The organism is Marinoscillum sp. HNIBRBA16962, from assembly GCF_057801515.1.
Genome location: NZ_CM173603.1, coordinates 835,001 through 892,671, shown reverse-complemented (window position 1 = coordinate 892,671; position 57,671 = coordinate 835,001). Strand labels below are relative to the sequence as shown.

Annotated in this window: 43 protein-coding genes and 2 rRNA genes (2 of these 45 running past the window's edge); 15 read left to right on the top strand and 30 right to left on the bottom strand. The window is 44.0% G+C overall.

The window, feature by feature from the left end:
- Positions 1-1,828, top strand: partial view of an ABC transporter permease gene (locus tag AC3E9V_RS03575; RefSeq protein ID WP_488751814.1) — the 3' portion only. The gene continues 629 nt to the left of window position 1, outside the view; 1,828 of the gene's 2,457 nt are visible here — the last part of the coding sequence; its start codon lies beyond the left edge, outside the window; the stop codon is at positions 1,826-1,828.
- On the opposite strand, the gene AC3E9V_RS03570 is transcribed toward AC3E9V_RS03575, so the two are convergent.
- From AC3E9V_RS03570 to AC3E9V_RS03545, 6 genes are all read right to left on the bottom strand, one after another.
- Positions 1,829-3,091 carry a CHASE2 domain-containing protein gene (locus AC3E9V_RS03570; RefSeq protein WP_488751813.1) on the bottom strand — a complete coding sequence of 421 codons (1,263 nt, stop codon included), beginning with the start codon at positions 3,089-3,091 and terminating at the stop codon, positions 1,829-1,831. It abuts the gene before it with no gap.
- 142 nt (positions 3,092-3,233) lie between these two features.
- Positions 3,234-3,494 (bottom strand): ATP synthase F1 subunit epsilon, encoded by a 261-nt coding sequence (atpC, locus tag AC3E9V_RS03565; protein WP_488751812.1) that lies wholly within the window; start codon positions 3,492-3,494, stop codon positions 3,234-3,236.
- A gap of 5 nt (positions 3,495-3,499) precedes the next feature.
- Positions 3,500-5,008: a F0F1 ATP synthase subunit beta gene (atpD, locus tag AC3E9V_RS03560; protein WP_488751811.1), complete on the bottom strand. Its 1,509-nt coding sequence runs from the start codon at positions 5,006-5,008 to the stop codon at positions 3,500-3,502.
- Between the two features lie 87 nt (positions 5,009-5,095).
- A complete protein-coding gene (locus AC3E9V_RS03555) occupies positions 5,096-6,349 on the bottom strand; it encodes a sensor histidine kinase (RefSeq protein ID WP_488751810.1) in 1,254 nt (417 codons plus the stop codon).
- A 213-nt stretch (positions 6,350-6,562) separates the two neighbouring features.
- Positions 6,563-7,888, bottom strand: coding sequence for an ABC transporter permease (locus tag AC3E9V_RS03550; RefSeq protein ID WP_488751809.1), 1,326 nt, complete (start codon positions 7,886-7,888; stop codon positions 6,563-6,565).
- Positions 7,881-8,795 carry an ABC transporter ATP-binding protein gene (locus AC3E9V_RS03545; protein ID WP_488751808.1) on the bottom strand — a complete coding sequence of 305 codons (915 nt, stop codon included), beginning with the start codon at positions 8,793-8,795 and terminating at the stop codon, positions 7,881-7,883. Before AC3E9V_RS03545 ends, AC3E9V_RS03550 begins: the two co-directional genes overlap by 8 nt.
- Before the next feature lie 145 nt (positions 8,796-8,940).
- Here AC3E9V_RS03545 and AC3E9V_RS03540 point away from each other — a divergent pair, with 145 nt between their 5' ends.
- From AC3E9V_RS03540 to AC3E9V_RS03525, 4 genes are all read left to right on the top strand, one after another.
- Positions 8,941-9,693, top strand: a complete 753-nt coding sequence (locus AC3E9V_RS03540) for a lysophospholipid acyltransferase family protein (protein WP_488751807.1) — start codon at positions 8,941-8,943, stop codon at positions 9,691-9,693.
- 27 nt (positions 9,694-9,720) lie between these two features.
- Positions 9,721-10,008, top strand: a complete 288-nt coding sequence (gene gatC / locus AC3E9V_RS03535; RefSeq protein ID WP_488751806.1) for an Asp-tRNA(Asn)/Glu-tRNA(Gln) amidotransferase subunit GatC — start codon at positions 9,721-9,723, stop codon at positions 10,006-10,008.
- Between the two features lie 21 nt (positions 10,009-10,029).
- The gene (locus AC3E9V_RS03530) at positions 10,030-12,900 is read left to right on the top strand and encodes a tetratricopeptide repeat protein (protein ID WP_488751805.1); all 2,871 of its coding nucleotides are present in this window, start codon (positions 10,030-10,032) and stop codon (positions 12,898-12,900) included.
- A gap of 275 nt (positions 12,901-13,175) precedes the next feature.
- Positions 13,176-13,664: a hypothetical protein gene (locus AC3E9V_RS03525; RefSeq protein WP_488751804.1), complete on the top strand. Its 489-nt coding sequence runs from the start codon at positions 13,176-13,178 to the stop codon at positions 13,662-13,664.
- 431 nt (positions 13,665-14,095) lie between these two features.
- Here AC3E9V_RS03525 and AC3E9V_RS03520 read toward each other — a convergent pair whose 3' ends face one another.
- Entirely contained in the window at positions 14,096-14,974 is an 879-nt protein-coding gene (locus AC3E9V_RS03520) for a LysR family transcriptional regulator (protein ID WP_488751803.1), read from the bottom strand.
- A gap of 88 nt (positions 14,975-15,062) precedes the next feature.
- Between AC3E9V_RS03520 and hutH the strand changes: the two genes are divergently transcribed.
- Positions 15,063-16,625: a histidine ammonia-lyase gene (gene hutH / locus AC3E9V_RS03515; RefSeq protein WP_488751802.1), complete on the top strand. Its 1,563-nt coding sequence runs from the start codon at positions 15,063-15,065 to the stop codon at positions 16,623-16,625.
- Positions 16,603-18,273, top strand: coding sequence for a urocanate hydratase (gene hutU / locus AC3E9V_RS03510; RefSeq protein WP_488751801.1), 1,671 nt, complete (start codon positions 16,603-16,605; stop codon positions 18,271-18,273). Before hutH ends, hutU begins: the two co-directional genes overlap by 23 nt.
- A 261-nt stretch (positions 18,274-18,534) precedes the next feature.
- Here hutU and AC3E9V_RS03505 read toward each other — a convergent pair whose 3' ends face one another.
- The 17 genes from AC3E9V_RS03505 to AC3E9V_RS03425 form a co-directional block, all read right to left on the bottom strand.
- The gene (locus AC3E9V_RS03505) at positions 18,535-19,212 is read right to left on the bottom strand and encodes an energy transducer TonB (protein ID WP_488751800.1); all 678 of its coding nucleotides are present in this window, start codon (positions 19,210-19,212) and stop codon (positions 18,535-18,537) included.
- Between the two features lie 44 nt (positions 19,213-19,256).
- Positions 19,257-19,634: a VanZ family protein gene (locus tag AC3E9V_RS03500; protein WP_488751799.1), complete on the bottom strand. Its 378-nt coding sequence runs from the start codon at positions 19,632-19,634 to the stop codon at positions 19,257-19,259.
- An 11-nt stretch (positions 19,635-19,645) separates the two neighbouring features.
- Positions 19,646-20,020, bottom strand: a complete 375-nt coding sequence (gene gcvH, locus AC3E9V_RS03495; RefSeq protein WP_488751798.1) for a glycine cleavage system protein GcvH — start codon at positions 20,018-20,020, stop codon at positions 19,646-19,648.
- 124 nt (positions 20,021-20,144) lie between these two features.
- On the bottom strand, positions 20,145-27,296 hold the full coding sequence (gene sov, locus AC3E9V_RS03490) for a T9SS outer membrane translocon Sov/SprA (RefSeq protein ID WP_488751797.1): 7,152 nt from the start codon (positions 27,294-27,296) through the stop codon (positions 20,145-20,147).
- Between the two features lie 17 nt (positions 27,297-27,313).
- Positions 27,314-27,907, bottom strand: a complete 594-nt coding sequence (gene ruvA / locus AC3E9V_RS03485) for a Holliday junction branch migration protein RuvA (RefSeq protein ID WP_488751796.1) — start codon at positions 27,905-27,907, stop codon at positions 27,314-27,316.
- A complete protein-coding gene (locus AC3E9V_RS03480) occupies positions 27,904-30,192 on the bottom strand; it encodes an NADP-dependent malic enzyme (RefSeq protein WP_488751795.1) in 2,289 nt (762 codons plus the stop codon). The genes ruvA and AC3E9V_RS03480 overlap by 4 nt, the downstream gene beginning before the upstream one ends.
- Before the next feature lie 31 nt (positions 30,193-30,223).
- Entirely contained in the window at positions 30,224-31,291 is a 1,068-nt protein-coding gene (locus tag AC3E9V_RS03475) for a DUF4837 family protein (protein ID WP_488751794.1), read from the bottom strand.
- 145 nt (positions 31,292-31,436) lie between these two features.
- Positions 31,437-32,783 (bottom strand): lytic transglycosylase domain-containing protein, encoded by a 1,347-nt coding sequence (locus tag AC3E9V_RS03470; protein ID WP_488751793.1) that lies wholly within the window; start codon positions 32,781-32,783, stop codon positions 31,437-31,439.
- Positions 32,784-32,811: 28 nt separating this feature from the next.
- Complete coding sequence (gatA, locus tag AC3E9V_RS03465; protein WP_488751792.1) at positions 32,812-34,236, bottom strand: Asp-tRNA(Asn)/Glu-tRNA(Gln) amidotransferase subunit GatA; 1,425 nt, start codon at positions 34,234-34,236, stop codon at positions 32,812-32,814.
- 3 nt (positions 34,237-34,239) lie between these two features.
- Complete coding sequence (locus tag AC3E9V_RS03460) at positions 34,240-34,452, bottom strand: Sec-independent protein translocase subunit TatA/TatB (RefSeq protein WP_488751791.1); 213 nt, start codon at positions 34,450-34,452, stop codon at positions 34,240-34,242.
- A 58-nt stretch (positions 34,453-34,510) separates the two neighbouring features.
- Complete coding sequence (locus AC3E9V_RS03455; protein ID WP_488751790.1) at positions 34,511-35,707, bottom strand: murein hydrolase activator EnvC family protein; 1,197 nt, start codon at positions 35,705-35,707, stop codon at positions 34,511-34,513.
- Positions 35,694-36,437: a lipoprotein insertase outer membrane protein LolB1 gene (gene lolB1, locus AC3E9V_RS03450; RefSeq protein ID WP_488751789.1), complete on the bottom strand. Its 744-nt coding sequence runs from the start codon at positions 36,435-36,437 to the stop codon at positions 35,694-35,696. Before lolB1 ends, AC3E9V_RS03455 begins: the two co-directional genes overlap by 14 nt.
- Positions 36,430-38,145, bottom strand: coding sequence for a tetratricopeptide repeat protein (locus tag AC3E9V_RS03445; RefSeq protein WP_488751788.1), 1,716 nt, complete (start codon positions 38,143-38,145; stop codon positions 36,430-36,432). Before AC3E9V_RS03445 ends, lolB1 begins: the two co-directional genes overlap by 8 nt.
- Positions 38,146-38,149: 4 nt before the next feature.
- Positions 38,150-39,151, bottom strand: a complete 1,002-nt coding sequence (locus tag AC3E9V_RS03440; RefSeq protein WP_488751787.1) for a sugar nucleotidyltransferase — start codon at positions 39,149-39,151, stop codon at positions 38,150-38,152.
- A gap of 12 nt (positions 39,152-39,163) precedes the next feature.
- A complete protein-coding gene (locus AC3E9V_RS03435) occupies positions 39,164-40,639 on the bottom strand; it encodes an oligosaccharide flippase family protein (protein WP_488751786.1) in 1,476 nt (491 codons plus the stop codon).
- Positions 40,640-41,425, bottom strand: coding sequence for an enoyl-CoA hydratase-related protein (locus AC3E9V_RS03430; RefSeq protein ID WP_488751785.1), 786 nt, complete (start codon positions 41,423-41,425; stop codon positions 40,640-40,642).
- Positions 41,426-41,556: 131 nt separating this feature from the next.
- Positions 41,557-42,507, bottom strand: coding sequence for an NAD-dependent epimerase/dehydratase family protein (locus tag AC3E9V_RS03425; RefSeq protein ID WP_488751784.1), 951 nt, complete (start codon positions 42,505-42,507; stop codon positions 41,557-41,559).
- A 95-nt stretch (positions 42,508-42,602) separates the two neighbouring features.
- Between AC3E9V_RS03425 and AC3E9V_RS03420 the strand changes: the two genes are divergently transcribed.
- Together AC3E9V_RS03420 and kbl are read left to right on the top strand one after the other, a co-directional pair.
- Positions 42,603-42,851: a hypothetical protein gene (locus tag AC3E9V_RS03420; protein WP_488751783.1), complete on the top strand. Its 249-nt coding sequence runs from the start codon at positions 42,603-42,605 to the stop codon at positions 42,849-42,851.
- Positions 42,852-42,858: 7 nt separating this feature from the next.
- Positions 42,859-44,049, top strand: coding sequence for a glycine C-acetyltransferase (gene kbl, locus AC3E9V_RS03415; RefSeq protein WP_488751782.1), 1,191 nt, complete (start codon positions 42,859-42,861; stop codon positions 44,047-44,049).
- Here the strand turns inward: kbl and cdaA are convergent.
- Both cdaA and folP read right to left on the bottom strand, forming a co-directional pair.
- A complete protein-coding gene (gene cdaA / locus AC3E9V_RS03410) occupies positions 44,042-44,992 on the bottom strand; it encodes a diadenylate cyclase CdaA (protein WP_488751781.1) in 951 nt (316 codons plus the stop codon). The genes kbl and cdaA overlap by 8 nt on opposite strands.
- A complete protein-coding gene (gene folP / locus AC3E9V_RS03405) occupies positions 44,976-45,824 on the bottom strand; it encodes a dihydropteroate synthase (protein ID WP_488751780.1) in 849 nt (282 codons plus the stop codon). Before folP ends, cdaA begins: the two co-directional genes overlap by 17 nt.
- 47 nt (positions 45,825-45,871) lie before the next feature.
- Here folP and AC3E9V_RS03400 point away from each other — a divergent pair, with 47 nt between their 5' ends.
- Genes AC3E9V_RS03400 through AC3E9V_RS03390 form a run of 3 tightly spaced genes read left to right on the top strand, consistent with a single transcriptional unit; the run spans position 45,872 to position 48,005 of the window.
- Positions 45,872-46,417 carry a DUF1599 domain-containing protein gene (locus AC3E9V_RS03400; RefSeq protein WP_488751779.1) on the top strand — a complete coding sequence of 182 codons (546 nt, stop codon included), beginning with the start codon at positions 45,872-45,874 and terminating at the stop codon, positions 46,415-46,417.
- A complete protein-coding gene (locus tag AC3E9V_RS03395; protein WP_488751778.1) occupies positions 46,414-47,502 on the top strand; it encodes a BT_3928 family protein in 1,089 nt (362 codons plus the stop codon). The genes AC3E9V_RS03400 and AC3E9V_RS03395 overlap by 4 nt, the downstream gene beginning before the upstream one ends.
- Positions 47,502-48,005: a shikimate kinase gene (locus AC3E9V_RS03390; protein ID WP_488751777.1), complete on the top strand. Its 504-nt coding sequence runs from the start codon at positions 47,502-47,504 to the stop codon at positions 48,003-48,005. Before AC3E9V_RS03395 ends, AC3E9V_RS03390 begins: the two co-directional genes overlap by 1 nt.
- On the opposite strand, the gene AC3E9V_RS03385 is transcribed toward AC3E9V_RS03390, so the two are convergent.
- On the bottom strand, positions 47,995-49,500 hold the full coding sequence (locus tag AC3E9V_RS03385) for an OmpP1/FadL family transporter (RefSeq protein ID WP_488751776.1): 1,506 nt from the start codon (positions 49,498-49,500) through the stop codon (positions 47,995-47,997). The two genes, AC3E9V_RS03390 and AC3E9V_RS03385, sit on opposite strands and share 11 nt — an antisense overlap.
- A 29-nt stretch (positions 49,501-49,529) precedes the next feature.
- Entirely contained in the window at positions 49,530-51,008 is a 1,479-nt protein-coding gene (locus AC3E9V_RS03380; RefSeq protein WP_488751775.1) for a hypothetical protein, read from the bottom strand.
- 125 nt (positions 51,009-51,133) lie between these two features.
- Here AC3E9V_RS03380 and proS point away from each other — a divergent pair, with 125 nt between their 5' ends.
- The 3 genes from proS to floA are packed head-to-tail and all read left to right on the top strand — an operon-like array spanning position 51,134 to position 54,136.
- Positions 51,134-52,609: a proline--tRNA ligase gene (gene proS, locus AC3E9V_RS03375; protein WP_488751774.1), complete on the top strand. Its 1,476-nt coding sequence runs from the start codon at positions 51,134-51,136 to the stop codon at positions 52,607-52,609.
- A 12-nt stretch (positions 52,610-52,621) separates the two neighbouring features.
- Positions 52,622-53,086, top strand: a complete 465-nt coding sequence (locus tag AC3E9V_RS03370; RefSeq protein ID WP_488751773.1) for an NfeD family protein — start codon at positions 52,622-52,624, stop codon at positions 53,084-53,086.
- Positions 53,087-53,104: 18 nt separating this feature from the next.
- The gene (gene floA, locus AC3E9V_RS03365; RefSeq protein WP_488751772.1) at positions 53,105-54,136 is read left to right on the top strand and encodes a flotillin-like protein FloA; all 1,032 of its coding nucleotides are present in this window, start codon (positions 53,105-53,107) and stop codon (positions 54,134-54,136) included.
- Positions 54,137-54,749: 613 nt separating this feature from the next.
- Here floA and rrf read toward each other — a convergent pair.
- Positions 54,750-54,861: ribosomal RNA gene (gene rrf, locus AC3E9V_RS03360) — 5S ribosomal RNA — on the bottom strand.
- A gap of 212 nt (positions 54,862-55,073) precedes the next feature.
- Positions 55,074-57,671, bottom strand: a 23S ribosomal RNA gene (locus AC3E9V_RS03355) (it continues 291 nt past the right edge of the window).

Genomic DNA, 57,671 nt, shown 5'->3' with positions numbered 1-57,671 from the left:
ACGGGTCAAAAAGAGCTCCGACTCATGGATGTGGACTACATTTATCACGTTTGGCGTGCTGAGGCCTGATGCAGACCCTCAGGTGGTAGCAGATAAAGTAGCCCGGGTTCCCGGAAAATACCTGAATCACTTCCTGCAGAAATACCGCGGCATCACCTATGAGGAATTTTTAGCCTCCGGTGAAACCTGGGATCTATATATCCAGCCGCTCCTTGATATACATCTTCCTGATCATGTGGTATACTCAAGGCTCAACAAAACCGGTGATGTGAAGACTTTATATATACTATGGCTGGTGGGCGGACTCGTACTGGTACTGTCCATTATCAATTTTGTAAACCTGTCTACTGCCAGAGCCACTACACGGGCAAAGGAAGTAGGAATTCGTAAAGTGATCGGGTCAGATCGCAGACTCCTGATCTATCAGTTTCTTACAGAATCCGTCCTGTTAGTTACTGCATCAGCCATCATAGCGCTCTTCCTTGTAGAAATGATGCTCCCGCTGATCAATAACATTATGGAGCTAAATCTTACCAGCAGCCCCATTTTATCTCCCATTCCAGCACTCATCACAGCGCTACTGGTCTTGCTGGTGGCTTTTTTAGGTGGACTGTATCCCGCATTTTACTTGTCAGCTTTCAGACCTTCAGAAGTACTTAAGGGCAAAGTCAGCCAGGGATTAAAAGGAAAACAAGTGAGAAATGCACTGGTCACCATCCAGTTTGCCATATCTATTTTGATGATAGGGAGTACACTCATCATTTATAATCAGGTCAGGTACTGGCAAAACCTCGACCTTGGATTTGACCGGGACAACAAGCTGATCATTGAGCATGCAGAACGACTTGGCACTTCCATTGAATCTTTTAAAAATGAAGTGTTAAGTGATCCATTGGTGGATCAGGTTACCGTTTCTTCAGACACTCCTCCTTTGGTTTTTGATTTTGACAACTTTGGGATGAAAGGTGTAGAAGAAAAGCAAATTGCCGTTAACTATGTAACCACCGAGGAGAATTTTATCCCGGTCTTTGGCCTGAAACTGCAGCATGGCCGGGGGTTCTCGAAAGAATTTAATGACTCAACCAATGTAATTGTCAATAAAGTACTGGTCAAAAGCTTCGGATTAAGTGAGCCGGAAGAGGCGCTTAACAAATACCTTACCTACAATGGCGCATCATTCAGGATCATAGGTGTGGTGGAAGATTTCAATACGAGTTTGTCCAATCAGAATTATCCTTTTGCGCTCTTTGCAGAAAATGCTCCGCTCTTCAGAGACCCCTCTCAGGAGCTAACCATTAGCCTGAGCCGTGAAGCATCAGGAGAAGAAATGTCGGGTCTTATTGAATCTTTGAAGTCAACCTGGATCAAAACCAACCCTAAATCGCCGTTTAGTTATTCATTTATTGACCAGGAATACCTTGCAGTCTTCGAAAGCGCCATCCGGTTTGGAAAAATACTTACCGGCCTTGCAGTGCTGGCCATCTGCATCGCTTGTTTAGGCCTGATAGGTCTGGTGGCTTTCGTGATCGAAAAACGCAATAAAGAAATCGGTATCAGGAAGGTCCTGGGAGCATCTTTGACAAATATTTGGATCCTTTTGAGTCGTGATTTTGGCAAGCTGCTGGTAATCGGTTTCTTATTAGGAGCTCCGGGCAGCTGGTTTGTCATGTCTAAATGGGTGGAAAACTACCCGGTAAGAGACGAGCTGTCAGTTTTTACATTGATCATTGCCGGAGGAATCATGCTGATAATATCAGTGCTTACCATGAGTTTCCAGATGATCAAAGCTTCAAAGATAAATCCGGTGGATTACTTGAAGGAGGAATAGCTATCCTTCCTTTAAAAATCCCTTATTGACCTTGAAGAGGTTCCTGCGTTCTTTTTTGTTAAAGAGATTTTTGATTACACCGTGATAAACTTCTATGGAATCTCCTGAAAGAGCCACCACAACTATGGCAAGCGTAAACTCGGTCTTGTAATTAAAAGCGTTAAAAAGCCATATCATCAGAGAGGCCAGGAAAATTACCTGGAAAAGCTGGATCAGCTTCGTTAATCCATCGTACCATTTCGGTAAGGCACCGTAAATAAGCTTAAAGAGAAATACATTGAAAATACAAATAAGCACAGCAGTCCAAATCCCCGTAGCCCGGGACATTTTATCTATGTAATCTCCCTCCAGAATCATGGAGACAATATTGGCATGAATGACTCCTCCAAACATATCAGGTTCAGCCTTTCCCACATAATTTTTGTTTAAGGGAGTAAAATACAGATCATCCCTGGTGGTTTGATCTCCCAAATAAGCCCCCATAAAACACATGATGACCACTTTATCTTTCAAAAGATCCTTGCTGAATGTCTCATTGAAGACCTCATGAACATCCAGCACAAAGTACCTGGTACCGAAGGTAGAGCGCCCAAAGTCCATCACGTTTCCTTTGTAATTAACCACTTCAATCATATTTCCCCTATCCAGAAACCTTTGGGTAGCCTCAGGGTTTTTATGCTCGGCAAGCTTAACGGCAAATGCATATTGCTCCTCCTCCATATCCTTCACCCTATGTTTTACAAGAAAATCCCTGTTCGTTTTTACATCATCCTGATTCTCAGCATCGGTAATTAAATTAACAAAACCAAAATCAGCATGCCGGGCAAGAATTGGTTCCGGAACAATCAAGGTATCAAAAAGTCCGGTTTTATTATTTGGCATCCGCAGCTCACTACCTATCACGATGTTGTCATACATTTCAAGTGTTGCTGCAAAGAGACTGTCCTCTGCGTAGGGTTTCGGCTCAGCAAATGTGACATCCACACCTATCACTGCAGGTTGATACTGCTCCAGGATCCGGATCATCACAGCAATCTGCTCCCGGTTCGCATGGGCGATGTTTACCATCACAATGTCTTCATCTGCAAGCGGTGGTTCGCGCAACTGAGACATAACCAGATCACTCATCTCAAAGTCTGAAAACATGTCACCAACCGGGTCAAATAAATCAAAAATCCTGAAATAGCTTACAGAAGTAAAAAGGCCAATTATGCCGAAAATAAATAGAGTGCAAAGGGCTGTGTCCAGTAAAAAACGTTTCATTTCCTAAAGATGAAAAAATATCTTTCAAAAAATACGATTTAGACGTCTAACAGTTTCAAAATCAGCTACGTGATAGTATAAACAAAAAAAGGCTGTTTGAAACCTATCCAAACAGCCTTTTTGCAGAAAGAAATAAGATTATTTATTCATTGATCACTTTCTCAGCTAAAACCGTCACCTTGTTATTTAACACTTCAATAACACCCCCACTCACAAGAATGTGGGTTTCCTCCGGCTTTTTATTCACTTCCCTTACAAACTTCACATCCCCCTTACCCAGAGTAGAAATCATCGGTGCGTGATTACTTAATACCTGGAAAGAACCGTCGCTTCCGGGAAACGAAGCACTGGCAACCTCTCCTTCAAAAACTTTTTCGTCCGGTGTTACGATCTCTAGAAACATACCGATTAAGCGTTAGCTTCTGCTAATAATTTTTCTCCTTTAGCAACAGCATCCTCAATAGTACCTACAAGGTTAAATGCTGCCTCCGGAAGGTTATCATGCTTACCATCCATGATTTCATTAAATCCTTTGATGGTATCCTTAATATCTACGAGCACTCCCTTAAGTCCTGTAAACTGCTCGGCCACATGGAAAGGCTGAGAAAGGAACCTTTGCACCCTTCTGGCGCGATGCACAACCAGCTTATCCTCATCAGAAAGCTCATCCATACCCAGGATAGCAATGATATCCTGAAGTTCTTTATATCGTTGTAGAAGCTCCTTCACTCGCTGCGCACAATCATAGTGCTCATCTCCAAGTGTCTCTGCATTCAAAATTCTGGAGGTTGAATCCAGGGGATCCACAGCAGGATAGATACCAAGCTCAGAAATCTTTCTTGAAAGTACCGTGGTAGCATCCAGGTGAGAGAAGGTTGTAGCCGGTGCAGGGTCAGTCAGGTCATCTGCTGGTACGTACACTGCCTGTACCGAGGTGATGGATCCATTCTTTGTAGACGTAATCCGCTCCTGCATAGCTCCCATCTCGGTAGCAAGTGTAGGTTGATATCCCACAGCTGAAGGCATACGTCCAAGAAGTGCTGACACCTCAGAACCTGCCTGGGTGAATCGGAAAATATTATCTACGAAGAAAAGGATGTCTCTTCCTTTTCCTGAGCCATCTCCATCCCGAAAGTACTCAGCTATGGTTAACCCTGAAAGCGCTACCCGGGCACGTGCTCCCGGAGGCTCATTCATCTGACCGAATACGAAGGTTGCTTTGGATTCTTTCAGGTCATCTGAAGTTACCGTAGACAGATCCCATCCTCCTTCTTCCATGGACTGTTTAAACTTCTCCCCGTAGTTTACGATACCAGCTTCGATCATTTCCCGAAGCAGGTCATTTCCTTCACGGGTTCTTTCACCCACACCCGCAAACACAGAAAGACCAGCATAAGCTTTTGCAATGTTATTGATCAGCTCCTGGATCAAAACCGTCTTACCAACACCGGCACCACCAAAGAGCCCGATTTTTCCGCCTTTAGCGTATGGTTCGATCAGGTCAATTACTTTGATCCCTGTATAGAGAACTTCAGTAGATGTGGTCAGGTCTTCAAACTTCGGAGCACTACGGTGGATAGGAAGACCTTCTTTTCCTTCCGGCTGAGGAAGACCATCAATAGCACTTCCTACAACATTAAAAAGTCGTCCCTTAATATCGTCTCCAACAGGCATTCTAATAGGCGTACCCAAATCTACCACTTCCATGCCTCTCATCATTCCATCTGTCGCGTCCATTGCCACGGTACGCACTGTTTCCTCTCCTAGGTGTTGCTGCACCTCCAATACTACCTCGGTACCGTCATTTTTAGTGACTTTTAACGCATCCATGATGTTTGGAAGCGTGGAACCTTCCACGTCAAAACTTACGTCGACAACAGGACCGATTACCTGGGTGATTTTGCCTTTATTAGCCATTATGAATTGATTTTTATACGCACTATTAGAATCGAGTGCGAAATTAATCTAAAATTGGTTAAGAGAAAAAGCGACAGGCGAAAACTGTCAGGTTTTTAATAATATTCTAAAGGTGGTTCCGCGGTGTAGCTCGGAGCTCTTTACAAAGACCTTCCCTCCGTGATAATTTTCGATGATCCGCCTGGTCAATGCCAACCCCAGCCCCCAGCCTCTCTTTTTAGTAGTATAACCCGGCTTAAATACCTGACCGATCTTTGATTTTGGTATGCCTTTCCCTGTATCGCTGATGTCTACGGCTACTTTGCCTTCATTGACCTTGAGGATCTTTATAGCAATCTCCCCCTTGCCTTCCATAGCATCCACAGCATTTTTAATGATGTTTTCCACCACCCAGGCAAAAAGAGGGCGGTTCAGGTAAGCGCCTATCTCATCCGAGGGAAATGTGTCAATCCGCATAGATACTTTTCTCGAGATCCGGTTTTGCAGGTACCGGACTACTTCATTGACCACCTCTAACACATTTTCCTCCTGCATTTGCGGAACACTGCCGATGTTTGAAAAGCGCTCGGTAATCATCCCGAGCCGGTCCACATCTTTTTGCAGTTCACCAAATATCTCTTTCTGATCCGGATAAGTTTCTTTGAAATATTCCACCCAGGCCATCAGTGATGAAAGTGGAGTACCCAGCTGATGAGCCGTTTCTTTGGCCAGTCCCACCCATACTCTGTTTTGCTCTGCAGTCCTCGAATAATTAAAAATGGCGAAAGTAATCATCCCAAAAATCGCGATAATGGATAGCTGAACATAAGGATAATACCTCAGCTGAACCAGCAGCATGGAGTTTCTGTAGTAAATGTTTCTGAAAGCAAAAACCTGCTCCTGGTCATCCACCAGCCGGATAGTGATGGGCTCACGCTCTTCACGCATGTCACTGATTTCTCTACCCAGAAACTCTTTTCTCTCAGCTTCATCCTCTATGCGATTAGCGGCTGGAATGTTACGATACTCCAGTGGGTTTCCATACTCATCTGTAAGGATAACCGGGATGGTGTTATTGGCATTAATGATCTCCTCCAGAATAAAGACTACGTTGGGTTCATAAGCCTCATTGGCGAGGTACTCCAATGTGCGCGCATAGAGATCTATCTGTTTGTGTTCACGCTGACGGATTCTATCCACTAACTGATTGGTGTAGATGATGGATCCTGCACCGATGATGACCGAAATGCCTAAAACGACCCATTTGAACGAGGATCGCTCTGAGTAGAGACTTATGGTAGGTTCTTGCTTGTATTTATTCACTGCCTGAAACGAAAATGTTTCAGGCAGTAATTTATACAATAAGGTTAACCCGATTTCACAACTTTGTCGTGAATAATGACGATAACTTATTGAAAATGGTGGATTTCAATAAGTTATGTCAGGGTAACCCTGACATTTACAAAACCCTTGTTCCTTAATGTATGAAAGGAACTTTAATCATAACTATCCTAACCAATTAGGATTTTGTAAATCGTCAGCCGCAAGGCGGAAAATTCATGAGAATTTTCCGGGTTAATTCTTCATCATAAACCACCTGGCCAGCACCTTATAGTTGACCTTGGTGCCGTGCATCAAAATACCGATACGGTAAATACGACTGGCCACCCAAATGGTAAAGATAAATCCCCCGATCATCAGCACCATAGACAGCCCCAGCTGCCAGAGCGGCACTCCAAAAGGCACACGCATCATCATGATGACCGGCGATGAAAAGGGTATCATAGACATCCAGAATGCTAAAGAACCGTTCGGGTCATTAAGTACCGCACTTAGCATCACGATGGAGGCAATAAGCGGTATGGTAACCGGAAACATAAATTGCTGAGCATCCGCATCACTGTCCACAGCCGAGCCTATAGCAGCAAAGAGGGCGCCGTACAGCAAATATCCGGTCAGGAAGTAAAACAGAAATGACACGATCACCAGGGGCAGATTAATGGACTCAACAGCTCCGCTAATTTTTCCAAACAGGTTGTCATTTACTTCTTTCTGCACCTCATCCTGCGGAATGTTCATCTGTTCCATTTGCTCTGTTTGTTGCTGTTGCATATCAGAAGCTTTATCCATAAAAATACTCCCTGCTATAGCACTGATACCAATGGTCAGGATGATCCAGAGGAGAAACTGAGAAAGCCCCACTCCGGCTATACCTATTACTTTTCCCATCATCAGCTGAAAAGGCTTTACGGAAGCAATAACCACCTCAATGATCCGGCTTGTTTTTTCTTCTACCACTCCACGCATACACATGGCGCCATAGATAAAAATGAACATGTAGATCATAAAAGCCGAGATATATCCAACCGCAGTTGCTCCGACGGAGCTACTTTCCTTTTCGGCTCCAGAGTCAGAGAGGTTTATGGTGCTTACATCAATATTAGCTTTCAAACCATCCAGCACCTCTTTATCTATACCTGATCTTCGGAGCTTGATGTTTTCGAGCTCACCTTCTATCTTTTTTCGCAAACCGCTTACCAAGCCGATACTTGGATTATTGGGAGCATAAAAGACTACGCCATCAGGCTTATCTACATCCAGTTTGGGGATGTACAAGAGTCCATCAAACTCTCCATTCAGGATATCTTCTTTCCCCTGCTCCAGTGTATTACCCGAATAATTAAACGTACTCTCATCAGTATCCACAAAAACCTCGGCAAACAACCCGCTCTCATCAACCACCTGGATGTTCTTGGTGTCAATTCCCTTTGTGGCTGTCCAGCCAATAAAGAAGAAAAAGCCTCCAAACAGCAATGGAGCCAATATGGTCATAATAATAAATGACCGCTTCTTAACCCGGGATAAATATTCTCTTCCGATGATAATTCCAATGTTATTCATGGCTTCCTCCTTTCACTTTTGAGATAAAGATTTCATTGATGGATGGTACTTTTTCGATAAAGGAATGGATCTCCACATCCTTCTGCAGGAGTACCCTGATCAGATTATTAGGTCCTCCTTCGGTTTTGTTTTTTACAATAGACTCGGCCAGACCACTTTCAGTAGTTCCTGTTTTCAGGATTTCAAACTCAGCCGAAGGCTGCAATGTCCCTTCATGCGTGATAATAAAGGTACCGTCTTTGTGGTCATTCTTGATATCCAGCTTTTTACCGTCGAGGATCTTGTGTGATTTATTGATCAGTGCTATGTGATCACAAAGCTCCTCTACAGACTCCATCCGGTGGGTGGAGAATATCACAGTCGCTCCCTTATCCCTCAGCTCAAGGATCTCATCTTTGATCAGGTTGGCGTTGACCGGGTCAAAACCTGAAAACGGCTCATCCAAAATGATGAGATCCGGCTCATGAAGTACTGTAGCAATAAACTGTACCTTTTGAGCCATCCCCTTGGACAGGTCCTCAATATTTTTGCCAGCCCACTCTGAGAGGTCAAGCCTTTTTAACCATGACTTGATCCGGGTTTTAGCCTCAGAACTGCTGAGCCCTTTAAGCCGGGCCAGGTACATGAGTTGCTCCCCTACTTTCATTTTCTTGTAGAGTCCGCGCTCCTCCGGCAGGTAACCGATCTTTCTGACCAACTCCGGAGTGATCTCCTTTTCATTTAAATAAGCCTTGCCGGCATCCTGCTCGATAATTCTTGTGATAATTCGGATCAGCGTTGTTTTCCCTGCACCATTCGGCCCTAAAAGACCAAAAATACTCCCCTGAGGAATACCCAGACTCACATCTTTGAGAGCCTGATGGTTGCTATAGGATTTACTGATGTTGTCAACACGTAGTAGTTCCAATGGCTTCCTTTTTTAATTTGAATGATTTTTAAAAGATTTTAAGATTTGCTGGCTGATCAGTTCATGAGATTAGTCTAATTTATTTTGAATTTATTACACTTACAGGAAATTTTTTAAGCCCGCTCCAAAAAACGACCTTTAAAGATTGAGAGTATTATCAACCTTATATACAATCTACGCAGTGATCATTTTTATCCTGCTCTGTTTGATCTATGTCCCCATTATGGTCCTCCTCTGTCAGAAGAAAAGCTGGCATCACCTTGCTCTAAGGATACATACCATTTGGGCGTGGACCTTTTTCATCTCGGTTTTTATTCGGGTAAAAGTAGACTGGAGATTTAAACCGGACCCTAAAAAACAATATATCTATTGTGCCAATCACTTTTCTTACTTTGACATCCCAACATTGTTTCTCCTGTTTCGGCCAAAATTTATAGGCAAGAGTTCATTATCCAAAATTCCTCTTTTCGGGTACTTCTATCGTAAAATCCACATTACAGTAAATCGCTCAAGCATAAGAAGCAGAGCTGAAAGCCTAAAGAAGTCTAAAGAAGCCCTCAATGATCGGTTTCGGGTTGCGTTTTTCCCCGAAGGAGGCGTAAAAGTCCAGGAAGAACACATTCCCAAAATGGTACCGTTCAGGGATGGAGCTTTTATTTTAAGTGTGGAGAAAAACATTCCGATCATTCCCGTTACCATGCCGTTTAACTACCGCATCGTCCCAGATAAATCTCCTCTGAGGCTTCATCGGCACTGCTGTAAAGTAATAGTCCATGAACCGGTGTTTCCCCGGGGAAACTCGGGTGATGAAGTAAATCGAATGAAAAACGAAGTATTTCAGATCATACAGGACGAACTAAACGCTCATCATCAGGATAAAGTCAGGGCTGTTAAGTAATATTGCTTCCCGGAAATAGTTTACTCTATGAAAATAGATAAAGAAACACTTCATAAAATAGCTCACCTGGCACGTCTGGAAATAGATCCTGCAAAAGAGGAAAGCTATATCAAAGACCTGGAGGAAATCCTTACCTGGGTAGAAAAACTTAACGAGCTCGACACAGAAGGGGTAGAGCCCCTGACCAATATGTCTTTTGAGGTGAACGCATTTCGTGAAGACAAGAAGGGTGAACACTTATCACATGAACGAGCTCTTAAAAATGCCCCCAAGAAAGATGAGGACTATTTCAGAGTGCCCAAAGTCTTGGAATAAAGCACTAAATGTAATGCATACGTGAAAGTCTCTTCCGGAATACTCCAAAAAACCTTTGCAGGATTGTTTATTGGATTCCTGGTGGTGATACTTTACGGTTATTTTAAAGGATACGACCTCAGCATACCATGGAACGTGACCACCTCTGCAGAGTCAGAAGAAGTATTGGTCCATCGATTCCAAAAGGGCTCCTTTACATTTGACTTTACGGGAACATCTTACGAACTGGCAGAAAACTTCTCAGCAGGCCCCATCGAGACAAAAACCACAAGTAATGCTTTCTTCCTGTTTACCATCTTTCTGGGTATCTGTATTATCCTGGCAGTAAGTACCTACCTCTCCAGATTATGGTTCATTGGAATTGCCGGGCTGTTTATTTTTTTTATAATCAACCTCCGATTGCAGGATATTGGTTTATTCGGGCTGGATGTGCAGTCCAGCCTTCCTGTTATCATTGTCCTGGCCGGATATCTCATACCCGCATATTTGTTTCATGCCTTTTACTCCGGCACTCTTTTTTTGATCCGTTTCGGGTCTCTGGTTGCCGTTTCTGTCCTGATCATCTTATTTTCGCAGACTGATCCGGTTGCACTTCAAAACCAGCTAATTACCGGCAGCTACTTCGGACTGGTTATAGTTGCACTCATCTTTCTCCTGATCATCGCAGAAGAAAATGTTTTTGGGATCCTTTACCTCATCACTCAATCCAAAGGAGGCAGGAACAATCACATTCACTTTTTCATTTTTTCGTTGATCTATCTTGCATTCCTTGGCGCTTACTATGGCAAAAAATCCGGCTTGATCAATCCGGATCTGACTTATTTTGATCCCTATATCCTTTTGACAATTAGCAGCCTTGTTGCCCTGTGGAGTTTAAAGTTTAAGCAGAAAATATTCGAAAATATTATTTCCCCGGAACATTTAAAACTTGTATTTACAGGCCTGGGTATCACCACGTTTGGCTTCCTGGGGCTGGCTTTTTTTCAGGGAAACGATGCAGTCTATGAAGGCCTGCATTATTTCATCATTTACTGTCACCTGGGGTTTGGGGTGATGTTTTTCTTCTATCTCATTTTAAATTTTATTAACCCGCTAAGTAAAGGCCTGCAGGTATACAAGATCGCGTATAAAGAGCAGAATTTCCCATATGTAAGTGCCAAATTAGCTGGTATAGCTGCCGTAGCAGGTTTTTTCTTCCTGGCCAGCAAAGAGCCTTTTCTCCTGTTTCGGGCGGGGCATTATAACTACCTGGGCATCCAGGCGGAAAGCACGGGAGAAGTACCCCTGGCTCAGGAATATTTTCGCGAAGGAAGTATTTATGGACATGATAACCATTTTTCAAACTACAAAATAGCTTACCATCAATTACAAAACCAGGACATTGATGAGGCCACTTATCGTTTCAGGAGGGCCACACTCAGGTACCCCTCCCCACAGAGCTTCGTAAACCATTCAAGCACTCTTGCAATGCAGGGAGAATCCACACCCTCCCTGGTAAGCCTGAAAGAAGGCCTGAGGCAATTTCCCTCTAATAATCAATTGCTAAATAACCTGGGGCTCACTTACCTGGATCTGGGAGAAACAGAACAGGCCCTGCAGTACTTAAATCAGTCAGGTTCAGGTGATAAATGGACAAACGCTAACGAGGTGAACCGATGGAAAGTACAGCCCCTGGATACCTCTGCAGCAATCAAGGCTTATAATGAAGGAAATATTGCTGTAAAAACGAATATTCTACACAGACAGCTCCTGGAAGGGATACAGCTAAATGTGCCTTTTGACAGTAGTTTTCTATACCCTTCATACCCCCTGCACAGGGTCACTTACCTGATTAATGCTGCCTGGTTCTTTCAAAATGAGGAGTTGGGAAGCCACCTGGAAAGAGCCCTGAGCCAGGGACTAATGGATGAATCGGTTTTTCAAAATGCAAAACATGCTGCCAGTCTTAGTAACTACCTGCAGGGTGATGTGAATCAAGCCGTTCTTTCACATGACATCCTCAGAGTCGAATCACGCGATATCTTTCAGGCTGAATACCTGCATGAGGCAGGGCTGATGGCTTTGGAACAGCATGCATTGCCCAATGCACTGAGCTTTTTCGAAGAAGCTATTGCTCAGGGGAGCCAAAAATCGCTACTGAGCAAAGTCGCCACCCTGATGGAAATGGGGGAATTTGAGGCTGCGCTCAGTTGGACCGGATCACTCGTGAAGGCTGATTCCGCTTATGGGCAATTGGCCACAGACCTGGAAAAAATAATGAAGAAAGGTGATCTGACCCTCGATGAGCAGCTCACCCGCATGTATTATTTCTATGAGGATTACTCTTTGGCGGAAGCCAGTGTGCTTTTAGCAAAGGCTGATCCCCCGTATGTGTTTTCCTTATGGCAAAAAATCGAGGCAGAGCTCTTGCTGGAAGAAGCGTACGAAAAGCTGGCGGACTACCGTGACTTGTTTGCCCCGTACCTGCCCCGCAATGCCTTCCGGGAAGCTGAGCTCCTGATAGCGCTTGCTAACGGGCGAAAAGTGGAAAATGATCATGTGCTGTCTCAGGCATTGCAGGCCGAAGCAGATACGGTAAAAGCAAGGAGCCTTGCTGAAATCGCCAACCGAAATGCGCTGAATGTCCCGCTCTTCCTGGCCGCTGTACACGAGCTCAACAAACTGGACGAAAACACTGCCTATGATGCACTGGTCCAGGCCTATAACTTAAACCGGCACAGCCCAAGAATCATTAAAGCCTACATCGATCAGTGCCTTCAGATGAACCTGACGGATTACGCCACCGCACCGCTAAACAGGCTTTCAGCATTTTTGCCGGAAGACGAATACTTCCGGTATGTAGATACGGTAAATCAAAAAATAGAAGCCATCGAGCAGGAGAGTGGATGGTGAGGGTGGTTTATGTGAACCGACGGCTGGGCAAAATAACAATGTATTCTTTTATCGTGCGTCCATGTAAGTCTGTAGGCAGAAATAATAGTTCAGGGAATCCTCCCTGTTGAAAATACTGGTCAAATGCATTCCTGACAAACGCACCGGACTTGCTGGTATGTGTGGGTTGAATGTCCTTGAAATCCAAAAATTCCGCATAACTCAAAGGATAATGTTGAACTAATGAAATTTCAGCTTTTTGAATTTCTTATACTTAATCTTATTTTTACCAGCCTATGGATCATACAGTTACTGACATTACTCCAATCCGATGTTTACATGCTACTGGTAATACCATTATAGACGTGGTAATAATTTCCGGAAAATTATGGGTTAGAATTATTGATTACCGAACCAACCACAAACTCGAACAACTTCATGCTCATCCGGAAACTATCAATCAATCCCATTACGGAAAAATTGTAAATAAAATTATACCCAAAGCATTCGAATATTGTAAACTCATTTCTAAAAGATTATCACTGCAGGATCTAACTGAAGATAGTATTCAACTTAGAAAATTGCTATCCCAAAGTTCCCATGGAAGTGCTACTACTTTAATGGAAAAAACCGGATTTACTTTTGGCAGGTTAGCTGATGCTGCCAATCAGCTACAAGAAAAAGGGCTCATTAAAATCTATAGTTATAGTAGTTATACCTATCACGACAAATACTCCCACTTGCGAGACTATTTTGACCCTCAGAAGAATCTGATTTTCTTATGACCATTCTATTTAGTGATTGATAGTTCCACCCCAGAATCTTAAATCAAATACTCAGATCAGATCCAACCCTTCAGTAACGCACTTCTGGCGCGGAAGTTACTTCCGAGCGAGTGGAAATAACCTCCATTTTTTTAGTGTGCTTAAAACTCAAGAAGGAATTCCACAACAGGCCTGACATAAATGGCCCTATCACTCTCCCTGATTATTTCTGATCGGTCACTGGTAACATCCAGGGGAATGTCGATATTCCGCTGCCTGATATGTGCAAAAGACCTTTCTATTGGATCCGCAATTTATTGTTTTGATCCTGCTTTTATCGATCCTGCTTTCTCTCATTCTTTCCCTTTATATAAGGATAATATTACCTATTTATTTCTTTGTATAGAAGGAGAGAGGTCAAGGACTATAAAATGAGTATGATACTCACCGAACTACAACACCTCCAAATACCGCTTTAATGCCGGGTTTTCATTTTTTGCCTTCCATACAGCAGACAGCTTCGTGCGCTGTGGGATCTCTTTCAGCTCTATAAACCTGATCTTCAGATCAAACCCATACTGCAAAGTGGTGGGGACAATCGCCACACCCAGTTTGTTTTCCACCAGCCGGAAAATGGTGTTGGCATGGACGGATTTGTGCGAAACATGCGGCGAAAATCCCGCATCTTCACAAATACTCATGATCTGATCATAATACCCAAAACTGTAATCACTCGAAAACAAGATGAATTTTTCCGCTGCCAGTTGATGAACGCTTTCGAAATTAGAACCATCCAGGAAATGGTCCGCTGGCAGCACCACAGAAAAGGTATCCTCAAAGACGGTCCGGCTCTCCATGTCATCGGGGGTCCTGTTGAGCCGTACAAAGCCAATGTCCAGCCGGTCATGCTCCAGTTCATTGAGCTGATCATAGTTAGACATTTCGGTCAGGCTGGTGTGGATCCCGGGAAATTTACTGTCCAGCTTGGTCAGCGATTCCGGGATCACCGTTTGCATAGCCGAGCCCACAAACCCGATCCGCACCTCCCCCTCTTCCCCTTTATCAATCGACCTTAAGCTTCTAAATGTAAAATCCAGTTGATTGAGCCATGTTTCCGTCCGGTCCCTGAGGTACTGCCCGGATGGTGTCAGCTCCACGTTACGTTTGGTCCGAATGAAAAGTTTGACCCCGAGCGCTGCCTCCAGCTGGCTGATCTGCCGGCTCAGTCCGGGTTGGGAAATAAAAAGCCGGTCAGCCGCTTTCCTGAAGTGAAGTTCCTCTGCTACTGCCAGAAAATACCGCAGGTGTCGGATCTCTATTTGATTACTCATGGTTATCAAATGATGACGAAAATAGTATTTATAGTTATCAAAACTAACCTTTAATTTTGAATTCAGGATTCAAAAAACATTATACCCCATGCAGTTTAATCTAGGATCTGACAAGCTGACAGTAACTAAAGCGTTGGAAATAGAAGCCAATCGACTGACAGCAGTATTTAACAACCAAACCAGCAAAGCAATCGCTTCCAGTCATGAAGCGGTCCGGAATATTGTGGAGAGTGACCGTGTGGTTTACGGTATCAACACCGGCTTTGGACCACTCTGCACTACCAAAATCTCGAAAGAAGACGCTAAAAAGCTCCAGGAAAATATTTTGAGAAGTCACAGTGTTGGGGTGGGAAACCGTCTTTCTGAGGAACTGACCAGACTCATGCTGATCACCAAGCTTCAGTCACTGAGTTTTGGGTATTCGGGGATCTCCATGGAGGTAATGGAGCGGATCAAATGGCACCTGGAAAACCGCATTACTCCTGTAGTTCCGGATCAGGGATCAGTAGGAGCATCCGGAGACCTGGCGCCTCTGGCCCATTTATTTCTTCCGTTGATCGGTTTGGGTCAGGTACTTCACAATGGCGAAGTTTCTGAAACTGATAAGGTGTTGGATAAATTCAACCTTCGCCCGATCGAACTAAAACCGAAGGAAGGTTTAGCTCTGATCAATGGCACACAGTTCATCCTGGCCCATGCCACCTTAGCTACTCAAAAGCTGGCCAACTGCCTGGATGCAGCCGATATTATTGGTGCAATGTCGCTGGAAGGGGTTTTGGGCTCTGTTTCTCCTTTCCACGAAAAACTGCACGACCTCCGGCCATTTTCAGGATCAAAGCACGTGGCCCATCGCTTACGAACCCTACTGGACCGGTCTGAAATGGTCGCCTCCCATGCCAACTGCGGTCGGGTCCAGGATCCGTATTCCATAAGGTGCATGCCACAGGTCCACGGGGCCAGCCGCAATGCCTGGCAGCACCTGAGAGACGCCACCGAGACCGAGCTGAATGCCGTTACGGACAACCCCATCATTCTGAATAAGGACCAGACCATCAGCGGGGGCAACTTTCACGGGCAGTTGCTGGGACTTCCACTGGATTATGCCACACTGGCTACCGCGGAGATCGGTAATATCTCGGACCGGCGCACCTACCTCCTGCTACAGGGGGAAGCAGGTCTTCCCCGGCTGTTGATGAAAAACACGGGCATCAATTCGGGCTTCATGATCCCACAGTACACTTCCGCTGCCCTGGTCAGCGAAAACAAGTCTCTCTGCTTTCCCGCCAGCGCTGACAGCATCCCCACCTCACTGGGACAGGAAGATCATGTAAGCATGGGATCTATAAGCGGCAGACGGTTGCTCCAGGTCATCCAAAACCTGGAAAACATCCTCGCTGTAGAGCTGATCTGCGCCGCGCAGGCTTTTGACTACAGGAAACCCCTCAAGTCAGGGCCGATCCTGGAAGCTTGTCACGAGATAATTCGCCATGAAATAGATCATGCAGAAGAAGACCGTGTATTTGCTCACGACATAAAAATTGCCAGGGATCTGATAAAATCCGGGAGACTGGTAAGCACCGCTAATGAAGCAGCAAAAGAAAATAACATTAACCTCAACGGACCAAATCATGAATTATTCTCAGTTTCTTGAAAAGTACGCCAGTCATCCACACTATAAAGCCCCTACCGGCACTGCGCTAAATGCCCGATCGTGGCAGACCGAAGCGCCACTACGGATGCTGCTCAACAACCTGGATGCAGCTGTAGCCGAAGACCCGGAAAGGCTGGTGGTATATGGCGGTACCGGTCAGGCAGCCAGAAACCCCGAGTCACTGCAAAAGATCATCAGATCGCTACTGGAACTGGAGGAAGATCAAAGCCTGCTCATCCAATCCGGGAAACCCGTAGGTATCGTGCGCTCTCACCCTGAAGCCCCACGGGTCCTTATTGCCAACTCCAACCTCGTACCTGCCTGGGCCAATTGGGAGCACTTTGAAGAACTCAAAGAAAAAGGCCTGATGATGTACGGACAGATGACTGCCGGAAGCTGGATCTACATTGGTTCGCAGGGGATACTCCAGGGGACTTATGAGACCTTTGCCGCTTGTGCACGACAACATTTTGGAGGAACACTCAAACATAAACTGCTCGTTACCGGTGGCCTCGGTGGTATGGGAGGCGCACAACCACTCGCTGCCACGATGGCCGGAGCTACCTTTCTGGGTGCCGACGTGGATCCAAAGCGGATCGAGAAGCGGCTAAAAACAAGGTACATTGATCGCATGACCTATAGCTACGAAGAAGCCAGGGACTGGGCGCTTGCCGCAAAAGAAAAGGGTGAAAACGTCTCCATTGGGCTGGTCAGCGATATCGGGGACCTGCTGGAAAACCTGCAAAAAGACGGCATCACTCCTGATGTGCTGACCGACCAAACTTCCGCACATGACCCGGTACACGGATATGTGCCGAACGGGCTATCGCTGGAGGAGGCTGATAAGCTCCGAAAAGAAAACCCCGTACAATACAAAGAGCGATCTCTAAAAAGCATGGCACGTCATGTGGGTTTCATGCTGGAAATGCAGAAAAAAGGAGCCAAAACATTTGATTACGGGAATAATTTGCGGGAATTCGCAAGGCAAGGCGGAGCGACGAATGCATTTGATTTTAAAGGATTTGTCCCGGAATACATCCGGCCACTCTTCTGTGAAGGGAAAGGTCCGTTTAGATGGGCCGCTCTATCCGGTGATCCGGAAGATATCTACACCACGGACAAAGCGTTGATGGAAGCATTTCCCGAAAACGAGCCGCTGATCAACTGGCTCAGCCAGGCTAAAGAAAAAATCGCTTTCCAGGGGCTACCATGCCGCATCTGCTGGCTGGGAATGGGAGAAAGAGAAAAGGCCGGGCTCATTTTTAACGAACTGGTTAAAACGGGAAAAGTAAAAGCCCCGATCGTGATCGGACGGGATCACCTGGACTGTGGCTCTGTAGCATCCCCTAACCGGGAAACAGAAGGCATGAAAGATGGATCGGATGCTGTGTCTGACTGGCCGTTGCTAAACCTTATGGCCAACACCTCAGGCGGAGCCACCTGGGTCTCGTTTCATCATGGAGGTGGTGTGGGTATGGGCTACGCTCAGCATGCCGGTATGGTCGTACTGGCTGACGGTAGCGACAGAGCGGAAAAATGCCTGGAGCGGGTACTGTATAATGACCCGGCAATGGGCATCTTCCGGCATCATGATGCCGGATATGACGAAGCTACGGAAGTTGGAGAAAAATTTAGTCTCATCATTTAATAGGAGATTAAACAGAATTCTTTCCAGGCAGGGTCTCCGAAGGGACTCTGCCGGAAGTTTTCCTCAGAGTCCCTGGCGGAGACTCTGAGGGGAATAATTATATAATGGATCGGTCGAAACACAATTGGAAAGCTTTAATGAATTGCCACTTCCCTGATTCGGAAGTACTTTATTCTCGTGTAGGATATTGATCATCTCAACTAAAAAAGGCCTCCCTGAGATCAGGAAGGCCTAATTTTATATTACTTATTGACTAAAAAACTAGTTACTAAGCTTAAAGATAATTGGAAGTACCATTCGCACTTTCACGGCTCTACCTCGCTGCTTACCAGGCTTGAATTTAGGTGATTGCCTCAGTACTCGCTCTGCTTCTTCATCACAGCCCGCTCCAATACCTTTCACAGCTTTTACCTCTGTCACCGTACCATCTTTGTCCACAACGAACTGCACATAAACTCTTCCTTCGATACCCATTCGCCGGGCCTGTGATGGATAGTCCATTTGATCAGAGACGTATTTATAAAAAGCCTGCATCCCTCCGGGGAACTCCGGTTGATCCTCAACGATAGTAAATACCTCGTCTACAGCCTCCTCTTCAGGAGCTTCTTCAAATACAATATCTTCGATTACTGTTTCCTCTGTTACCTCTACGTCAAGCTCCACATCGATTTCCTCTTCGATTTCCTCTTCGTCTGGAACCTCGATAATCTCAGGAAGCTGTACTTTCGGTGGTGGTGGAGGTGGCTGTTCGGTAGGAGGTATCTCCATAATATCCTCAAAGTCATCATCCACATTACCTAAGTCCATAATGCCACTGTCATCGTAGGTTCTCCATTCAAAAGCCACGATCACAAGCAAAAGACTTACGGAAAGGCCGATGTTCATAAACAAACCCGACTTTCTCGTTAAATCTGCTTTTGGGTTCTTTTTCTCTTCCATAATTATCTTTTAAGCTTACTTTTACAAGAGTAATTCCAAATATATTACTTATCAAACTTTTTTTCTGCACGGAATAGTTCCTTTTTTACGAAAAAACCAGCAACTATACCCACCAGAGCCCCGATGATGTCCACAAAAAAATCCAAAATATCAGCAGATCGGTGCGGGATAAATGCCTGAAGCCACTCCGTAACGGCGCCAAATATTAGGGCTATGCCTAATACAAACCAAAATACATGCCAGTTTGGTTTTCGGATCAGCACCACCAGCAGAAAGCTCCATCCGGAAAACAACCCGAAATGAGCAACCTTATCCTGCCATTGAAAGAGCTCAAAATCTGGCATATCTGTACCCGGAGAAAGTAGCAGATAGACCATCCCTGCCGACCAAATGATAAAAGCTATGGCAAATACTTTGCGCAACCTGACTTATATCAACTACCTACCAACTCTTTATAGGCGGCAGCATCTATAAGTTTATCTCCTTTGTCAGAGATCTTCACTTTGATCATCCATCCGTCACCATACGGGTCTGAATTGACGAGCTCAGGGTTGGACTCCAGGTTTTCGTTAAACTCTAGAATTTCTCCTGACAAGGGCATAAAAAGATCAGATACAGTTTTTACAGCCTCCACAGTGCCAAATACCTCGCCCGCTTCGATCGTCTCACCCTCAGTTTCTATTTCTACATATACAATATCTCCAAGCTCACCCTGAGCGAAATCGGTGATTCCCACATAGGCTTGATCACCTTCTATTCGGACCCATTCATGATCCTGGGTGTACAGTAAATCTTCCGGAATGTTCATACTTCAATTTTCTGTTAATATAATTTGAGTCAATGTTGAAAGCACCGAGAGCTCTCCAAGGGTTTCTTATCTGCTACCGGCACTTTTTATGGTGCCCAAAAATACTGAAAACCTGGACTTTGCCCTATTGTGCCAGGCTAAATCTTAGCTGCGTTCCAAACGCTGTAGTGGCAGTCTTAAATGAACTGATCTTAGGCTCAGTAACACTGCGCTCAAAATACATGGTCAGATCCAGCTGATCATTGATCTTATAGGTCATGGACGGACGAAGCTGAAAGTTGGTATTCCCGTTGGTTACCTTGCTTTCTCCTTCCAGCTTCCGCTGAACGGTCTCCGTATCCCTTATGGTCATACTCACCCGGAAGGTCACATCATTTTCCAGTGTGATCGTACGCCCCTGAATTTTAAAAGGCAGCTTGAAATCTGATTTCGAAAACCCAAAATCTAAGGTCACATCATTACTGCTGGTCTCAGTTACCTGGGCATTGGCCATGTTCAGTGACAGGTTACGTTCCTTTTTATATTCCAGCCGGGTAGAGATATTATTTTTTGTCCTGAAATTGATACCAATTAGTGGAGCAAACTGCTCGGAGATAGTCACCTGGTTAATCAGGTAAACGGGCACATACCTGCCGGAATCAGTGGTTTCAAAAGCCATCGGATAATCCAGCACACTGTTATCCAGAGTGAGGTTATTATCATATTCCAGGGAGTTGGTATAATTATTCACATTATAAACGGAACGATATCCGTGGGTAAGGGTAATGGAAGAGAAGATCTTTTCAAATGCAGGGATTTTTGAGAGTCCGTTAAAATCTACCCGCCAGCTGGGAATCGGTATTTTCGGGAACGGCGTAAGGTCAGCACTCCAGGCACCCTCACCGGAGTAGGCCGCAAGGAAAGCCGGAATTAACACATCCTGAGACAATGAGTCATAGCTTCCCGGCTCCAGATTGAGTGCGTTTTGCCGTTGCAGCATGGTACCGATGTTTTCCCTGAATGCATCAAATGATTCAGACGTGTTGTTCGGACCTTTTTTATCAAAGGCTGTTTTGATAGACATAAAAGAAATGCTGTAAGATCCGTAACGTGATGGCGTAAGTGACCTGAAACCACTATTGTCCGGATTCAGTGTATCCTCCACAAACCGGAAAATTTCCTGGAAAGTCCCGGAGACTGTCCGCTTTGCATCAAGCTGTATTTTAAGATCCTGGGCTGGCTCTATAGCTGCACGCAAAGTCAGGTCGGTGTTTCTGGATTGCTGAAATGGAGTGGTTAATTCCTGGCTTTCGCTAAGCCAATCATTTCTCACTGCCTTAGATCGAATATCAGGATCCTGATCCCCTACCAGAAACTTCCATCCCGGGGCATTCCATCCACTATCCAGGCCAAAAAGGAATGGTGTGGGTGTAAATCCTGCCAGGGTTGTGCTTTCCCTGATATTATAAGTGAAATTGATGTTTCTCAGAGACATCATTAGTCGTAAAAATCCACGTACAAAACCTCCTCCTGAAGACTCTTCCTCGTCATTACTACCCGGACGCTTTCGTCTGGGTGAGTTTACTTCTTTGAGATAGGCAACCTTGTTATAGAGCTTCACCATATCCACTTTCCCTGAGAGCCCCTGATCTCGCCGGTTCTGTAGGGTATGTCCAAAAAATACACTATCTGAATCCAGCTGGTTAAGTCCCCCTGCCGTCCAGGTATATCCGGCTGCATACCGCACATCTGCACTTAACCAATCCGTAATTGGCAGTTTATCCAATGGGGTGCGATATGTCACTGATACATCCTGGCTAAAGTTTTTCATCCGCCCAAGATCCTTTATCTGTTCCCAAATGTATTTTCGCTCTTCTACTGTATTGAGATCTCCTTCTATAGGTGTAACGATCCCGGCAAGCGTATCCCCTTTTTCAATTTCATCTATCACTGCATTGGCGCGGGCATTGTAGTCCAGGCTAAGGCTTTTGGTCAGATTCCACCTCAGGCCATAGGTTCGGTTAAATGTAAAGAGTCTCTCATAGTACAATAATTCCGGATCGACTTTTAACTCATCATTGTAAAGCTGAGTCATTCGGAAGCTTCTGTTTAAGTCACCACGAAAGGATAAATTACTGGGCAGAAAAGAGAAATTGATATCCTTGATCAGCTTCAGGTATGGACTACTAAAAGCATCCACACCCCCAAAAGGCTCCCAAACCAATGGTTTTGGTGAATAATTATAGCCTACTCCACCACTTATAGATTTCTGAAGATACGTTTCCGTATTTACATTACTGGTAAGGATATCACTGTAGGCATAAGAAAAAGAGAGGTTTGAAATATCAAAGAAATGCTTTTTTGCATCCGGGTTTACTTTCTCTTTCCGGACATTGGTAAAATTTATGCTACGTCTTTCTGAACGGTCCTCAACAAGCTTCCGGTATGCTGACCGCTCCTCAGGTGAATTAATACTCTCTAACGATGCTTCAAGAGGAACGTCCGGGTCTAAAGGATCAAACTGTGGAATGCTTCTGCTTCGTTCATAACTTACAAACATCGGCACCTTCAGGCCGGTCTTCTCAGGAAATAAGAATTGCTCCACATTCACATTGGCCGAAACGTCATACTGCAGGGTTTCTTCCCGGGTCCTTTGCTGGATAGTCTGCTGAATATTTCCAAAACCAATTGAGGTATACCGTGTAGAAGCTGAAACGGTTGCCACATCGGCCAGTTTGGTACTTAATCTTGCATTAGCTGCCCATCCTCTTCGCTTATCAAACTCCGTAACCCGAAGCTCATTGGCCCACAAACAAATTGATTTTGGTGCCCGATCATCAGACTCAGGATTCCGAACCCCTATCATCAATACCTGTACCGAACTGATGTCCGGATTTCCTTTTACCGTAATCTTATATTTTCCATCTTTAGATGGTACTGAATAAGGAGCCTGGATCGGTATGTTCAATCGATTCCTGTTAGACTTAATTCCCAGAAGCTCTTCCAGTGATAAATCAATCTCATTCTGTTTGGGCCAAACCTCCTCTGCACTGGATGCATCGGTACTGGTAATCTTTAAGGGCAATTCAATCTCATAAAAATTATCATCCTGTTCTGTCCCTAACCGTAAAAAACCATTAACCTCATCATCCAGGACTATGTCATTATTTTGGGCGTGAGCATGTAAGAACATTTTTAAACGCCCGTAGTTAAGCATATCAATAGTCACATTCTTAAATACAGCCCGAGCATCCTTGTCCTCTAAATCTTCGACACAGATCTGAAGAGACTGCTCATTCACTTGTCTGTTAAGCAAAGTAGTATTGTCCCGGTCCCGATCGATCCCCGGAGGGACAAAATATCTCACATTGTTACCCGAACCGGTACTGTTTTCCTCGATACCTACCACTGAAATATCAAAATCAGAAAAGGACTGTTCCGGTATTTCATTCAAACCGCGCTCGTTTAAAGCCTCCCGATGCTTCCGCCACTGACTGCCCACCAGCTGCATCTGGGCCATCCGAAGCACCACCGGCTCGCTGAAGTTTGTCATATACATCCTTAAATAGCGAATATTTTTGAAATCATTTATGCCTCCATAAATGTAATCTGGGTCTCGAATAGGAATTCTAAACAGGTACCAGGTAGCCTCGCCATCTGAGCTTGAAATCTCATCTACAATATGATTTTTTCCCACCTCTAACTCTCCATCAAGCAATGGAATTCTATATTCATAATATTCCTCCAGTTCAGAAATGGTGTTGTCCTTATTCAAATCTTCATTGTCAGGTGTAGTTGTGGAAGCCTGGGTTCCTCTTACCGGAGAGTTTCCCTGCATTCCGTTATAATTTTTATATCGTTCCAGAATTTTGACATTAGCTGCATCCAGGTCATCACCAAGAAAATAATCGAAATTGTCAGCTGAGATATCATCCGCAATCAAAGCAGCAACATCAGCAGGTAGGCTATTTGTGAAGTCCCCGAAAATCTGAGCTTCTCCCTCATCGTCCAGGCCATCCAGACCTATATCTTGCCGCTCTCGTGCAGATTCTGATGACTCAAAGTAATTAGTCAGGAAAGGGTCGGCCGGCGCCCGACCCCAATCAGGATCTTCTACGTATCCCTGCGGGTCATCGCTGGCAGGGAGTCCGCTTTCAAAGCCATGCCTACCATCTGGTATGACATCTTCCGAAACACTTCCCAGGTTAAACACCAACTCACCGCCCGTTTCATTATTTGTGTTAAAAATTCCATCCCTTACAATTCCACGAGTTCCACCAATAAATGGGTCCAGTAACCAAAATTCGAGATACTCAACGTTGACCTTATCAAAATCCACCTCATTAGTCATCGCCTGGGTAATTCCTCCGAAATTTTGTCTGGCACGAGCGCGGTCTTCAAAGCCTGCAATGGTTTTCTCCCCTCGAATGATCTCCAGGTCATCAGAATAGTTGTACTGACCCCGCTCATTAGGAAAATACGCTATATCGAAGATGGGTTCGGGATTGTTTACGATGTTCTGATTACGCTCCCGGAAAATCTCCTGTTGAGAAATGGCCCTTACATAGTGATTGGATAAATCATCCTCGGTGAGGTTGGTTGGACGATCAGTTCCGGTATTCACATAAAAGACAGATCGATCGATGGTATACCATGCAATCTTACCCCGGTAATCATTCTCTCCTCTCGGGCCATCCCCAATAAACCGGTCATTTACCGTTTGTGGAGTAGACGCAAGCTTCCACGATGGCCAACCTCCCAGGTTGATAGGGATAATAGCCTGCTCAAAATCGTCAATGTATGAAGTTCCTTCACCATTGACTAAATTGGAAGTCCCGGGGACTATCTGAGCGAATTCTCCATTAAAAGTGATCGAGGAAGGAGCTTTGGTACTGATGAGCGGTAAAAAATCCATAAACTTGGTCAGAAAAGGCACCTCATCCTGAAAGTTGATATCAAAGCCGTACTTGGTGTTTCTGGTAGGTTCGTCCCCTATGGTGTATCGTGAGATCCCTCCCGGCCGCTCATTCAGGTGCAATAAGGTTGCCCCAATGTTGAAGCGATCGTTAAACTGATAATCAAAACGCGTACCGTATAACCAGCGTGACTGAAAGTTGAAAAGATCAGCCTTCTCATACGAAATATTGATGGTTTTCCCTGAATTAAGAATCCCTTCGTTCAAAAGCCTTACCCGACCAAGGTTATAATCTACCGTATAATCCAACCCCTCAGTAAGTGGGGTATTACCGGCTGTTACTACCACAGAGTTTTCAGCGATATTGATACCCGGAAGAGCTATCTCACTGGACGAACCCGCATTGAATTTTCCTGTAATGAAAAACTTGTTTTTTGAAGCCACCTGCTCAGCATCAGCCCTCGTGGTGCTGTAGAGCGTATCATATACATACTTCTCTATCAAAGCCAGCTCTGAGTCTGCAAATTTACTCCTGAGTGTGCTCCCAAACGGTTCCAGCACTGGAAATATGATGTTTCCATTGCGAGAGTCTATAGTGATACCTTCGATGTAGTCAAAGTTTCCATCTCGCTGCTGGTCATTGTTTTGATTCAATCTGTCCAGCCCTAAAAGCTCAATGAGCGGTCTGTCCTTGGTGTTTCTACCTTCGTGAAGTGAGGGGTTATCAATACCCGATGCATCGTCACGATACCTTACCCGAAGAGTAAAGCCTTCTCTATCGATCTGACTGGCATTCAGATTATAGATGTTCTTCATCATGAGGTCCCAGGTTGGAACGTCAGTATTAATTTTGTTTGGTCGAAGCATCTTGAGGAATATGACCTGGTCTTCCGACAGACCGGAATAGTCCTCAGTAAGCTCACCCACAGAAAAAGTTTGCCCATTATAAGTATACTCATAGGACACGGCGAGCATTTCATCATTCTGAAGCTTCCTGAGCAGGGAAACATATCCCAGTTGCCTGTTGACCACATATTCATCATCCTCAAGTTTACGAGCGGTCCCTATTTTCACGAAATCCAATGAATTAACCAGTCCGTTCGCTTCAAGGGCAGTTGTGATATCAGAACTGTTTCTGGTACCATTTACCACACTGGCATAAAGGTCATTGTTAGCATTGTCTGTGGGTAATAACCCGTTTTTTACTCCTGAAACCTTATTGCGGTTGGCGCGGGTTGTTTCACCCAGATCCATCAGCCCAACCACCTCGCGCGTTGTTCGGGTGTCGTTATTTCGGTTGATTACGTAAACCTCCACTCGGGTTACATTAAGTCCTGAAGTGATCTGAGGTAAATTATTGTGCCACCGTTCATAGCTTTCTCTGAAGAAGTGTCCCAGGAAGAAGTGCCGATTTTCATCATAGTTGGAAGCTCTTACTTCGAATTCCTTTCCCTGAAAGCCACTTTCAATGGTTAGCACCTCACTTTTACCCTGCTGTCTGGAAACAACTCCCGTAATAAAAAGCTTACCAAACTGAAGCTGTGTTTTCAACCCAAAAAGTGACTGGGCTCCGGTCATCAGGCTATTGCTCACCGGCATGCTGACATTACCGATCTCGATCTTTTTTACAATATCCTCCTCATAGCCAGTGTACTCTACTTTCATATTGTTTTGAAAGTCGAATGTATTGTTGTTATCAAAATTGGCAGTGACGGCAAGCTTTTCCCCTATTTTACCTACCAGGTTCAGTGATATTTGCTGGTTAAAATTAAACCCGCCATTACGTTGCTGTCTTCGTGGGATAGCAGGATTATCTACCCGCTGAAAACGACCCCCAAAGTCGAGGTTGACAAAGCCATTGGGCTGAATATCTACGTAACTACCGCCAAATAGTCGATCAAAGACCGGACTGATATAAAGGCGAGGTATCAGGTCCCTTCCGCTAACTGCACTTTCCCCATCCAGACCTGAAGATTTTTCTTTGAAATACTCCTTGGTGATCTGCTGGTCGTTGTACTGATCATACTCCTCAAAAGACATGGTGGTGACGGGACGAAAATTAACATCACCGATTCGCTCGTAAACGGAATAATTGACCGTAGAGTCAAAGTCCACCTGAAGGTCAATACTGGACGGATCTTCTAATAACAGTGGCGACGGACTGTCACGATTAGAAAAAGGATCACCAAAACGGTAAGCTGGTTGAAACGTTGGGGTCTTTGTTGGCGTATAAGGCTCCAGGGTATCGGCCTTTGTCGTATCCTGTTTTGGACTTTGCTGCTGAAAAACATTGAGATAGGAGGAGTTGACTGCTTCTGTTTGAAACCAGAAGCAATAGGCGACTGCACTTACCAATACTCGTATGTAAGCTTTTCTCTTCAACAATTAAAGTAAATATCTCAAGCTCTCTTCAGGGCAAGCTTAATCAATTCCTCAAGATTAATGTCTTGCCCGTGTTGTTTCAAAATGATGTCGATACTTTTTTCCGCCGAAGGTTTGGCGATACCCAAAGTAGTCAAGGCGGATAACGCCTCTTCCCGTAAAGTATTGTTGGCAAAAGGTACTTTTTCAATGGCTTTATCCAGTAAGCCTTCTTTTTTCATTTTGTCCTTCAGTTCCAGCACGATACGCTGTGCCGTTTTAGAACCAATACCTTTTACTGACTGGATCGTCTTTACATCCTCATTCACGATTGCATGCTGTAACTCTTCCGGAGAAAGAGAAGACAAAATCATGAGTCCGGTACTCGGACCTACCCCTGAAATGGAAATAAGATCTAAAAATCTTCGCTTTTCAGACTCTTCAGAAAATCCAAATAACGTGTGTGCGTCCTCTCTAATACTTAAGTGGGTATAGAGCTTACACTGATCCTTACCTTTGATCGCTGAGTATGTTATCAGGCTGATTTTTGCCTCATAGCCAACCCCATTGATATCAATGACCACATAAGTAGGATCCTTTACTGCAAGCTTACCTTCCAGGTAATTGATCATATTTTATTTTCTTTCTGTTCGTTTAGCTGGGCATCTACCACGGCAATGGCTACCATGTTAAAAATATCTCTAACGGAGCTTCCGATCTGTAAAACATGAACGGATTTATTCATACCCATCAACACCGGCCCAATGGCCTCAGCGCCCCCAAGCTCCATGAGCAGCTTATAAGCAATATTTCCGGAATCAAGATCCGGGAAAATTAATGTATTTGCAGCACTTTCTGCCAGCTCACTAAACGGATAATTTTCCTGTAAAAAATCTTTATTGAGTGCAACATTAGCCTGAATATCCCCATCAATCACCATATCCGGCCATCTTTCTTTAGCCATTGCAGCTGCCTTAGCTGCTTTCTCAGGTACTGCGCCTCTTGCAGAACCAAAATTTGAGTAAGATAAAACAGCAATGCGTGGTTCCGTATCGAAAAACTTCACCACCCTGGAGGTAAGGCCTATGATATCGACCAGTTCCTCTGCTGTGGGATTTACATTTACTGTGGTGTCAGCAAAAAAGAAGTTGCCTTTGTTATTACTGATGATGTACATACCAGCTACCCTATCCACGCCTGGTTCAACCCCGATCACCTGGAGGGCAGGTAATACGGTCTTGGGGTAATCATTGGATAGACCTGATATAAATGCATCTGCCTCCCCTTTTTCCAGCATGGCAGTACCAAAGTAGTTTCGGCTTCTTCGCATATCCTTCTGCGCCATTCTCAGGGTCACTCCTTTTCGCTTTCTTTTATCATGATAGAGTTTAGCAAACTCATCCACTTTATCCGGTTCCTGATAAGGGTCAATGATCATGCTTTCATTTAAGCCCTCCAGCTCATTTTCCCTGATCAAAGCAAGAATTTTTTCATGATTACCGAGGAGAATTGGCTTAGCTATTCCCTCATCTATAGACATTTGCGCAGCTTTCAGCACATTGACATCATCAGCCTCAGCAAAAACCACACGTTTAGGGTCTCTTCGTGCTCTGGTGATGAGCCTGGAGATCAATCGCTGATCAATTCCAATGCGTTCCTGCAGGTCCAGCCTGTACTGATCCCAATCTTTAATGCCGATCCTCGCTACACCGCTATCCATAGCTGCCCTGGCCACAGCCGGTGAAATGGTGGTGATCAACCTTGGATCCAGGGGTTTCGGGATGAGGTAATCCGCACCAAACTTCAGGTTTCGCTGAGCGTATGCTTTAAGAACCATTTCCGGCACAGGTTGCTTGGCAAGATCTGCTATGGCTTTCACAGCCGCCAGCTTCATCTCTTCGTTGATGGCTGTGGATCGCACATCCAGCGCTCCCCTGAAAATGTATGGGAAACCGAGTACATTATTGACCTGGTTAGGATGATCAGAGCGGCCAGTGGCCATAATGATGTCTTTCCTGGTTTTCATGGCCAGATCATAAGCAATCTCGGGGTCAGGATTTGCCAGGGCAAAAACAATCGGATCTTTAGCCATCTTCTTCAGAGTGGCAGGTTTTAGAATATTACCAATGGATAAGCCTAAAAATACATCGGCCCCCTCCAAAGCTTCTTCCAGAGTATGCAGGTCACGATCCGTGGCATACCTTGCCTTTGTTTCGTCCAGGTTTCCCCTGTCTTTACGAACCACGCCTTTACTGTCAGTCATGACAATGTTTTCGGGTCGGGCTCCCAGGGATGCATAAAGATCCGTACATGCAATGGCCGCCGCACCAGCCCCGCTAACCACTATGGTTACATCTTCGATCTTTTTACCAATGATTTCTAAGGCATTGATCAGAGCAGCACTGGAAATGATCGCAGTGCCATGCTGGTCGTCATGCATCACCGGGATGTTCATTTCCTTGCGGAGTGTGCTTTCTATCTTAAAGCTTTCGGGTGCTTTGATATCCTCAAGATTGATGCCGCCAAACGTCGGTTCCAGACTCCTAACGATCTCTATAAATTTATCAGGGTCGGTCTCATTGATTTCAATATCAAAAACATCAATGCCCGCAAATTTCTTAAAGAGCACTCCCTTTCCCTCCATTACCGGCTTAGAAGCTTCAGGACCTATATTACCTAATCCAAGCACAGCTGTACCATTGGATATTACTCCCACGAGATTTCCTTTAGCAGTGTATTTATAGACCTGCTCCTTATCTTCTGCAATCGCTTTGCAGGGTTCAGCCACTCCTGGGGAATAGGCTAAAGCAAGGTCACGCTGACTACTTAGGGGTTTAGTAGGTGTAACTTCTATCTTTCCCGCTGGCTTTGCTTCATGAAAATCCAGCGCTTCTTTTCTTCTTATTTTAGCACACATTCTTAGGTTGGGTTTTTAAAACTGGTTGTTTTTAAGAAGGATTTTTCGGCAACCTAAAGGTGGAAATTATTGCCTCGACTTCTCTCAAAAGTCCTTTTTTCTTGGTTCCGGGTGAATACACGTATCCTTCTATGTAATAAAGCCTTTGACCTTTTTCGTCAACAAGCGTATAACTCACAAACGGCCCTCCTCCTGACATATTACTGATGGCCCACAGACCCCGTGATTCTACAGCAAAATTGTTATTGAAGTTGACGCGCTCAGAATAAACCGGAACAATCTCCTGACGCTTGATGTGCAACTCAGGCTTTTCACTGTCTCGAAGATATGTTTCTGTGATCTCATCTCGAAGCTCGCCAATGTCATTAAAAACAGCCTGACTGGAGTAGGGTCTTTCATGAATAAAAACGTTAAGCTCACTTTCTGCTTCCAGCTTACGCAACCACACAAAATCTTTCAGGTTTTTGGCCAGATCATACCCAAAGGGAATTTTAATACTATAGCCATGATCTTCTTTGATGGCTTTCATCAATTGCTTTTTGGTGGATCTAAAGATCTTTTCACGGGTTCTTTGCCTTACTGCAGTTTCAAATAGTTCTACAAGCTGAGATTTGTTATCTTTAATGTTTTCTACCAGTTGCTCTTCGTCCTGACCAAACAGATAAAGGACAACTTGTCCTTTGGCAAACTCATCTTTTCTTACACTATAATAAAGTGAGCTGTCGCGCTGGATCATTTTTAGTGATTTATCTGTGAAGTACTCCTGTACAGTCCTGTTTTGAAGAGATTTATTATCAAGAGTCATCACAAAAATCATATTCTTTGCATTTTTCAGGACACTGTTGAGTTTTCGCGGGTTTACTTTATTGAGTGCAAACTGGTATTCGTCCTGTGGCAGGATTCTTACATATTGCTGATACATGTCCCTGATGGTCTCCCCCACCGGACCCTGATAGAGTGCTGAATCAATTACCAAAATGATTTCGTCGTCTTCACCTCTGGCTAAGGGCATGAAGTCGTTTTTTACCTTATCGGTAGTTGACTTACAGCCAGAGAAGGATAGTAAAGACAGAAATATTATTGAAAAAAATAATCTCATGACATTATCGGGGTTTTTAAAATATAAGTAAACGATTATTAACCCAAATTACTTCATCCAGTTGTAATTTGTCCAAAGGGCAAACCAAATCAAAGTTTTGCCTGAAGCTTTACTCCAGAAAAACAGCTCTGTTTTTACAACGAACCTACCTGGAAGATATGATAAGCCGCTGACCCGGTTTGATATCGCTACCACTCAGATTGTTTAGCTTTTTGATCTCATCGATCGATAGATTTGGGTGGTTACGTGCTATACCCCAAAGGGTATCCCCTGACTGCACATAATAAAACTCCTGGCCATCCTTTAGCTCGAGCGTCTCAGCAGTGCGTGCCGATGCATACAGATCTTTTGTCTGACTGGAATAAGTCGGCAAAACCCAAATATTCAATCGCTGACCGATCCGGATCATGTTGCTATTCAAATTGTTCCATGATTTAAGGTCGGAGACTCTGACATGATGTTTTTGTGCTATAGTGCCCAACACGTCCCCGCTCCTTACCCTGTATACGAAACGTTCTCTTCCGTAAGTGCTTCCGGGCATGTTCCTGGCAAGGTATTCCAGATGTTCTTTTCCTACTTTACCAGCAGTATCATACAGTACGGTCCTGTTTGATACAATGCTTTCCTTCAAATCGGATGGGATCTTCAGAGAGAAATTTTTAGTCCCTTCAGGTAGTGCACCTCGCTTTATATTTGGATTGAGCTTCAGGAGATCGTCCAGGCAGAGGTTAAGCTGCTCAGAAAATGTCTCGAGGTGAAAGTACTGGCTTACCGTAATAGTATCATAAACAGGCAGCATTTCCCGGTCCTCTACAAAAAGATTATGCTCCGGAGCATAATTAAGTGTGTAGGTTATAGCCACAAACTGCGGAACATAAGACCGCGTCTCTCGAGGCAGATACCGGTAGATATCCCAAAACTCTTTTTTATAACCGCTCCTTCTGATAGCCTTCCTCACATTACCTGGCCCACAATTATAAGCTGCCAGGGCAAGCTCCCAATCACCAAACATGCTGTAAAGATCCCTTAAGTGTCGGGCAGCAGCATCTGAAGATTTATATGGATCCATCCGGTCATCAAGATACCAGTCATTTTGTAAACCATACATACGACCTGTAGAGCTGACAAACTGCCACAACCCCACAGCATTGGCTCTGGAGATAGCATTAGGTCTGAGTCCTGACTCTACAATAGATAAATACTTAAGCTCTTCAGGCAGGTTATACTTAGCCAGGTATTTTTCGAAAATAGGAAAATAAAGGTCTACCTTTTTAAGGACCTCACGGGTGTAATTTCTGTCCCTAACGGTAAAATAATCGATAAATGCTTTTACCCGCTCATTATAATTAAGCGGCACTTCCGATTCAATACAGGAAATTCTATCTGCGACCTCCTCATAAGTAGCATCAGGAATATAATCGTAGCTAATACCCGATTGGGCACTACTTGTAAGCACTGCCCCCAGGCCCAAAGCAAGTAAAATACTCTTCATCCTAACCATAACGATAACGCACTACTGATTATTGATCAGAAATATACTTCGAAAAAGCCAATAATTTATCTTCTGTAAACGCTTTACTGATAACCTGAAGACCGATAGACATACCGTCTTTATCCCGTCCTACTGGAACAGATACAGCTGGAACACCAGCAACAGAGGCCTGCACAGTAAACAAATCCGCTAAATACATTTCCATTGGATTATCCGTTTTAGTTCCCAGCTCAAAAGCTGTAGTGGGTGCAGTAGGCAAAACAATAAAATCATATTGTTCCAGCAAATCATTCAGGCTGTTTTGGATTAGCCTGCGTACTTTTTGAGCTTTGGTATAGTAAGCATCATGGTAGCTGGCAGAAAGAACAGCTGTTCCCAGTAATATTCTCCTGAGAACTTCCTCCCCAAACCCTTCAGTGCGTGTTTTCTTAAACATTGCTTCAAGGTTTTCAGGCTTGGGTGTTCTGTACCCATATCTTACCCCGTCATACCTCGAGAAGTTAGAACTGGCTTCTGCCGTGGTGAGAATATAATATGTAGGAAGCGCATACTCCATGAGTGGAAATGAAACCTCCCTGGTATCAAAACCCTGAGCTTTTAGATTATCGATTGATTGAAGCACTGCCTCCTTTACTTCGCCATTGAGGGCCTCACTTTCCAGGGTTTCTGTGAGGTAAGCAATTTTTACATCTTTAGGAAGCTCAAGCCGTGAGGTGTACGGGAGCACAGGTTCATTAGAAACCGTACTGTCATGCTCATCCTTGCCGGCAATGACCTCCAGCACCAAAGCTGTATCTTCCACAGAGTGCGCAAAAATACCAATCGTATCAAATGTGCTGGCATAAGCTGCAAGGCCATGTCTGGAAATTCTGGAGTAAGTGGGTTTAAATCCTATAACTCCACAAAAAGATGCCGGCTGTCGAACGGACCCACCGGTATCAGTACCTAATGATACGGCACACATATCAGCCTGCACTGCTACTGCTGAGCCACCTGATGAGCCTCCCGGAACCCTGTTATTTCCATCCGCATTGATGACAGGACCGAACGCAGAGTTTTCGCAAGATGAGCCCATTGCAAATTCATCGCAGTTATTCCTTCCGATGATAATAGCATCTTCATCGATAAGCCGCTGCACTGCAGTAGCTGTAAACTGAGACTCAAAACCATCGAGAATTTTGCTGCCACACTGTAATGGGTGGTCTTTATAACAGAGCACATCTTTGATGCCCACAACCATACCGGCTAATCTCCCGGCTGTGTCCTTTCGGATTTTGGCATCTATAACACTCGCCTGATCCAGAGCCTCTTGCTCATAGATATCCAGAAAAGCATTGAGTGAAGGGTTTTTTTTGTGAATCTGAGTGAGATAATGTTCTACGATTTCCACACATGAAATCTTACCCGCACTAAGTTGCTCCTTAAGCTGAAAAAACGAAGAATTGGGATTCAAATCTTATTTTTTGGTTTCCTTCTGAGTTTCTTTTTTGGACGTTTCGTCTATTTCGTTTTTGATCTCCTTGGTAGCATCCTTAAACTCACGAATACCTTTACCCATACCTCTGGCGATTTCCGGGATTTTTTTAGCTCCAAAGAAAATAATTACAAAAAGAATAATGACGATTAGTTCCCATCCCCCAGGAAATGCAAACGCTAAGACCGTGTTCATATTCATTCAATTTAAATGGAAAATCAAAGATAGGTATAAAACAACATCTACCGAAAAATCATTTCGCGGAAAGCCATTGTTCCGGGTTTAATTTTACACGGTTTTTCCAAATCTCAAAGTGCAACTCGGAAACTCCATTTTTGTCTGTGTAAACCTGGCCGATTAGATCATCCTGATCCACAATGCTCCCCTTCTTCACGTTTACTTCTTTAAGACGTGCGTATAAAGTAAAGTACTCCCCATGCTGGATCATCACCACGTTGTTCATCCCTGGCGCAAAAGCTACCGTAATCACTTTTCCTTTATGCACGCTCCTGACAGGCGCATCTTTTCCGGTTTGAATCTCCACTCCCCGATTATCGATCACTATACCTTTAAGTACCGGATGGGGCTGTTTCCCAAACTTTGAGGAGACGAACCCTGAACTTACCGGCCAGTTAAGTCTGTTTTTGTTCGTTTCAAAAGAGGCCGTAATTTCTTCTTCATTGGCTATAGCTTTAGAAGAAAGTGTTTTAGAGCGTTCCAGTTCTTTTCTGACGATCTCAGCAATTAGTCGGTCCAGCCGGTCCAAAGCCTGCTTGCGTTCGGCCAGCTCATCCCGAAGCTCTTTTTCTTTCTTGGTGAGCTCCTGTACCAGGCCACTCTGTTTGCTTTTTAACCGAAGCAATTTCTTGTTTTCCGCAAGCTGCTGATTCAGTAGTATTCGCTGCTCGGAACGTTTGATCTCCACCTCGTTTCGCTGATCATCCAGCTCCAATGAAACCTCCTCTATCTTTTGGGCTTGTAGCTTTCTTGCTTCTGAGTATTGCTCAAGATACTTGAGCCTCAGAAACAGTTCGTTAAACGTGCTGGAAGAAAACAAAAAAGTGAGTTTGGTAAAACCTGAATTAGCTTTAAAACTCGAATAGATCATCGCAGCATACTCTTCTTTAAGCCTGCGCAGATCGTTTTGGAGGGCATTTACAATGATACTCAGATCCCCTATTTCAGAGTCCAGTAAGTTAACCTCTTCACTGAGTGAATTGATGAGGCCTTCACGGGCTGAAATCTGCTGATTTAGGGCGCGAAGCTGTCCCATTGTTGCTTTTTTCTCAGATTCCGTATCATTGAGGATCTTCTCTGCCTCGGCAATTCTACGCAGGTTTTCACGTTTTTCCTGTTCCAGCTGAGTTTTGGTCTTTTGCGAAAACGCCTGAAACGAGCATAGAAGTAAAAGTATCAAGCAAAACTGCCAGGAAGACTTACTTATGCTCATATTTCTGTGGTACATTGAACGGAAACTTCAACGGTTTTTTTTCAATGTTGGTCTGCTTATACTCCAGATCTACATCTATAGACCCTTTCAACGAATCTTTATATTTAAGATTTGCTGAAATCTTGTAAGGAAAAATCTCATTCTCCACCAACTGAAAATCGCTGTAATTTACAGAAATTGTATTTTTCGAAACAGTATCTTTAACCTGTACCTTTTCCAGCTTCATCGTTTTCGCTCCGATGAAGTTTTCAAAAAAGAACTTCCCATGCTGCTGATTGTAGGCATAGAGCTCAGCATTTTTCAGGACCCTCTCCTGATCATACGGGTATATCAAATTGCCTAAAATCACTGATTGCACCAGATCAAATGTAATGTCAAACTCAAATTTCTCGCTTAGTTGTGTAAAGCTCAATTGTGAATACTCTTTATCTATTTTATTCAGAAAAAATATGGAGTCTTTGGTGATCAGAACCCTTGCAGCTTCTATGCCCAATCCCGGCGAGAGTGAAATCCAGATAATACTATCTTTTCTAAGCCGCATGTTAGCAGTTCCTGAAAGGCTGTTTTTTGAACTCTCAAAATCAATTTTAGCCTTTGCTGAAAGGTGCTCAAAGTTGACATCATTGACGACCAGTTTTCCCCCACTTCGATAAAAAATGTCTGAAAATTTCTTATTACACCCGGAAAATAGGACCAAGGACACAACCAATAGCGTCCAAATCTTACTCATATAACTTACCTTCTGCAATTTTCTTTTGAATATTTTCTGACACGTCATCAAATGTGCTTGCACGTTTCCATTGCTCTATCGCCTCATCCACTCGTCCGAGTTGATACAATACATCTCCAAGGTGCTCTATAATCGTGCCATCGTCTTCTAAAGTAGCTGCTTTTTCCAGATGTTGCAAAGCCTCTTCGTACCTTTCCATCTTATACAACACCCATCCATGAGTGTCAAGATAAGTGGGGTTATCCGGGTGCATCTCTATAAGCTTTGTTGACATAGTGAGGGCTTTGTCCATGTCTTTCTTTCTCAGACTCAGGAAATAGCTGTAATTATTCAGCACATGGTCATTATCCGGATCAGATTCAAGCGCCTTCTCATACGCACTGTATGATTTTTCATACTGCTTCAGGCTATTATAGGCATCACCCATCTGACCATAAAATACCGTCAGCAGATCAGACTCTGTCACATATTTTTTTCCCTGGTCTAACAACTGAATAGATCGCTTGTAATTCTTTTCTAACAGATACCCTGTACCAGCAAAATAGTAGAAGACCGCCTGATTTGGGAAATATTCCAAAGCCTCCTCAGCGTGTACGATCATACTGTCATACTCACTGAGCTCTGACTCTATACTCAAAATGTTTTGCCAAACACCATGGTTTGAGGGGTTGATCCTCACAGCAGAAAGATAGTATTCGCGTGCTTTTTCCTTATTTTCCAGACGAAACATCAAGTCTCCTGTAAAAGCCTGGACCTCATATTTATCCGGGTATTGCTCCGCCAGGTCTGTTGCCAGATCCTGCACAGCGCTAAGGTCATTTGAGGTAATGGACAGGTCCATAAAACTATTCAGGAGCTGAACTTTGGACTTAAAGTCTACAGCAGTACTCTTAAATGTGGTCTTAGCCAGCATAATGGCTTTTTCAATTTCACCTTGCTCTAAAGCTATCTGACTCAACAGGAGATCTGCATGGGTGTTATTCTCCAGGTCACCCAACCGGTCCTTAGCCTGGTCATAAAAACCCTGAGAAATTAAGAACTCACATAGGTCTATCACAAACCGTTCCTGTCCTTCATTTTCCGCAATTAGTTTATCCCAATCCGCAATAAGGGCATCATAATTTTGATCCTTAAGGTAAATTTTTTGCTTTTCGTAAAGGACCATTTCATTCATACCGAAATACTCCTCTGCCCGGCCATAAGCTTCCAGAGCTTTCTCATCTTCTCCCAGGTATTGATAGATCAGGGCCAGGTCAAATAAGTAAGATTCTGTGCCGGGTATATTATCTATCATTTGTTGATAAATCTCTGCAGCCTCTTTGTAGTTAGAGAGGTTTTTATTGATCTCTGCAGCCAGGAGCAGGTAGTACTTATTTGACGGGTCCAGATCAGCTGCTTTATCTGCATATGCCAATGCAGTCTGATTGTCTCCGTTTTTGACTAAAACCTCAGCGGTTTTAAAGTTAAGTGTGGCATTGTTAGGATCCAGCTCCAGTGCGGACTTATAGAGATCATAGGCCTTGTAATAATTCTCCAGTATTAGTTCCTTCTCGGCCTCAATGAGCATGGTTTCCACCTTGAGCGCTTCACCTTCGGAGAGCTGAGTGACGTCCAATGGATCAAAATCCTGATTTTTCTTCTTCCCTCTCTGGCCATAAGCCATCAGGGTGATCAGGAAAAATAATATTGTTAATAGTTTGACTTTCATTTGCTTACCCCTTCCATTCCGTATAGTCTCCAAGGCTTACATCTTGAGAAACAGCCTCCATCTTAACGAAGTTTCCCAGCATGGAGTTAACCAAATTAACGTTATTTAGGTTGGTATTGGTCTGAATAAGTGAACTTTTAATGACCGAACCACTGATTTGACAATCATCACCTACGGAAACGTCGGGACCGATCACCGAATCAACTATCTGAACGTTTTCACCAATAAAAACAGGAGGTTTAATCACACAGTTCTCAATTTTAGCAGATTCAGCAATTTGATTTTTCCCCAGAAAATTCAGGTAAGCAGAGTTAGACTGAACTGTTATTGCTTTATTGCCACAATCAAGCCACTCATCCACCGCCCCGGTCGTAAATTTAACACCACTTTTCTTAAGATTCTCCAAAGCAGTGGTCAGCTGATATTCACCTCCGGCTTTGACGTCATTGGCAATGATATCATCCAGCTCCTGTCTGAGCTTTTCAGCCTCTTTAAAATAATAGATCCCAATGATGGCCAGGTCGGAAACAGGCTCCTCAGGCTTCTCTACAAATTCTGTGATCATACCCTCGATATTCAGATTTACCACCCCGTATGCACTGGGGTCCTCTACCCGCTTCACCCAGATAATACCCTCATCTTCCGTATTTAGCTGAAAATTAGCTTTGAACAGAGTGTCAGAAAAAGCCACAGTGGTTTTCCCTTCAAGCAGATCCTTAGCACAGTAAACCGCATGCGCTGTACCCAGGGCTTCGGTTTGATAAAAGATATGTCCTTTTGCTCCCACTGCCTCTGCAATTTCCATAAGCTTTTGCTCAACCTCTTTTCCAAAGTCTCCGACAATAAACCCTATATTTTCCACCTTTTCAGGAATGACTCCCGCAATGTCCTCTACCAATCGCTGAACAATAGGCTTACCTGCAATGGGTATGAGTGGTTTTGGGGTAGTCAATGTATGGGGCCTTAGCCGCTTACCTTTCCCTGCCATGGGGATGATGAGATTCATATCTTAGTATCCTTACTTAAACGTTCCTACTCTAATATCCAGCAACCAAACCATGATCCCATAAAAAACCAATAAACCAATGGCTATGAAATACTTATAGATTTGATCAAAGCTCCAAAAATAAAACGCTATTATGGAAAGGCCAGCTATTGTGATGTAAAAAAGACCTTTTCCTGTGTGATAGGGAATTTTGTAGTTTTTTTGTCCGAAATAATAGCTAATGACCACCATGGTAAGGTAGCTCAGAAATGTAGTTACAGCACTTCCCATATAACCGATGACCGGAATCAGCACTACATTGAGAATAATGGTCAGTAAAGCGCCTGTCACCGTTATCCAGGCCCCATAGATGGTTTTATCAGTCAGCTTATACCAGAGAGAGAGATTAAAGTAAATACCAAGAAAAAGGCCACCACCCAGTAACCATGGCACGATCCCCAAACCCGTCAGGTAGCTGGGTCTGCGTAGAAAAATGGGTGCTATATCAGGTAAAAACAGTGAAATAAGCAACCATGAGAAGGAGCCAAAAATGATAAAACCGTGCATTACTTTAGCAAAAAGCTCCGGTGATTTTTTTTCTGCCGCATTGGAAAAGAAAAATGGCTCAAAAGCATACCTGAATGCCTGCACTGCCAAAGTCATAAACACGGATAACTTATAACAAGCTCCAAAAATCCCTAAAACCTCCTGGTTTGTATAATCAGAATAAAAGCCCTCCGGAAGTAAATATTTCAGCAAAGCTCTGGAAAGCATCTCATTGGTCACCCCTGCAAACCCCATGATCAATAGAGGAGTAGCATAAAGCATCATTGCCACCCAATCCTTAGTGAGTGTAAACCTCACTTTGACCAACGTAGGAAAGAAAAAGAGTAGATACATCCCATTAGCTATGAGATTAGACAAAAAAACATAGCCCACGCCGAGCTCCGGAACATAAATGGTCGAAATAAAGGTTGACTCATAAAGCGTAAGCCACCACGGACAAAACACCAGGAAAAACAGGTTCAGAATAATGTTAAGTCCAATATTAGAGAGTTTGTATGCCGCAAACTTCACCGCCTGCATCTTAAGCCTCAGTCGGGCGAAAGGTACCACCACCATTGCATCCACAGCCAGTATCAGTGCCAACCAGACAATGTACCTCCCCTGTCCGGGATAATGTAAGGCATTGGCAATAGGATCAGCAAGCACAATGAGAATTGTACTAAAAAGAACAGCTGAAATCACCAATGAAGTCTGACTGAGGTGATAGTATTTGTCCGGAGACTCTCCCTTTGTAGCGAATCGGAAATAGGTCGTTTCAAACCCGTAAGTATAGAGAATATTGAGAAAGGCTACATAGGCGTAAAGCTCCGTAACGATACCATATTCTCCGGGAGAAAAAACTGCTGTATAAAGAGGTACAAGAAGGTAATTTAAAACCCTACCCAATACGCTGCTTGCACCATAAATGACGGTCTGCCCGGCAAGTTGCCTGAGTTGTCCCACTTACTCTCCGGTAAACTTCGGCTGTCTTTTTTCCATAAATGCTGCAGCCCCTTCTTTGAAATCCTCCGTACCACAGCACCTTGCAAAGGCATTGGCCTCTGTTTGGTAGCCATTTTCATCGTGATTGAAGACTGTATTTACACAGTCTATAACTAAACCTATTGCTATAGGGGCTTTTTCATTGACCTTGTTTAAAAGGCTGGCTGCCTTTTCCAGGGCTTTTTCTTTATCACCTTCCATATAATTAATGAGACCCCACTCCAAAGCTTTGTCCGCCTCTATCATATCGCCAGTCATCAGGTATTCGAAAGCACGTCCCTTACCTATCAGCTGTGTGAGTCGCTGTGTACCTCCATAACCTGGCAAAATACCCAGATTTACCTCTGGTTGTCCAAACTTAGCTGAAGAAGTGGCTACACGCATATGACAAGCCATAGCCAGCTCGCACCCACCACCCAGGGCGAAACCACTCACTACAGCGATCACCGGAGTGTGAGAGTTTTCAATAAGCTGAAATACTTCCTGGCCTTCTTCAGAAAACTTCCTGGCATTCAGCTCATTGAGCTCAGAAAATTCACTAATGTCCGCACCGGCGACAAAAGCCTTTTCGCCAGCCCCGGTAATGATCACGCCACTGATATCTTTATCATCATATACTGACTGAATAACCTCTTTTAATTCAGCTATCGTACCAGTATTCAGGGCATTTAGTTTGCTTTCTCTATTGATAGTTACAGTAAGTATACTGCCTTCAGTAGAAAGCGATAAGTTTTGCAAGTCTGCCATAGGGTTGATGATTTCAAATCAAATTGAAAGAAAGATCAAAAATCAGATTAAGTCAAACATTTTAAGAACTAAGACCCAAATAACCTGGGCAATTAAAAATATATTTTAAGAATTCTCAATTTACTTAAAAATTATTTTGTGGTCAGCAGAATGGACTCAAGATTGTCCAGCATGGTATTTACCATTTTTTCCAAATCGTATTCAGCTTCCCATCCCCAATCATTACGCGCTTCACTATCGTCAATGCTATTTGGCCATCCATCGGCTATTTCCTGACGGAAATCAGGGTTATACGCAATCTGAAAATCAGGATACCTTTTTTTGATCTCCCTGTAAATCTCCTCAGGAGAGAAACTGATCGCCCTCAGGTTATAGCTTGAACGAACTTTAATCTGATTTGATTCAGACTGCATGATCTCAATGGTAGCTCGGACTGCATCGTCCATGTACATCATGGGAAGCAGGGCATCTGATCGCAAAAAACAGTCATACTTCCCATCCAGTATAGCTTTCCGGAAAATATCCACAGCATAATCCGTCGTACCTCCGCCTGGCTTGGCTTTATAACCGATCAAGCCGGGATACCTAAGGGAACGGACATCCACTCCGTATTTCTGATGATAATAAGCACACCATCGCTCACCTGCCAGTTTACTAATTCCGTAAACGGTATTAGGGTTCATGATTGTTTTCTGTGGTGCTTTGGTTTTGGGAGTATCAGGTCCAAATACTGCAATACTACTGGGCCAATAGATTTTCTCCACACCATTTCTACCCGTTTCCAGGACATTCAACAGGCTGTTCATATTTAGATCCCAGGCATACTTTGGGTTCTGCTCCCCCTTTGCTGATAAAATGGCAGCAAGGTGATAGATCTGGGTGATTGCATGGTCCTTCACAAGTCCGTCTAACCGTGCTTTGTCCATTACATCAAACTGCTCATAAGGACCATCCTTTAGCAGATCTACCGGCTCCTTTACATCTGAAGCAATAACCTGATCCGTACCAAATAAATTACGAAGTGAGAGGGTGAGCTCTGTGCCAAGCTGGCCACATGCACCGATGACTAAAATCTTATCCATGTTGGGGTGTTAGGGTAATGTTGTTTTAGACTGCAAAAGTAGTAATTTGAACAATGTAATAAGTTATAATCTTGTTTACTTATAAATTTGCTCACATGAACTTTAGAGAGTATCTCATCAGTAAGAAAATAGATCCGGATAAGTTTAAAAAAGGGGATACTGAGACGTATCGATCTTTCAATATGCACTTTTCTCAGATGCACCCCGAGAGCTTTACCGCACAAAAGCTTTTTTTGATAAACAAGATCAGGCGAAAGTACCTTATAGAAAAAGAACCTGAAGAAAAAGCCTCTCAACAACCCAAAAAAGTAAAACCTAAAATTGTTCCCAAAATAAAAAAATAAACAACGAATGTACGATTCACTTAAACAAAAACTAACCGGGGAAATAGCAGAAATAAAAGAGGCAGGACTATACAAGGAAGAGCGTATCATCACCTCGCCACAGGATGCGGTCATCAGGCTGCAGGATGGGAAAGAGGTTATTAATTTTTGTGCAAATAACTACCTGGGCTTATCCTCACACCCCAGGGTAATTGCAGCAGCCAAAAAAGCGATAGATACGCACGGCTATGGCATGTCATCGGTACGGTTTATTTGCGGTACACAGGACATTCACAAAGAGCTGGAGAAAAAAATCTCCGAATTTCTCGGGACAGAAGATACCATATTGTATGCTGCTGCATTCGATGCAAATGGTGGTGTTTTCGAACCGCTACTAGGACCAGAAGATGCCATCATTTCAGATGCGCTGAACCATGCCTCCATTATCGATGGAGTACGATTATGCAAAGCAGCACGCTACAGGTACAACCATAACGATATGGGCGACCTTGAAGCCAAATTGAACGAAGCTTCGGCAGCTGGGGTCAAAGTCATCGTGACTGACGGAGTGTTTTCCATGGATGGCACCATAGCTCAGCTGGATAAGATCTGCGAACTGGCTAAAAAGTATGATGCCGTGGTAATGACGGATGAATGCCATTCCACAGGGTTTATGGGTAAAACCGGTCGCGGAGTTCATGAGTACCGTGGGGTTATGGATAAGGTGGATATTATCACAGGAACGCTGGGGAAAGCCCTGGGTGGAGCTTCCGGTGGATTTACATCGGGTAAGAAAGAGATCATTGATATCCTCCGGCAAAGATCCCGACCGTATCTTTTTTCCAACACATTAGCTCCGTCTATAGTGGGAGCATCCATTGCGGTTATTGATATGCTATCCGAAACGACCGAACTACGCGATAAGCTGGAAGAGAATACAAAATACTTCCGGGCCGAGATGACCAAAGCCGGATTTGATATCAAACCCGGCGATCATGCCATTGTCCCGATCATGCTCTATGATGCAGTCTTATCTCAAAAAATGGCTCAAAAATTATTGGAGAAAGGGATTTACGTGATTGGCTTTTATTTCCCTGTTGTACCAAAAGGACAGGCCCGGATAAGAGTACAAATGTCTGCGGTTCACGACAAGTCCCACCTGGATAAAGCAATAAAGGCTTTTGCGGAAGTAGGAAGAGAACTGGGGGTGATCAGCTAGCTTTAGCTGATTCCTTCTCTTCTTCTTTTTGCTCTTTCTTCTCCTTCTTAAGCTCCTCTTTGCGGGCAGCTTCTTCTTTTTTGGAGCCTTCTTCTTTTGCTTTTTTCAGCACACTGTCTGTGGTACTGGCTGGCGCTTCCCTTGTCTCTTCGTACAAGTATTCATTTATGCTTTTACGAAGCTCTTGAGTAGATAAATTATGAAAGATCTCCCCATTACGCATTGCAGATAGCTGCCCTGTTTCTTCGGATACCACGATAACCAGTGAGTCTGTGTTTTCAGACATTCCCAATGCAGCCCTGTGGCGCAGACCAAACTGAGCGGGCATTTCACGCTCTGTTACAGGTAAAATACATCGGGCGGCTATAATCCGGTTATTATAAATAATCACCGCCCCGTCATGCAGAGGACTATATTTATTAAAAATAGCCATCAGTAATCGCTTAGAGATCTGTGCATCCAAACGGTCACCCGACTCAGCAAAGAATTTAAGCTCTGAATTTTTTGACAGTACGATCAGCGCCCCGGTATTCGTCCCTCCCAAAGTTTTGGCAGCTTCAATCAATGGGGTAATGTCAGACTTACTATATCTGCCATTACTGGACCAGATGGATTTCAGGTTCTGGAGAAAATTGCCATCATTAAGAAGTGGGGTTCTGCCCAGCAACAGTAAAAACTTACGGATCTCCTGCTGAAACAAAATGATAGCCGCCAACACACCAACACCCATAAACTGTCCCAGGATACTACTGAGTAACTCCATCTGGGCAGCTTTTACCACCAGATAGATCAGGTAAAGGATAAGGAAACCAATAAAGACCTTGATGGCCATACTTCCCCGCATCAGCTTATATACCTGGTATAGCAGCACAGCTACAAACAGGATGTCGATGATGTCCACCCATCCTATTTCCAGAAATCCGATGTTAAATCCAAGGATCAATTGATAGTTTATTTATAAGTTTAATCGCCTCCACAGCTTCTTTCACGTCATGTACACGGAGGATGCTGGCACCTTTAAGCAAAGCTACTGTATTTAAAACAGTTGTACCATTCAAAGCCCCCCCTGCTTCGACGTTTAGTACCTTTTTAAGCATGGACTTACGGGAAACACCCACCAATACAGGTCTGTCCAAATGCTGTAAGTAGTCAACGTGATTTAACAGATAATAATTCTGTTCCACCGTTTTAGCAAAGCCAAAACCCGGATCAATGACCACATCTTTAATGCCAAAGTCCTTTGCCTGGGAAATTTTTTTAGAAAAATAGGCTATTACCTCTTTAAGTAAATCATCGTAGGCGGTTAATTGTTTCATTGTTTGCGGTGTGCCACGCATGTGCATCGCCACATAAGGTACTGATAATTTACCAACCGTTAGCATCATATCTTTATCTAAATTCCCCGCAGAAATATCATTTACGATATGCGCTCCTGAGTCCACCGCTCTTCTGGCCACCTCAGCGCGGAAGGTATCTATGGAAATGTACACCTCAGGGAAATTTTTTACCAACTCCTCGACGGGTTTTAGTACCCGGTCAAGCTCTTCACTCACAGGTATGTCTTCTGCTCCGGGTCTTGAGGAATATCCCCCCACATCCAAAAACGTTGCACCCTCTTTCACCATCTTCTCTCCTGCCTTTAGCACATCTGCTAAGGCTTGTTTTCGACTTCCGGTATAGAATGAATCGGGAGTAACATTGATTACACCCATCACCTTTGGATTGGATAAGTTTAGCAGGGTTCCATTGATATTTATGGTTTTTTGACTGGTCAATGTATTAGATTTGTCTGTCAAGGGAATTAATATAATTATTTTTAGAATTGAAAGATCAAACGATAGAGCAATACAACGAAATTATTGCCGCATGCAAGGTGATTTTTGCTAAAAAAACAAAAGATTATGGCACCGCATGGAGAATCCTCCGCATACCTTCCATTACAGATCAGATTTTTATCAAAGCTCAACGCATTCGATCTATCCAGGAAAAAGGTTCTCAGAAAGTAGCCGATAATGTAGAGTCAGAATTTATTGGCATCATCAACTATTGCATTATCGCTCTTATACAAATGCAATTATCCGGGAAAGACCCAATGGAAATCTCCTATGAGGACTTAGAACCAAAATATGACAAAGCCGTTGCTGATACTTTAGGTCTGCTGACAAACAAAAATCATGATTATGGAGAAGCATGGCGTGAGATGCGCGTTAGCTCCATGACGGATATTATCCTGATGAAGCTCTTCCGGGTCAAGCAAATTGAAGACAATGCAGGCCAAACCTTAATTTCTGAAGGTGTGGACGCAAATTATCAGGACATTATCAATTATTCGGTCTTTTGTATGATCAAACTAAAAGAAGCAAAATGAAGATAATATTTGAAATAGCCAGATACCTTGTAGGAGGGTTGTTCATTTTCTCAGGGATCATCAAAGTAAATGATCCGGTAGGAACATCCATTAAGCTGCAGGAGTATTTTGAAGTATTTGCCAGTGACATTGCCCCTTTCTTTGAGGTGTTTGTACCTGCCGCTTTGTTCCTTGCAGTAGTTCTGAGTGTACTGGAGGTGATTTTGGGAATTGCCTTGATTATTGGCTACAAAATGAACATCACCAGTTGGGTGCTTTTAGGACTGATCATTTTCTTTACCTTCCTTACATTTTACTCAGCCTATTTCAATAAAGTTACCGACTGTGGTTGCTTTGGAGATGCGATCAAGCTCACCCCCTGGCAGTCATTTTACAAAGACATCATTCTACTGGTGCTCATTGTTGTCATTTTTATCAACAGAAAGAAGTTCACTTCCTGGTCCACTCCGGCTTACCAGCATATACAAATGGCATCAGCCACCGCACTTTTCACTTTCCTGGCTGTGTATACCATTGCACATCTGCCTTTCAAAGATTTCAGGACTTATGCCATAGGAAATCACTTACCTACGCTCATGCAACCCTCAGCCGAGCTGGAGTATGAGTATGTAATGGAAAAGGATGGTGAGAAATATGTTTTTGAAACTTACCCCTCAGACAAGTCATACACATTTAAGTCCATGGATCTGGTCAATCCTGAAGCTCAACCAAAAATCACTGACCTGGGTGTCTGGAATGACGAAGGAGAATTCACTGACCAACTGCTGAAAGGAAATAAACTGTTGATCATTATTCAGAATGTTGAAAAAGCCTCTCAGGAAAATATGGATGAGATAAAAGCTTTAGTCAATAACATTAGTATAGCCGAACCCTGGGTGCTAACAGCCTCAGGAAGAGAAGCTTTTGAAGGCTTCAGGCATGATGTTCAGCTAGCCATACCTTACTACTTTGCTGATGCTACCGTGCTCAAAACCATGGTCCGCTCCAATCCGGGTATTTTGCTGCTTTCTGATGGTACTGTAAAAGGTAAATGGCATCACAACGATACTCCTGATGTATCCACGATCAACCAGTTATTGTACTAATGCTTCAGGGGAGAATATACCTGATAGGCATGCCAGGTTCGGGGAAATCATATTTTGCCCGCCTCCTCTCAGAGTACTTTAACTATCCGATGCTTGACCTGGATCATGCGATAGAAGAAAAGGCTGGCGAGCGGATCCCTGAACTTTTTGCGGATCGGGGTGAGGATTACTTCAGAAAACTGGAAGCAGAAACCCTTCGGGAAGTAACCGAAAATAATAAAGAACTCATTATTTCAACAGGCGGTGGTACTCCATGTTTTTATGACGGCATAGAATTCATGAATCAAAACGGGGTAACGGTCTTCCTGGAAACTGACCGGTCCCTCCTTATAGAAAGGCTTTCGGAAAAAACCGACCGCCCCCTTATGCAGGGAGCAGTAGAAGAAAAGATTGATGAATTGCTTGAAAAACGACTCCCTGTTTACAAAAAAGCCCGGATATCTATAAAACATAGAGATCCGGACCTGTTAGCAAATCAAGTTGCTTCTATTCTTAAAAGTTGAATCCCACTGTTACAGAAGCAGTATTCGTTATTTTTTCTATATCAGCACTGTTGGCTGCTCCTTCATTGTCAAAGTAGAAATAAGAATCAAACAATTCATTGGTCTTACTATTTACAAATGCAAAATCCACAAAGTAGTCTCTGGTTCTGTAACCTACTCCGAAGCTTAAATTCCTTCTACTTTCATCAAAAAAGTCACCATCCTTATAGGGATCTCCAAAATGTGCAAAACCACCTCTGAACCTAAAATTCTCCAGTCTAAACTCTCCACCTACATTAAAGTTCACCACATCCCTGTACAGCTCTTTGATCCGGTTATTATCTTCTACCACCGAGAAATCAGATGATCTCAGCTGGCTGCTGGTATAGTCTACAAACTGAAGATCTCCTGAGATAAAGCCTGCCTTACCTAAGAAAGCAGTTGCTCCCAGATTGATCTTTCCAGGACTTTTTAGGTTGTATTGATTCATGTAAATGTCACTTGGATAGCTCACATTATTAAGTACATCTCCATTTTCTAACTCTACACTATTCCAACTCGTCGTCTGAATAAACCCGGTTTCATCCTCAAGAGAGTAGTACGTAGGTGTCATGTAGGAAGCTCCTAGTGTAATGAAGTTTATAGGGCGAACAATCATCCCAATGGTAGCGTTTATTCCACCGCCACTTACAGATAATTCATCCCTTATCCTGGTGTGGTCTATAAACGGGTCCACATCTCCATTGGTATTTGTGTACAGTTCTTCCCTGTATGTTCGGTCAATACTGTAATTAACGGTAGTAAAGCCAATACCACCACCAAAGTAAACTTTGTCATCATAGTTGCCCCCCCAGGCAAAGTTCAACTGGCTTTGTGCGCCGCTGGTTCGTACATCTTCAGACCTCAATGGCGCACCTAAAACATAAGAGTCATACCTGAGTAAATCACCTGTACTTTCATCATAAACAGGATCAATCAGATAATTCTCATAAGCTGAACCAGCCATTTCTGGAAGGTTTGCAGGAGCCGTTATGCCAGCATCATCTATAAAAATATCGATCGCGGAAAAACCATCTCTCCCCTGAAAGAAAAAATCACTATTGAAATCATTGGTCCGGCTATAGGAGATGGCAAATGACCCGGCCTTAAATTTTTCATCTGTATAGTTGCCTTTGTTAGCATTCAGGACTATTCCTACATTGGCAATGTTGAAGTTGTTTCGGAAGGAAGGAAACACCGAGCCTGCATAGGAGGAATTCGTCGTGTGAAAATTCATGCTGGGAGTAAATGAAACAACACTCCGATTAAAAAAACCAAGGCCGGCCGGATTAGATGCCGCTGAACTCATATCCCCTCCAAGCGATATCTGTGTGCCTCCTAAAGCCTGCATCCTGGCAGAGCTACCAATGGTATGCGTTGTCTGGCTAAATATCAAAGCATCATTAAAGTACTGAGCTGATGCTACACCACTGAGCATAGCTGCCCCACCAAACAATATGTATTTGAAAAATCTCATGGCCTATTATTTTGAGTTTCTAATCTATTTTACAAACCACCTCCACCACGTCGTGATGAGCTTCTGCCACCGGAGGATCTGCTATTAGTCCCGGAAGACCTGCTTCCGGAGCTAGACCTTGACGGAGTATAAGAAGACCTGCTGGATGACCCGCTGCTACGACTAGGTGTATATGAGCTACCGGAACTGCGGCTCTTTGATGGTGTATAGCTGCTTCTATTTGAGCTGGATGACCCGGAGCTTCTGTAAGTAGAACTGCTTCTGCTTCCTGAAGAATACCTGCTATTAGAAGAAGAAGAGGAATTGTAAGAAGAACTATTATATCTTCTGTTGGAAGAAGAGCTATTAGAACCTGATGACCTCAGCGTACCACTGCTATTGCCAGACCTGCTTCTGGAAGAGTAGCTGGACCCGGAACTGCTTCTATCTCGTGTAGAGTAGGTAGAACCACTGGTTCTGCCATAGGTAGAAGAAGAGCTTGTTCGTCCACTGGATGAGTATGCAGAAGACCTGTCAGATCTTGAACTCACCGTTCCTGAAGACCTGGAAAGCCCTGTTCTTGAACGACTAAAGTATTCATTTTGAGTTCGGCTGAAGTCGCGATTATCCACCACTCTGGAGTTACTGTTTGTGCTACTTCTGGAATTGATACTGGTTGCAGCTCTTGAATTGGTGCTATTCAGTCTTGATCGATCCGAAATGTAACGACTTGATCTGCCACCACCTCTTACAATATCTCTGCTACTTCCGCTGTTACCTTCGCCCCAGTACTTATTGTTGTAATATCCTCCATAGTAGAGTCCGTTATAAAATCCGCTATTATATGCATAGCTGTATCGATTCCAGCCATAGTAGCCCCATCCTCCATAGTAAGGAGTATTCCAGCCCCATGGGTCGTTATAAAACCATCCTCCGGCATATCCCGGATATCCCCAATAAGGACTCCAAAATGGGTCATACCATCCCCATCCTAATCGGGTACCCCATCCAAAGCCAATGGAAACATTCCATCCGGAATTCCAGCCCCACGGATTGTATCCAAAGCCTGAGTTATAACCCCAATATGGATCATACCAGTTATTCCAATTGTTGCCACTCACCGGAGTGTTGTAATAATTATTGATGACTGTGGTTCCATTGTCTGGGTTGGCTACTGTTTGTTCTTCCGGAAAGTAGGAAATATTGGAATAGCTTGGTTGACCGTATGTGACATTTTCATCCACATTATCCACATAGTCGCTATCACTTTCATATTCAGAATTGGTTTTATATCGGGCTATATACTCCGGATTTACTTCCTGAGCTGAATAATTATCTGAATAAGTATTATTAGTGTAGGATTCATAGGTAGCTCTGCTGTCATCTTTTTCAAGCTTCTTAGCTTTTGCTACTTCTCTATCCTTTGCAGTAAAGTATAAGTCATCATACTCTTGCGCAAAAGCACTGTTCCCCGCCGCCACAAATAAGATGACGCTTAAGATTCCGGTTATTCGTTTTAAAGCTTCCATAATTCCTACCTTTATTTAGTAATACAATGAAACCAGCCTCCAAGTTTCGCTATTGTCAAGCTATATTTGTTGACTTAATTTCATAAAAATATAAGCAATTACTATACCAAAACATAAATTCTAGTATGAGTAAAGCAATACCAAGCAGGTCTGAGGATTATTCTTTGTGGTACAACGAGTTAGTAAAAAAAGCCGGCTTGGCCGAAAATTCGCCCGTGAGAGGCTGTATGGTTATAAAACCTTATGGATTTGCCATATGGGAAAAGATACAGGACACCCTTGATAAAATGTTCAAAGACACGGGCCACAGCAACGCTTATTTCCCGCTTTTCATTCCTAAATCATTTTTTAGTCGTGAAGCAGACCATGTGGAAGGGTTTGCTAAAGAATGTGCTGTTGTCACTCATTACCGATTAAAAAACGATGAGGAGAAAGGTGGAGTGGTTGTAGATCCTGATGCCCGGCTGGAAGAAGAGCTCATCGTAAGACCTACTTCTGAAACGGTCATCTGGGACTCATACAAAAACTGGATACAGTCTTATCGAGACCTGCCACTCCTGATCAACCAATGGGCCAACGTAGTGAGATGGGAGATGAGAACACGACTTTTTCTAAGAACTGCCGAGTTTCTATGGCAAGAAGGGCACACCGCCCATGCCACTAAGCAGGAAGCCGAAGAAGAAACCATGCAAATGCTCAATGTTTATGCAGATTTTGTGGAAAAATTTATGGGCATCCCGGTAGTAAAAGGAGTGAAAACAGAAAATGAACGTTTTGCCGGGGCAGTAGAAACCTATTGCATAGAAGCTATGATGCAGGATGGGAAAGCACTTCAGGCCGGCACTTCGCATTTCCTGGGTCAAAATTTCGCTAAAGCCTTTGATGTGAAGTTTGCCAACAAAGAAGGCAAAGAAGACTATGTATGGGGAACCAGCTGGGGTGTGAGTACCAGACTAATGGGCGCGCTGATTATGGCTCATTCTGATGATGACGGGCTGGTTTTACCTCCAAACCTTGCACCTATTCAGGTGGTCATTGTTCCTATCTATAGGAAAGACGAAGAGCTGGAAAAAATCTCTGAACTGGCTGAGAAGTTTATCTCGGACCTCCGTGCGAAAGGAATCTCCGTAAAATATGACAAAAGGGAAACCCATAAGCCGGGATGGAAATTTGCAGAGTATGAGCTTAAAGGAGTTCCTGCTCGAATTGCGATCGGCCCTAAAGATCTTGAAAAAGGCACAGTTGAAATTGCCCGACGAGACACGAAGGAAAAGCAATTCGTAGATCAGGAAAAAGCCGTTGATTTCATTGGCAACCTCCTGGCTGAAATGCAGGAAAGTATCTACCTGAAAGCAAAGAAATTTGGTACCGAAAACACACATGAGGTAGACAGTTACGATGAGTTTAAAGAGATCTTAAACACCAAAGGAGGTTTCGTCTATGCTCATTGGGATGGTACTACGGAAACAGAGGAAAAAATAAAAGAAGAAACAAAGGCAACTATTCGGTGTATTCCATTAAATTCAAAGCAGGAAGAAGGAAAATGCATTTATAGTGGAAAGCCTTCTAAGCAGCGAGTGCTTTTTGCTAAAGCATATTAACTTAAGTGTAATATGGAATCGTTTACTGTCATAGGTCTTATTCTTATGGGGATCGGGCTGATCATTATTGAAGTGATTTTCGTTCCTGGTACTACTGTAGTAGGCATTGGAGGATTTATTTGTGTAGGTTTTGGAGTATACTTTGCCTATGATTATTTTGGAAACACTGTAGGAACCATTACTCTTATTGGCTCGGCCACCATAGGCTTTGGAGCATTAATATATGCGTTAAAAACCAGGTCCTGGGAGCGATTTTCACTAAAAGATGAGAATACAGGTCACTATAATGAGGATTACAAAGTTACCCTTTCAGTAGGTGATGAAGGTGAGACCATTTCATCATTAAAACCAATAGGTAAAGCTCTCTTTAAAGAAAAGGAAGTGGAAGTTCGATCCAATGGTAACTGGATTGGTGAAAATCAGAAAGTCAAAATCATACGTATAGATTCAAATAAAATAATTGTAGAACCGATTTAAATCAAAGCCTAATAAAAAATGGGAAACATTTCACTCATACTTATCATTCTAGCCGGTATAATCGGCTTTTTCGTATTTCTCTACTTTGTCCCGGTCAACCTTTGGATTACGGCTATCTTTTCCGGAGTCCGTGTCGGACTATTAGAGCTGGTATTCATGCGGATCAGAAAAGTACCACCATCAATAGTAGTCAATTCGCTGATCACTGCCACCAAAGCAGGACTGGAAGTAGCAGAAGATGGCACCGCGCAAACCAGACGAAAATTAAGAACTCAGGACCTGGAGACTCATTACCTGGCTGGAGGAAATGTCCCCCAGGTGATCAAAGCCCTTATTTCTGCTGACAAGGCTAATATCAATCTCACCTTTAAGCAAGCAACAGCCATCGACCTTGCTGGTCGGGATGTGTTCGAAGCGGTGCAAATTTCAGTAAACCCGAAAGTAATCAATACACCTTCTGTAGCAGCTGTTGCGGCTGATGGTATTCAGTTAGTTGCCAAAGCCAGAGTTACCGTAAGAGCCAATATTCAACAACTCGTCGGAGGTGCCGGAGAAGATACTATTCTTGCGCGTGTAGGAGAAGGTATTGTGACCTCTATAGGTTCTGCAGCCACTCATAAAGAAGTGTTAGAAAATCCCGATAAAATATCTAAACTGGTACTTCAAAGAGGCCTCGATGCTGGTACCGCATTTGAAATTCTATCCATTGATATTGCAGATGTTGATGTGGGGGCTAATATTGGGGCCAAACTACAAACAGATCAGGCTTCAGCTGACCTTAAAGTAGCAGAAGCAAAAGCTGAAGAGAGAAGAGCAATGGCTGTAGCAGAAGAGCAGGAAATGGTAGCCAAAGCGCAGGAAGCACGTGCAAAAGTGATTCTGGCCGAAGCTGAAGTTCCTAAAGCCATAGCCGAAGCATTCCGAAGCGGAAACCTTGGTATAATGGATTACTATAAGTTCCAAAATATTGAAGCCGATACCGATATGAGACAATCTATCGCGGGAGGTGGTAAAAAAGGAAGTGGTGGATCTAAGAAAAAGGATTCTTGAGAAAGAAATAGTTAACTGCAATTCTAATCAAAAGCCAACCTTCCCGGGTTGGCTTTTGCATTTAATAATAGCCTGTTCCCTGACTGACAGGCTATTTACTTGAATAATCAAGGAAAGTGGGCATCAACAGCCTCAATTTAGAAGTGTAAGAAATGTATCCTTCAAATCAAGCATACAATGCGGAGAGTAATGAATTACCAAGCTGGTACGGAAAATTGAACAGACCACAGCCCGGTTGTAGAAAATGTATCAAAGGAATATAACGGATCGCTCAATATTTGTGTGGATCTGGAAAATGGAATTTCAAATCAATAAATCAATCGTGGTGGTCAAATATCTTCTCCTCCAAAGGACTCTCAGGGATGATGTTACTCGTAGAATAGGTCATTGGATCCTGTTACTCAAAACAAATAAAGCATAAAAAAAGGGCAGCTCATTGGTGAACTACCCTGTAATTAAAAACCGGGCCGCGCAGGCTGGCAACGACGGGGACGCCCAGTCGCGGGCGGCTAGTCGCGGGCGGCTAACCCTACTCTCCAGAGTAGGTCGTTGATATCTTTGAAACACCTAACAAAAGAAAAGCCTCTCAGATTACTCCAAGAGGCTTATAATAAACTGGCAACGACCTACTCTCCCACATGTTACTGCAGTACCATCAGCGCTGGTGGGCTTAACTTCTCTGTTCGGAATGGAAAGAGGTGGACCCCACCGCCATAATCACCATAAAGTCTTTACAACTACGCTAAAGCTTCGTTGCATGAATCTACCTATATCCCGATAACTATCGGTACTTCAGTAGATAAATTCTTAGTTACAAGGTTATCGGTTACTTCTTAACCATATCCTGATAACTCATTAACCATATTGTGAAAGATTTACTTTGAAAAGAAAAAATCAAGCGAGTTTATCGCTCCCCGACATGCATACCGTCGGAGTACGAAGAAAGCTTACGGGTAATTAGTACTGCTCGGCTCTGATATCACTACCTATATACCTGCAGCCTATCTACGTCATCATCTTTAACGTCCCTTAAAAGAAACCTCATCTTGTAGTGGGTTTCGCGCTTAGATGCTTTCAGCGCTTATCCCTTCCTAACATAGCTACCCAGCAGTGCCCCTGGCGAGACAACTGGTACACCAGCGGTTAGTCCATCTCGGTCCTCTCGTACTAAAGACAGATCTACTCAAGTTTCTTACGCTCGCAACAGATAGGGACCGAACTGTCTCACGACGTTCTGAACCCAGCTCGCGTGCCACTTTAATGGGCGAACAGCCCAACCCTTGGGACCTTCTCCAGCCCCAGGATGTGACGAGCCGACATCGAGGTGCCAAACCTCCCCGTCGATGTGAGCTCTTGGGGGAGATCAGCCTGTTATCCCCGGAGTACCTTTTATCCTTTGAGCGATGGCCCTTCCATACAGAACCACCGGATCACTATATCCGTCTTTCGACCCTGATCGGCTTGTGGGCCTCACAGTCAAGCACCCTTATGCTATTGCACTCCACGCATGATTACCAAACATGCTGAGGGTACCTTTGAAAGCCTCCGTTACACTTTTGGAGGCGACCACCCCAGTCAAACTACCCACCACACACTGTCTCCGCCAGCTGGCGGATTAGGCATCAGATAAATAAAGGGCGGTATTTCACCAACGACTCCACCATGCCTGGCGACACAGCTTCAGAGTCTCCCGCCTATCCTACACATCATTTACCCAATACCAATGTGAAGCTATAGTAAAGGTTCACGGGGTCTTTCCGTCCCGTTGCGAGTAAGCGGCATCTTCACCGCTACTACAATTTCACCGAGCTCATGGCCGAGACAGTGCCCAGATCGTTACACCATTCGTGCAGGTCGGAACTTACCCGACAAGGAATTTCGCTACCTTAGGACCGTTATAGTTACGGCCGCCGTTTACTGGGGCTTCAGTTCAATGCTTCGCCGAAGCTAACATCCCCCCTTAACCTTCCAGCACCGGGCAGGTGTCAGGCCTTATACCTCATCTTTCGATTTCGCAAAGCCATGTGTTTTTGGTAAACAGTCGCCTGGGCCTTTTCACTGCGTCCCCGACATTTTACCGTCGGGGAGCCCCTTCTCCCGAAGTTACAGGGCCATTTTGCCTAGTTCCTTAGCCATGAATCACTCGAGCACCTCAGGATTCTCTCCTTGACTACCTGTGTCGGTTTACGGTACAGGCACCTTTATCCTAACCTTAGAGGTTTTTCTTGGAAGTCTGATTAGCCACACTATCCGCGCGTCCGTAGACTTGCGGTACTATCAGGTTCAGCTAAACTTGCGGATTTACCTGCAAGTCCAATACCTACACCCTTCAACGCACTATTCCGTCAGTGCGCGGTGGTTCCACTACTCCGTCACCCCATCGAAAATAAAGGTGGTACGGGAATATTAACCCGTTATCCATCGACTACCCCCTTCGGGTTCGCCTTAGGTCCTGACTAACCCCCGGCTGATTAGCATTGCCGGGGAATCCTTAGTCTATCGGTGTGCGGGTTTCTCGCCCGCATTATCGTTACTTATGCCTACATTTGCGCTTCTCTGCAGTCCAGATATCCTCACGGATACCCTTCGCCCCGCAGAGAATGCTCCCCTACCGTGTATAAATACACCCTAAGCTTCGGTACTATACTTGATGCCCGATTATTATCGATGCCCTGTCGCTCGACCAGTGAGCTGTTACGCACTCTTTAAATGAATGGCTGCTTCCAAGCCAACATCCTGGCTGTCTAAGCAACTGGACCCCCTTAGTTCAACTTAGTATAGATTTTGGGACCTTAGCTGTAGGTCTGGGTTCTTTCCCTCTCGGACTTGGACCTTAGCACCCAAGCCCTCACTGTGAAGTATATTTATCAGCATTCGGAGTTCATCTGGATTTGGTAGGATGTGACTCCCCCTAGTCCAATTGGTAGCTCTACCTCTGATAAACTTAACCTCCACGCTGCTCCTAAAAGCATTTCGGGGAGTACGAGCTATCTCTCAGTTTGATTGGCCTTTCACCCCTACCCACAGGTCATCCAAATACTTTTCAACGTATACTGGTTCGGGCCTCCATGTGGTGTTACCCACACTTCACCCTGCCCATGGGTAGATCACCAAGTTTCGCGTCTGCCACTGCTGACTAACCGCCCTGTTAAGACTCGCTTTCGCTCCGGATTCGTCCCTGTAGAACTTAACCTTGCCAACAACGACAACTCGTAGGCTCATTATGCAAAAGGCACGCCGTCATCCCACTAAAGGACTCCGACCGCTTGTAAGCGCACGGTTTCAGGTACTATTTCACCCCCTTACTCAGGGTGCTTTTCACCTTTCCCTCACGGTACTGGTTCACTATCGGTCTCTCAGGAGTATTTAGCCTTACCGGATGGTGCCGGCTGATTCAGACGGGATTCCTCCGGTCCCGCCATACTCAGGATACTGCTAGGTAATATAAACTTGCTCGTACGGGACTCTCACCCCCTATGGTTGACTTTCCCAAGTCATTCCGATTCATTTATATAGTCCACAGTGCAGTCCTACA

Bases quoted from the DNA above. Each gene is read 5' to 3' on its own strand.
- AC3E9V_RS03570 (WP_488751813.1), bottom strand. From the start codon at position 3,091: ATGAAACGTTTTTTACTGGACACAGCCCTTTGCACTCTATTTATTTTC.
- AC3E9V_RS03525 (WP_488751804.1), top strand. From the start codon at position 13,176: ATGGATCATACAGTTACTGACATTACTCCAATCCGATGTTTACATGCT.
- atpD (WP_488751811.1), bottom strand. From the start codon at position 5,008: ATGGCTAATAAAGGCAAAATCACCCAGGTAATCGGTCCTGTTGTCGAC.
- atpC (WP_488751812.1), bottom strand. From the start codon at position 3,494: ATGTTTCTAGAGATCGTAACACCGGACGAAAAAGTTTTTGAAGGAGAG.
- AC3E9V_RS03520 (WP_488751803.1), bottom strand. From the start codon at position 14,974: ATGAGTAATCAAATAGAGATCCGACACCTGCGGTATTTTCTGGCAGTA.
- AC3E9V_RS03505 (WP_488751800.1), bottom strand. From the start codon at position 19,212: ATGGAAGAGAAAAAGAACCCAAAAGCAGATTTAACGAGAAAGTCGGGT.
- AC3E9V_RS03445 (WP_488751788.1), bottom strand. From the start codon at position 38,145: ATGAAAGTCAAACTATTAACAATATTATTTTTCCTGATCACCCTGATG.
- floA (WP_488751772.1), top strand. From the start codon at position 53,105: ATGGGAAACATTTCACTCATACTTATCATTCTAGCCGGTATAATCGGC.
- kbl (WP_488751782.1), top strand. From the start codon at position 42,859: ATGTACGATTCACTTAAACAAAAACTAACCGGGGAAATAGCAGAAATA.
- AC3E9V_RS03480 (WP_488751795.1), bottom strand. From the start codon at position 30,192: ATGTGTGCTAAAATAAGAAGAAAAGAAGCGCTGGATTTTCATGAAGCA.
- gcvH (WP_488751798.1), bottom strand. From the start codon at position 20,020: ATGAACATTCCGGAAGATTTACTGTACACCCAGGATCATGAATGGGTC.
- AC3E9V_RS03550 (WP_488751809.1), bottom strand. From the start codon at position 7,888: ATGAATAACATTGGAATTATCATCGGAAGAGAATATTTATCCCGGGTT.
- hutH (WP_488751802.1), top strand. From the start codon at position 15,063: ATGCAGTTTAATCTAGGATCTGACAAGCTGACAGTAACTAAAGCGTTG.
- lolB1 (WP_488751789.1), bottom strand. From the start codon at position 36,437: ATGAGTAAGATTTGGACGCTATTGGTTGTGTCCTTGGTCCTATTTTCC.
- ruvA (WP_488751796.1), bottom strand. From the start codon at position 27,907: ATGATCAATTACCTGGAAGGTAAGCTTGCAGTAAAGGATCCTACTTAT.
- AC3E9V_RS03385 (WP_488751776.1), bottom strand. From the start codon at position 49,500: ATGAGATTTTTCAAATACATATTGTTTGGTGGGGCAGCTATGCTCAGT.
- AC3E9V_RS03440 (WP_488751787.1), bottom strand. From the start codon at position 39,151: ATGAATCTCATCATCCCCATGGCAGGGAAAGGTAAGCGGCTAAGGCCC.
- hutU (WP_488751801.1), top strand. From the start codon at position 16,603: ATGAATTATTCTCAGTTTCTTGAAAAGTACGCCAGTCATCCACACTAT.
- AC3E9V_RS03460 (WP_488751791.1), bottom strand. From the start codon at position 34,452: ATGAACACGGTCTTAGCGTTTGCATTTCCTGGGGGATGGGAACTAATC.
- AC3E9V_RS03370 (WP_488751773.1), top strand. From the start codon at position 52,622: ATGGAATCGTTTACTGTCATAGGTCTTATTCTTATGGGGATCGGGCTG.
- AC3E9V_RS03420 (WP_488751783.1), top strand. From the start codon at position 42,603: ATGAACTTTAGAGAGTATCTCATCAGTAAGAAAATAGATCCGGATAAG.
- AC3E9V_RS03455 (WP_488751790.1), bottom strand. From the start codon at position 35,707: ATGAGCATAAGTAAGTCTTCCTGGCAGTTTTGCTTGATACTTTTACTT.
- AC3E9V_RS03380 (WP_488751775.1), bottom strand. From the start codon at position 51,008: ATGGAAGCTTTAAAACGAATAACCGGAATCTTAAGCGTCATCTTATTT.
- gatC (WP_488751806.1), top strand. From the start codon at position 9,721: ATGAAAATAGATAAAGAAACACTTCATAAAATAGCTCACCTGGCACGT.
- AC3E9V_RS03475 (WP_488751794.1), bottom strand. From the start codon at position 31,291: ATGAGATTATTTTTTTCAATAATATTTCTGTCTTTACTATCCTTCTCT.
- AC3E9V_RS03425 (WP_488751784.1), bottom strand. From the start codon at position 42,507: ATGGATAAGATTTTAGTCATCGGTGCATGTGGCCAGCTTGGCACAGAG.
- proS (WP_488751774.1), top strand. From the start codon at position 51,134: ATGAGTAAAGCAATACCAAGCAGGTCTGAGGATTATTCTTTGTGGTAC.
- AC3E9V_RS03395 (WP_488751778.1), top strand. From the start codon at position 46,414: ATGAAGATAATATTTGAAATAGCCAGATACCTTGTAGGAGGGTTGTTC.
- AC3E9V_RS03470 (WP_488751793.1), bottom strand. From the start codon at position 32,783: ATGAAGAGTATTTTACTTGCTTTGGGCCTGGGGGCAGTGCTTACAAGT.
- AC3E9V_RS03390 (WP_488751777.1), top strand. From the start codon at position 47,502: ATGCTTCAGGGGAGAATATACCTGATAGGCATGCCAGGTTCGGGGAAA.
- AC3E9V_RS03430 (WP_488751785.1), bottom strand. From the start codon at position 41,425: ATGGCAGACTTGCAAAACTTATCGCTTTCTACTGAAGGCAGTATACTT.